Source organism: Pseudomonas sp. TAA207 (assembly GCF_001529285.1).
In the GTDB taxonomy this organism is placed as follows: Bacteria; Pseudomonadota; Gammaproteobacteria; order Pseudomonadales; family Pseudomonadaceae; genus Aquipseudomonas; species Aquipseudomonas weihenstephanensis.
Genome location: NZ_LLWJ01000052.1, coordinates 1 through 57,276 on the forward strand (window position 1 = coordinate 1; position 57,276 = coordinate 57,276).

A 57,276-nucleotide genomic window follows, 5' to 3' on the forward strand; every position below is an offset into this window, starting at 1 on the left:
CCCACGGGACAAATAACGGCTCGTTGGAGTCATGCGGTGTGAAACAGACTTCGCGACGCTGGCGGTTGAAGCGGGTGGGAATGACTTTGGTGTAGAGGGCGTGGGCTTGGAACCAGACGTATAGGCCTATAGTTGTTCCTGCTATCCATGAGCCTATAGCAAGTTGCCAAGCGACCAAGAATGAATCCGATATGGCATGCCAAGCATCTAGCCATCCGCTTCCAAGTAGTACAAAGGCTAAGCCTATAAATATTGGGAAACCGAATGCGATAACACATGCACTACTAAATGGCCCTCCCAAATTCAACTGATAAGAAAACACATTGGGCTTCCCCCCGCCAAAGTCCAGATACACATCATTAAAGTCACTGATAGATGGACAGTACGGCTGGGCACCTGTAGGCAAAGGTAAGGGCGCGAGATACGTCTTAGTTCCGGTCAGCATTTTTTTGATATCGCCAGCCCTATGCAAGGGCTTAATTGCCGCTGCCGCAGGCCGAGTTTCTTGAGATTCAGACATTCGGTATGACTTCCAATGCCAGGATGTCGATGGGTAATAAGGTTAACGCTGGGGCTAGGTAGTCGGCGGCGGGGTAGCGACCCTCTTTCAAGGGATTAAAACGAATGCGGTGGGTGTGCCAGACTTGTTGGCCTTGTTCATCCAGGGACCATAACTTCAGTTCAAGCAGCAGTTCTTCATCTAACTTGCCGTTGATGCGTTCTGGATGGCGCGGATAGCTCAGGCTTAAGATCAGCCCCGGCCTGTCCATATGCACACGAAACAGACGTGCCGAGACTTGCTCGCTGATTTCTTCACTGTGCTCATGTGGACGTTTACTGTGCTCCAAAACAGTGGTGAAACGTTGAGCCCCGATCTTTAATCCATGACTGGCTCGCCCTCCTAGCGGCACTTCAAAGCCCGCCAGACTCAAGCCGGGCAAGCATAGATAAACCTCGCCAATATGGGTGGTCGGAAGCCAACTTGCCAGATATGAACCCGCTTGAGGGCGTTTGACTTCAACGAAGGGGGCTTGCAGCAGCAACTTAAGGTGACCCTGAAAGTTCTTCAGGCTCAAGTTTTTTCGTTTTTGAAGTTCCAGTCCCCACGGGGTGCTTTGTAGCCATTGGTCGTGAGCGCTGGTGTTAAAGCGGTTATACAACCAGGTGCTACCTAGTTCTAAAAGGGTAAACAGTCCTCCTGCCAGACTGAAACGATAAAACACAGTGGAGAGACGCACTCCTGAAACCACCCAGGCAGCTTCACGAGCAGCGCCTTTAGTAGCCATCATGATGTTATATGCCGCTCTGAAAGAGTTACTCAATCCATAAGCATTGCTAAATGCCAACCCCCCAGAGCTACTCACTAAAAGCGTAGCCCCAATCTGAGCTTCGCGATTACCGTTGCGTACAGCCTCGGCCCATTTATGTTGATTCGTGTAGAGGCTAGCAAACGCAATAATAAGTCCCGATAAATAGGTGCCAAAGCCCAAGCCAAGATGTAATTTGCCCATAGAAACGTGCAAATGGCTCAAAGAGTTTTTTCGTAAATCGGTTGTCAGTTTTGCAGCCTGTGTAATTAACGCCGTATCGAAAATTCCCTGAACCGCCGAAAAGCCAGCAGCACCTGTTGCGAGAGCAGCATTGATAACACCGCCCCAAACTCTTTGATCCCTCTCTATGGTTATGAATTCTTTAATTATCTGCACCAAATTCACCGCCTGCGCCACGAACAACAACAGCGCCGCCCCATCCCCCAATACATTCGAAGCAGGCGCGCGGCTCACGCCTTCTTTAAAGGTGCGCATCAATCGAGCCACTTGTTGTCGACCTTCCGGGGCAAAGATGACGGTCAGTCCTGCACGCCCCGGTGTTGAGCCGTATAACCGCGCCTGTTCATCCGGCAGTTCTGTGATGGGGCTGATGCTGGCGGCCAGGCGCGCTTCTCCCAAGTCCAGTTGCCAGCGTACAGAGTGGATGTCTTGTAGAAGTGCCTGGGACTTGGCTGAGTGATGGCCATTCACACGGTTGGACTGCTGGCGCGCCTGTTTGAGTGTAAGCAGCCTTTCGCGTTGCTCCAGTACTTCGCTCAAGGTCTCGCGCAAGCTGCCCAGCTCGGCGCGGGAGGCAAAGCGCAAGGTGGCACCTTCGGTTTTGGCCGCCTGCACGATACGCAAGATCAATGCCTGGGGCAGGCTGCGCAATAACTGATCAAGGTCGGGCACGGCCTGGCCTTTGGTGATGCCTTCAAAGCTGGCGAGCAGGGTGTCCAGCCCGCGGTTCAGCGCAGGCGTCCAGGCGTTTTGCGCAGCCTGGGCCACGTTGCGTGTGCTATCGGGCAGATCGTCCAGTATCGGCAGACGCCCGCGCTCAAGGGTGTCCAGGCGCGCGATCTGCTCGGGCAGGTTGTTCAACACGGCCATGCCACTGGCAAACAAAAAGGCGTATTGCACCCACAAGGAGGTCTGTTCGCTCAAGGGCAGGGTGTAATACAGCGGGCGACTGAACTGCGGTTTGCACTCGGCATACGCCAGTAGTTGGGTGCAGGCATCGTCGCTGCGGCAAATATCTTTAAGGCACGCGTATTCAAGGGCAAACGCGTGACCCGTTTGCAGCGAATGCTGGGCATCGAAGTACCAGGCAGCCTTGTGAAATGCGCCTGAACTCACCAAGGCAACCCGGTCGGCGGTGATGTGGTCGAGCAATGAGTTCCAGCGCTCCAGCCCGGTGCGGTGAGCGTGCATCTCGCTGTCCATTGCTTGGCGGTCGATGAGGTCGTTGACGCCGCGCTGGCCCAGTCGAGCGCCATGAAGGATGTTGCTCAAGTCACTGCTGCGACGTTTACCTAGAGCGATCAAGGTCTGGAAATGCGTGTCGACAAACGCCGCAGGCGCGACCCGAAAGTGCTCCCGGGTGTAATAACGGCGATCCACATCCTCAACGGCACTCAGCCCTACAGGTTCCTGTCCCGAGCCAGGGAAAAAATCGGCCGCAAATGCGTCATCCTGTACCGCCTGTCGCAACGCTTGCAGGTCGGCAGGTGTCGGGGTGTTATCGGTTGAAGGTGTCATCAGTCCGCCCCGATTGATGTACGCATGCAAGGCTTTGGCGGTGATCTCTCGTTCAGGCTCGGGCAGGTGATTGAGGTCAGCCAGCAACGCACGTCCTGCGGGGTCATCGATGTCGTCCATAAACGCTTGCACATCTGACTCGGCCAGCCAGGTCAGGGACTCGATGTAACAGCCCAGCAAGTAATCGCGCTCGTTGTAGCCCTTTTGTGCACCGCCGTTTGCCCAATCGGTGACCCAACCTGCGACTTGGTCCTGATAGTTGGCCAAGTCGCGCAACACGCCCAAGGTGTCATCGAGCACTAAATACAAGGTGTCATAGTGATAGCCGGGGGCCACGCAAGTGACCAGTTTGCCCATGAACATGTGTGCAAAACGCTTGGGTTCTTCCCACGTGTAGGGCTGGCGCTCGTGCTCAGGGACTTGGGCGAGTACGCGCTGGCGTTCGGTGTAGGCGGCGTGTTCGGCCAACGAGGCGTTCGGGGCCAGGTGCTGTTGGTGATACTCCACAAACTCGGTGGCCACCTCAGCCAGCCATTCTTCGGTCATCTGCGGCGTGAGCAAATGAGCGCCGCCTGTTTGGCAATTGCTCATGGCCGGATGCACTGCCTGCATGAAATGTTCACGTTCGCCGGGTGAGTCGAGCACTTGATGGCACTTTTTGGCCGTCCACTGCACTTCTGCATAACTGACATACAACGGGTTGTGTCTGGAGACAATCAAGTGCGCCTGCCCCGCCGAGGACTGGCGCTCATCTTCAGTTACGTGTGTGCCTTGAAAGAGCAAGTCGGTGAGTACGCCGTTCAGCAACCGGTACTCGGACAACACGCCCGTGACGGTGTCGATCACGTACAGCCAGCCATCACGAGGCAGGCGCACGCCCAACGGGCGGCTGCTCAGGTGATGGGCCATCAACAGTTCTTTGGCAGGGTCTAGTGCAAGGTTATCGACCAAGCCGTAACGCAGCGGCACCAGCTGCATCGTCGGTTTATTCAGCGGGCATGGGGCGAGCGCCACTTTGGCGTCGGTGCGGCTTAAGTTGATGTTATTCGGGTTGCGGCGGGGAATGCGTGTGGCCATGCCGGAGGCTCCCACAGGCGGGTAGCCCGTGTTGATTAAAAACATATGCCTCTCAAGACTTATGCCAGAACCTCTACAGCCCTTATAAACAGGGGGTTTGGTGATGAGTAGGGAGAGTTTGTTGCGCTCAATACGCGTAAAATTGCGCAACTTTTTGCGCAGTGCTGTGCAATTTTTTGCCAATCCGGCAAGGCACTTGATCGACAAGGGCTGTAGCCCTTTAGTGGGCATAAACCAGAAATAGGCTGTGCAATTTTTTGCGCAATTTGCCCCCTGTGCAAAATACTGCCGACCAGGTGCTCGTGGATCATTTCACTTCAAGCGCCCCGGCGTCAGCCGCCCTCATCTGCGCCAAGAAGCTTTGGGTGTATCATGTCGCGCAAACGCCCCAGCCGTGACGATCCTTGCCGATGCCTGATGTAGCCAGCCCTGTTTTCCCTCCTGAACTGATTGCCGGTTTTGCGGCCGTGCAGCAGCACTTTCGTCAGGTGATCGTGCCGCTGTGGCAAGGCCCCGGCTGGAATGCCGAGCTGGCGTTGCCTTACGAGTCGCTGAGCGCAGCCCATCAACCGTTGCCCCCTGCGCGTTACCGTGCGATGGCTTGCGCCCGGCAGTTGTATGTATTTGCCAGCCTGATGGGGGACGCTCAGTTCCCTGACGCGGGCGAGCGCGCAGCGGCGTTGTTTCGCGCCTTGCAGCAGCATTTTCATGATGCCGACCATGGAGGCTGGTTCTACAGCATCGACCCGCAGGGCGCGCCGCTGGATCAGCGCAAAGACCTCTACACCCACGCCTTCATCATTTTTGCCTGTGCGCATTACTGGGCCAAAGTCCGTGAGCCGTTGGTGGCGTCGGTGCTCAATGCTGCTTTGGAGGTGGTCGCGCAGCGCTTCAATGATGGCAACGGTTTGTACGAAGCCAGCTTGAACCGGGACTGGTCCACAGTGGGCAGCGGCCCGCTGCAAAACCCGCTGATGCACTTGGCTGAAGCCTTTCTCGCCACCTTGTCGGTGCGCGAAGACGCCGCCACTCACGCCGCGCTGCTGGCGCTCGCCGAGGGCATGCAGCAACGCTTCATCGCGCCCGAACACGGGGTGATGCTGGAAAAACCCCGCGGTGCAGCCGATAACTGGTTTGAGCCGGGCCATCAATTCGAATGGTATTTCCTGCTGCAATCCTCACCGTTGCTGCGCACTACGGCGCTGCACGATTCACTGGATCGCGCGTTCGGGTTTGCCGAGCAGGTGGGTGTCGATCCGCAGAGCGGGGCGGTCTGCGGCATGTTGGGCAGTGATGGCAGCCTGCGTGATGGCACGCAGCGAATCTGGGCTCAGGCCGAATACCTGCGGGCACTGACGTTGCGCGAAGATGGCCTGGTGCGGGTGCAACGCCAATTGCAGGCGTTGCAGCAGCACTTTTTACACGTCGGGGGTTGGTACGAATGCCTTGATGCGCAAGGCCAGGTCAGTCGCGAGGACATGCCCTCGACCACCCCTTATCACCTGGCCACTTGTTACAGCGGCCTGGCGCAGTACTTCAATTCAGGCGGCTCGCTTTAAGCCTTGCGGGTCAATGGCCGGGCGTTGAATTTCACCCCGGCCAGACCGTGGGCGATCAGGGCGCGAATGTTGCCGTGATCGCTGCCTTCAGGTGTCGCGAGCACTGAGCGGTAATGTTCGCCAAACGCCAACAGGGCCTCTTGGTCGCTCAACCCTTCCAGCACCGCCAGGCCCAAGGTCTTGCACGACCCTTCGTTTTGCCCTGCCGCATTTTCCACCTCGCCGTTGGTGAAGGCTTGCGGCTGGTAATCGTAGTGCGCGGCGATAAAAGCCAGGGTGTCGGCAAACAGGTGTTCGCCGCTGTTGAGGCTGGCGCGCAGGGCGGTTAGATCAGTCATGCTTTTTTCCTTGGGCAAACGCCGCTGCCTGTTCGGCAGAGGCTTCTTTCTGGTACCGGGCTTTCCAGTCGGCGTACGGCATGCCGTACACCACTTCGCGGGCGTCATCGAGGCTGACCTCGATCTGGCGCTCATCGGCCGCGGCCTTGTACCACTTGGACAGGCAGTTGCGGCAAAAGCCCGAAAGGTTCATCAGGTCTATGTTTTGCACATCTTTACGACTGTCCAGGTGCGCGACCAGGCGACGAAAAGCAGCGGCTTCGAGTTCAAGGCGTTCTTGAGACGTCATGGGGTTCACCGAGTGAGAGAGGGGGGCAGCTTAGCGGCTTGCCGCCAGCGTAATGGAGACCGATTCGGCAAAGCGCAGGGCGTGCGGTTTGTCGACTTCGACTTCGGCATACAACACAGCGCTATTGGCCATCACTAAATCCAGCAGCTCTTGGGTCAGCCGCTCCAGCAGCGCGAAACGGTTTTCTTCAACGTGGGCAATCACAGCTTTGGTGATGGTGCGGTAATTGAGCGCGTGGTCGATGTCGTTATCTCGTACGGCGTCTTGCGCGGCATACAGGATGGTGAGGTTGATCAACACATCCTGCTTGTTGAGGATTTCTTCTTCATTGATGCCAATGTAGGTGCGCAGGCACAGGTCTTTGACGCGAATACGGGCCATTCCTGGCTGAAGTTGTGGCATTACGACTTGCTCCGTCCAATCAGTTGCAGGAACTCCATGCGGGTGCTGGGCTCGCGAAAAGCACCGAGCATCACCGAGGTGTTCATGGTCGAATTCTGTTTTTCCACGCCGCGCATCATCATGCACATGTGCTTGGCTTCAATCACCACGGCCACACCCGCCGCCTGAGTGACGCTCTGAATAGCGTCGGCGATTTCTCGGGTGAGGTTTTCCTGAATCTGTAGGCGGCGGGCAAACATGTCGACGATGCGGGCCACTTTCGACAGGCCGAGTACTTGGCCGGTCGGAATATACGCCACGTGCGCCTTGCCGATAAACGGCAGCAAATGGTGTTCGCACAGCGAGTACAGCTCGATATCGGCCACGATCACCATTTCGTCGCTGTCGGAGGCGAACAGAGCGCCGTTGACGATATCGTCAACGCTTTGGTCATAGCCGTGACACAGGTATTGCATGGCCTTGGCGGCGCGTTTCGGAGTGTCGAGCAAGCCTTCGCGGTCAGGGTTCTCACCGAGACCCAGGAGGATCTCGCGGTAGTGCTCAGGCAATGATGTGCTCATGAAAATACTTCCTCGCGGACGGCTTATTTGAGATGCCGACCGCCATTGACGGTCAGGGTGGTGCCGGTCACATACGGGTTGTCCAGCAGATAACGCAGGCTTTGATAGATGACCTCGGCTCCGGGTTCGATCCCCAGTGCTGACTTGGCCAGGGCCTTGGCGCGGTACGCCGCGTCGTCGTCCGGGTTGAACAGCAGCAGCGCGGGCGCGATGCCGTTGACTTTGATCCGTGGCGCCAGTTTAGCCGCGAATGACAACGTCAGGCTGTCGAGGCCCGCTTTGGTGGCGCAATACGCAATGTGCTTGCTGCTGCCCTTGCGGGTCACATCGTCACTGATATGTACGATATCCGCCGGGCTCGAGCGCTCCAGCAGTTCGCTGCATTGCAGGTTGATCAGGTACGGCGCGAGCATATGCACACTGAACATCTGTGTGAAGTCGCTGATGTGTGTCTCGATGCTTTCTGGCAGCCAGGCCGACGCGTTATGCACAATCGCCCGTAAAGCCTGGGTGTGGTTTTTCAGTTGTTCGATAAACGCGAGAATGCCGTGCTCGGTTGAAAAGTCGCCATACACCGCTGTGGCCCCCAGATCGCGCAACATTTGCACGCCGGGCTTTTCGCTGCGGTAGCTGAAAATCACTCGATAGCCGTCTGCCAGCAATTGCTGCGCGCAGTGCAAGCCAATGCGCTGGGCAGCGCCCGTGATCAGAATGGGTGCGGATTGAGATGGCATGACAGGCTCGGCGTCAGAGAACAGGGGAGAGCGGCAGCGTGATGGCAAAACTATACCAGCGTCCGCTGCGCCACGGCCATGCCTGTGCGGGTCCCCTGTGCCCGGTGCCGTTTCAGTGACCGCTGGAGGTCGCGGCGCTGCCCACAGGTTTGGCAGGTGTGCGGTGCAGCCAGCCGGACAATAAGTGGGTCGATAAAGGAATAAAGAAGTAAACCATCAACGGCGTCAGGGCCAGCGTGCTGACGAACACCCGGGGTAGCAGGCTCAGCTCACTCAGCAAGGGGTTGAGCACGAAATTGAACAGCAATGAAATCGGAAAAAACGCAAGCCAAATAGCCACGGCTTGCTTCCAGCGGGGTGGGCGCTGCCCGGCGGCGCCAAACCAGCCGTCGATGCCGCTGACCCGGTGTTCATGCGGGTGGGCAAACAGATCGCTGCCGCGCAGCAACCAGGCCGTGCGCGAGACTGAATGTTCCCACGCGTGCAGGGTGGCTTCATCGGCAAAGCGGAAAATGATTTGAAAGGCGTCATCACCGGGTGGCGGCGCGAGCACGCCCGAGCCCAGATAACCTGGAAAATCGGTGGCCAACTGTTCGCCTTCATGCAGCCAGGCAATCATTTCCTGATAGCGACCTTCGGCGACACGGCGTGCAACCATCAAGGTGACAGGGGAGGTAGACATTGTGTATCTCCATGTGGCTGATGCTGCCAGGGTAAGGCAGGCATAAAACGCAGCGCCGGGGTGGTGGGCTGCGTTGGAGAGTGCAAGCAAGGATTGTTCCTCTTTTCAATTGATTTAGCCGTTGCTCGGGCACACAGACTCCAATGTTTTCGTGTGGCGTGTGGAACCTTGCTTTGCTTAATGGCCAATCATTAACAACCCGATACTTCAAGAGGACAGAGCATGCTTCTTCAGAACCTCAACGCTATTGCGCCCAATGACAGCCTCTCTGTCAGTACGCGAGCAGGTCATGCGGTTCATGCATCTTTAAAGGCTGGGGATAATTCGCGGCCCGAGGACATAAGCGCGGCGTTCTCTCGGGGTGGGGTGCTGGTGCGCACGGTGCAATTGCCTCATGCCCATAAAGAGCTGCACCACTGTGGCATCAGCGTCGACAACGCCAGAAACTTACACGCCAGTGGCGCCAGTCAGCACGGAGGGTTACGCAAGTGGACATTGGCACACGCCAATCTCGTGCCCAATTATTTCGCAATGGGCCCCAACGTCACCGGTATGCCAAGGCACATGGCATTTTTGGCGCTGCCAGAAAAAGTCGGTCGGCATATTGTGGGCATTCATGAAAAAGACAACGCGTCAGGTAATGTTGCACCGGATATGTCTGTGATTCATGAGGCAGATGCGCGTTTTCACTTGAATAAAATGCTGGCGAGTTTGATCAAGGAGCAGAACGTGCGGCAGAGCGAGCGGTTGGAAAATAATGAAGTGCAAACGGTGGGCATTGAACCCGGCGCGATTGCGGGGCTGCTTTTTTACCCCGTACTGTCCAAACCTGATTGGCTCGCGGCCAGAGCAGACTTTCAGAAAGTCATTGATAAAGGAGGGCCTGAGTTTGCAGGAAGAGCATTCCCTGTATTCACCTATCAGCAGGATGAGGGAACTCAGGTGCCCGCGTTAAAGCTGCTCGACACCCTCGTTAAAAGGGAACGTGAGGCCCATGAGGAGTAGACTCGCCAGACTTACTTTCGGCTGTGGCCTTTGTGATGCCTGTGATGACAGATATTGAACGCACTGTAGCGACTGCTGCTGATCCTCTAGAGCAGGACGGCCTTTATCCGATCCGTGAAGTGTCGCGCCTGACTGGTATCAACCCGGTCACGCTGCGCGCCTGGGAGCGTCGTTATGGCTTAATCCAGCCAAAACGCACCGAAAGTGGGCACAGGCTGTATTCCGTGACCGATATTGAGACAGTGCGACAGGTTCAAGGGTGGATCGAGCGCGGTGTTTCAGTGAGCAAAGTGGGCGAGTTATTGGCGCGTAGTGTCAACGCCACGCCTGCTCAACCCAGTGCCCAAACGGATGAATACACACAGTGGCAGTCCCGCATTGGTGCCGTACTCACGGCCTTTGATGAGCCTGAACTTGAACGTCTTTACGGACAGGTTTTTTCCAGCTACCCGCTCCAAACCGTATTTCATGAGATTTTCTTGCCGCTCTGGCAGCGTTTGTTGCGCGTGCAAGATGAGTTTGGTCGCACCAGTGAATGGCTGTTGCTGGATCGATTTTTACGCGGTCGTGTTCAGCACCGTCTGCAACTACAGGTTGTAGCTGCGCCGGCGCAGTGTGTGGTGCTCGTGGCCTTGCCAGAGTTGTGCCACGAATTGCAGTTGCTGGTGACGGGGTTGTTGCTGGCGCGCAATGATCGGGTCGTCAGGGTTTTGGCCATCGGGCAGCCGCTGGAAGAACTGTCGCTGGTATGTGAAAAAATCCGCCCCCAAGCGGTTGTGCTATTGGGTACCCGCGCCCTGAGTGCTGCGCGCCTTCAACGTTTGCTGAGGCTGACGCAACCCCTCAACAGTGCGGTCTGGTTGGCTGGCGAAGCATCGGATCTGGCCTGCGAAGCATTGATGGCGTCCTCCATCGGGTGCTTGGGCAGTGAGGCGAGTGTGATGAGCCAGCGCCTGGATATGTTCCTGAAAGGCGTTTGAATCTAAACGTGCAGCGCGGGGTGGGCCAGGCGGTGTTGTTGCAGGATGAACTGGCGCAAGCGTTCGGTTTCGCCCTGGTCGCGTTGACTTAACCGATAGGCGTACAGGCCCAGTTCGGTTTGGCGTTCGAGCGTGCCGTGCACCGCAATGCGTTCATAGCCGGTGGGGCTGAACCACTGAGCGAACTGGCGCGGAGGGCGGGTGTCGTTGCGTACCTCGATCAACAAACCCTTGAACGACACTTCACTGACCCACAAGTGGCCGCTGCGCCCGCGCACATTTTCCAGGGCTACCGGTTCGGGCAGTGTCAAACGCCACGGGCGCACCATCGGCCCGTCTTCAAAAATGCTCGGCGCGCCCAATTGCAGATGCTGGGCATGAAATTCGTCTTCAACCAAACGCAGCGGAAAGCTCATTTGCTGATTAGCGAATTGAGCCTGAATCGTGACTTGCTCATGGGCGGCCAGGCGGGTCAGCAGATCGCGTATTTGCGACACCCCATTTACCAGCAGACTCGACGAAGCATCCCGCTGATTAAGCAGCGGGTTTTGATGCATGGTCTGGATAAAATCCAACTCGTCTTGAGTCAGAAGGGCATCGTGCGACATGGTGCAACTCGGTATTGGGCAGAAGAAAATCGTAACTGTTTACAACAGACCATCATTTTTACGTTTTGTTGAGGCCGCTCGTCGCCTTGAGTGTTTGCAGCTCTGCGGTCAGGGCCGCCAGTTGAGCTTCTAGCTGCGCCACGCGTTGTTCCGCTTTGACCTGTTGGCTGACATCTTTTTGCACGCCAATAAAATACGTCAGTTGATCGCTTTCATTGAACACCGGGGTAATCGACAGTTCGTTCCAGAAGTGCGTGCCATCCTTGCGATAGTTGCGCAGCCGCTGGCGGATCGGTTGACCGCTGGCGACCGCTTCGCGGATCAATTGCAGCGCGTGTTGATCGCGATCGCCTGCCTGCAAAAAGCGGCAATCCTGGTACAGAATTTCGTCACGGCTATAACCGGTGAGGGTTTCGAAAGCGCTGTTCGCGTAAATCAGAATGGTGTCATCACCTTCCCGCTCGGCGACCACGATGCCGTCCTGGGATGCGTCGACCATGCGTTGCAGCAAGCGTGCGTTGATCATTGAACCGCTCTTCTGAAAGTGGGGAATCCTTTACGGATGCATGTTTTTGACTGTCGGCAAGCGCGAACTCGTCAAACGGACGATAAGCAAGTGATTCATCGCCAGATTGTCGCCAGCGGTGTTCTGCATTCTAAGACATCGGTGATAGCTGTCCACGTGCCATCACCGAAACGCCGTCTCACCTGTTAATATCCCGGCCTTTTAGTCAGTAACAGGATCAGATTGATGAAAGTCGCCATCCTATGTGGCTCGGTGTACGGCACCGCAGAAGAAGTTGCTCGTAATGCCAAGCAACTGCTGACCGATGCCGGGTTTGAAGTCTTGCTTAACCCGCGTGCAACCTTGGCTGATGTTCAAGCGTTTGCCCCCGATGCCTTTTTGGCGGTCACCTCGACCACGGGTATGGGTGAGTTGCCGGACAGCCTGATGCCGCTTTACAGCCAGATTCGCGATCAGCTCCCGGCGCCCTGGCGTGGCTTGCCGGGTGCGGTTATCGCGCTGGGCGACTCAAGCTACGGCGACACGTACTGCGGCGGCGGCGAACAGATGCGCGAGCTATTTGCTGAACTGGGCGTGCAGGAGGTGCAACCCATGCTGCGCCTGGATGCCAGCGAAACAGCAGCGCCTGAAACTGACAGTGAGCCTTGGCTTGGTGAGCTCATCCGAGTGCTGAAGCCGTAACCGGCCGCTCGCGCAACAACTCCAGCCAGGCGTGAGCGGCGCGCGACAGATACGCGCCCTTGCGCCAGATAAAGGCGATGTCCCAGCGCAGATCATCCGGCGCAATGAGTTTTAGCCTCACCACGCCGGGGCGCACCAGCCCGCGCGCGACGACGCTGGGCAACAATACGACGCCTTGGCCGGCCGCCACCAGCGCCACCAAAAAATCAGATTGCCCGCTGCGACCACCTTCCTTGGGGGTAAAGCCCATTTGCTGGCAAGCCTGGAGCAAACGATCATTGAGTACGAAACTGCGCTGATACAGCAGAAACGGTGTTTCAGCCAACTGCTCCAGTCGCACACTGCCATCTTCTGCCAGTGGATGATCAATGGGCAGTAAGGCATCGAGCGGTTCATCGCAAAACGGTTGGTAGGCAAAGGCCCGATTGTTGGGCGTCAAACTGCCACCTATCTCCAGCTCGCCGCTTAACACCGCTTGCTCGACCACCAGGCTACCGCCTTCGAGCAATTGCACCTGAATGTTGGGGTAGCGTCGGCGGTATTCGGCAAACAGCCCGGCGAACAGCGCATCACTGCCCAATAGCGGCAGGCCCAGACGCAATTCGCCCCGCGTCAAATGACTCAAGTCATCGAGTTCACTCAACAACTCTTTTTGCAAACGCAACATGCCTTCTGCCCGTTGCAGCACCACATTGCCCGCTGCGGTCAGCCGTACATGTGAGCCCAAACGGTCAAACACAGGCGTGCCCAGGCTTTGTTCGAGCTGAGCCACTTGTTTGCTCACCGCCGATTGACTGATATGCAAGGTGTGCGCGGCCTGGGTGAACCCACCGAGGCGAGCGACTTCAACGAAGGTACGAACTTGTTTGAATTCCATTGAGTGAATTCCATTTTGGAATGACTGCCAGTCTAACAATTCGTTTTCGAGATGGAAGAGGGGTCTTTACACTGAAGGCCTGTCTGGGATGGAAACAAAATGAAACGCTTCGATGTAAAACGCTTGGGTCGACTGGTCACTGAAATCGTTGTTCTGCTGGCCATCTATTTTGCCGGGTGTCAGATTGCCAGCGGCTTGCAGCTACCCATACCGGGGGGCGTGGTGGGCATGGCGCTGTTGCTGCTGGCCTTTGCGCTGGGCTGGGTCAAGCCTGCGGCGTTGCAACTGGGAGCGGGCGTGCTGATGGCCGAAATGCTGCTGTTTTTTATTCCGGCCCTGATGAGCCTGCTCGACTACGGCGTATTGGTGCGTGATGAAGGCTGGCGCATTTTGCTGGTGATTGGTATCAGCACGTTGCTGGTGATGGTGGTGACGGCGTTTACCGTGGAAGCGGTGTGCCGCTGGAGGTTACGCCATGAAGTTTGAATGGATGCCGATGTTCTGGTTGCTCTTCACACTTGCCACCTATGGCCTGAGCCGCTGGTTATACCGGCGCACGGGTCGCTATCTGTTGTCCCCGTTGATTCTGGTGCCCGCGTTACTGCTCGCGGTGGCTGTACCGCTGCACACCGCGTACGCCGAATACTCAAGCAACACCCATTGGTTGATGCTGGTATTGGGCCCGGTCACCGTGGCGTTTGCGGTGCCTATCTGGCAGCAGCGTAAATTGCTGGCCAAACATTGGGTGGCGCTGTTGATGGGCATGTTGGCGGGCAGCGCTGTGTCCATTGGCAGTTCATTCTGGCTGGCCAAGGCGCTGTCGCTGGACACCTCGCTGACCCTGTCGCTGGTGCCGCGCTCCATCACCACCCCGTTTGCCATGCCGCTGGCGCAGGACTTGGGTGGCATCCCTGAACTGACGGCCGTGTTCGTGATGTTTACCGGTGTGTTTGGTGCGCTGCTGGGCGGCGTGTTGCTCAAATGGCTACCGTTGCGCAGCAGCCTGGCGCGGGGCGCTTTATTTGGTATCGGGGCGCACGGTGCAGGTGTCAGTCGTGCGCGTGAGGTGGGCAGCGAAGAAGGTTCTGTTGCGGGGCTGGTGATGGTGCTCACAGGTATTCTCAACCTGTTTGCCGCCCCGTTGCTGGCGATGTTGCTGTAGCACCGCCGAGCGTGGTGTGTCGGCACTCGCGATGCATTCGCCTTAAATCGCGCGCATAAAAAAGGCCGCTGTAAACACAGCGGCCAAGGAAGACGTTCGATCAAGGAGCTACAAATCAACGTCAGGGTGAACCAGGTTGCTTCTTGGCCTGTCAGGGCCAAGTGCTGAATAAAGCCGACGCAGGCATCCACACTGGATCGTCGGGACGCTTAAGGCATGTGCCTGAAACGTGCGACAAGAATAAAGTCTGGTTGTTGATGGAGTAAGCCCACTTCAAGACAATCTCTGTTACAGCTTTGGCAATAGTGAAATCCTCTCTCAACCTCTCTGGCTCAGGCTTCGCGGGGCTCTTTGCGTATGAGCGAATCGATAAATATGCAGTGCACCGTTTAATCGTGAGCGGCGCTTAATACGTCAACGAAAAGTGTCTGTCTGCACAACGACTTTCAGCATGACGCTGGAGGGCAGGCGCCTAAAAAAGGAGTTCCACCATGAATACGTTAAATAATGCTCCATCGGACCCACGCGCACTGAGCATGCTAGATGAGCGCGTGCGGGTATTTCTGAACAACACGCTCGAACCGTTGGCACTCAATTGTGCTGACGTTTACATCAACATCGTGGACGATCCGGTCACGCTGAAGCTGGTGTCGAGCCAGTCGCTTTACGAAGTGGGTATTGAGTGTCTGGCACGAGGAAGTGAGCCTGTGTACGTGCAGGGAATCACCTATGTGTTTTCCCAGCCGTGGACGTTTGAGCAGGCGTATCGCATCCGTAAACCATCACTGGCAGACGTTGAGAAACTAATGCGCAGCCTGCTGGATGAGGCCAAATACCAGTGGGGCGTTTGATACCCGTGGGTGTTAGCCGGGTTGATAGCCCATTCGCCAACTGATGGCTCGACTGGTAGCGAGTACAAGCTTGGCTGCTGGACCATTTTCATCGGCATGGAACACCGAGGTGGGGCCGACAACGGTGAGCACCCCGGCCACTTTGCCGGTGGCATCAAAGACCGGCGCCGATAACGCATCGACGCCGGGCATCAACAGGCCGTGTACAAAATGCAGGCCTCGTTCACGCACCTCACTGCACAGCTGCACGTAGGTTTCAGCTGATTGCAAAGGATGAACCTGCTCCGTATTGAGTTCTTGCTCGCGCAACTCTGCGGTTTCACGGTCGGGCAAATACGCATTGAATACCAGGCCAGTAGACGAACTCAACAACGGCAGAACCGACCCCAATTGCGTCACGACGGTCACGGCGCGTACGGCTGGCTCAATGTGAACCACGGTTGCGCCCTGATTGCCCCACACCGCCAAAAAGCAGGTTTCATTCAAATCATCGCGCAGCTGCGAGAGCGGTAAGGCCGCGACTTTCACCACATCCATGCTATTGAGCGCTGCCAGGCCTACGCGCAACGCTTCGCGGCCCAGGCCGTAATGGTTGGTGGCGGCATTCTGTTCCGCAAACCCGCTGGCAATCAGTGCCTGCAAATAGCGATGCACTTTGCTTGCCGGCATGTGTACGTGCTCGGCCAGGCGCGACAGCGAGGTGGCGGGCGACAGTTCGGCCAATGCTTTGAGAATGTCCGTACCTACTTCGGCTGAACGTACTTTTTGCTTGCCAGAACTGTCGGTGCTTTTGAGGGGCTTTTCCATGGTGTCGCTTACATCTCGGGATCAATGGGCGTCTTTATAGCTTGACGCTTAATACCAATCAAATTACGTTATGCGTAATCAAATTACGATAAAAATAACGCAGCGGTGCGCACGCGGATTCAGAGTAGGGCGCAGTCACCTGCATTCTCCACGCTGGAGGCTCCATGAACCTCGACTCGCCTATGTCAGCCCTTGATTATCAATCCGGGTTTGGCAACGAATTCAGTAGCGAAGCACTGCCCGGTGCGTTACCTGTCGGTCAAAACTCCCCGCAAAAAGCCCCTTATGGCCTGTACGCCGAATTGTTATCGGGCACTGCGTTTACCATGACCCGCAGTGAGGCCCGTCGCACCTGGATGTACCGCATTCAGCCATCGGCCAATCACCCGGCGTTTGAAAAACTTGAGCGGCAACTGGCCGGTGGCTCACTGGGCCAAGTCACACCGAACCGTCTGCGTTGGAATCCACTGCCAATTCCCAGTGAGGCAACGGATTTTGTTGACGGGCTAGTGGGCATGGTCGCTAACAGCAGCGCGCAAAATCCTTCAGGGATCAGCATTTATAACTACTGCGCCAATACGTCGATGCAGCGCGTATTTTTCAATGCTGATGGCGAGTTGCTGATCGTGCCCGAGCAAGGGCGGCTGCGGATTGCCACTGAGTTGGGGCGTATGGAGCTTGGGCCTTTAGAGATCGCGGTGATCCCCCGTGGCATGAAATTTCGTGTCGAGTTACTCGATGCCCAGGCACGCGGTTATGTGGCCGAGAACCATGGCGCACCCTTGCGTCTGCCGGATCTGGGGCCAATTGGCAGCAATGGCCTGGCCAATCCACGGGACTTTTTGACCCCGGTCGCGCATTACGAAGACCGCCAGCAACCCACCGCTCTGGTGCAAAAGTTCCTGGGCGAACTGTGGGGCTGTGAGCTGGATCATTCGCCGTTGAACGTGGTCGCTTGGCATGGCAACAACGTGCCGTACCTCTATGACCTGCGTCGTTTTAACACCATTGGGACGGTCAGTTTTGACCATCCTGACCCTTCCATTTTTACGGTGTTGACCTCGCCCACCAGCGTTCCCGGCCTGGCCAACCTCGACTTCGTGATTTTCCCGCCACGCTGGATGGTGGCTGAAAAAACCTTCCGCCCGCCCTGGTTTCACCGCAACTTGATGAACGAGTTCATGGGGCTGATCCAGGGCAACTACGACGCCAAGGCCGAAGGCTTTTTGCCAGGCGGCGCTTCGCTGCACAGCTGCATGAGTGCCCACGGCCCGGACGGTGAAACCTGTAGCAAAGCGATTGCGGCCGAGCTGCAACCGAGCAAAATCGACAACACCATGGCCTTCATGTTTGAAACCAGCCAAGTGTTGCGTCCCACCCGGTTTGCCCTCGAATGCCCGCAACTGCAACCCCATTACGACGCGTGCTGGGCTTCCTTGCCTGCCACCTTCACCCCGAATCGGAGATAAGCATGACCCAGTCCACTCTCACCCGTAGCTGGATCGCCTCTGCTAACGGCCATACCGATTTCCCGCTGCATAACCTGCCTATGGGCGTGTTCAGCCTCGCCGGTTCGCTGCCGCGCAGCGGCGTTGCGATTGGCGACCACATCTTCGATCTGGAAGCGGCGCTGGCGGCGGGTCTGTTCGAAGGTCAGGCCAAGGTCGCTGTAGAAGCCACCATTGGCGGTGCGTTGAATGCTTACTTTGCCTTGGGTCGCAGTGCCCGCATTGCCTTGCGCGAACGCTTGCTCGAACTGCTCAGCGAAGGCAGTACGCTGCGCGGAAAAATCGAGGCCCAAGGCGCCACACTGCTGCCTTTGGCGGCGGACTGCCAACTGCATCTGCCAGCGAAAATTGGTGACTACACCGATTTTTACGTGGGCATTGAACATGCAAAAAACGTCGGCAAGCTGTTCCGCCCGGACAACCCGTTGTTGCCCAACTACAAATACGTGCCGATTGGTTATCACGGGCGGGCTTCAACCATTCGCCCTTCAGGTGTTGAGGTGCGTCGCCCTAAAGGCCAGACCTTGCCGGCCGGTCAGACCGAACCGAGCTTTGGCCCGTGCGCCCGGTTGGATTACGAGCTGGAGCTGGGCATCTGGATCGGCCAGGGTAATGAGATGGGCGACAGCATTCCCGTGAGTGAAGCGGGTGAGCACATTGCCGGTTTTTGCCTGCTTAACGACTGGTCGGCGCGTGATATTCAGGCGTGGGAATACCAGCCGCTGGGTCCGTTCTTGTCTAAAAGTTTCATCACCACCCTCTCGCCGTGGGTGGTGAGCGCCGAAGCCCTTGCACCGTTTCGCCGTGCGCAGCCGCCACGTCCAGAGGGTGATCCGCAACCGCTGGCGTACCTGCTCGATCCTGAGGACCAAGCCAATGGCGCGCTGGATATCGAACTGGAAGTGTTGCTGTTGACCCAAGCCATGCGTGAGCAAAAACTGCCAGCGCATCGACTGGGTTTGAGCAACAGCCTGAACATGTACTGGACGGCTGCGCAACTGGTCACGCACCACAGCGTCAATGGCTGCCAACTGCAAGCCGGTGACTTGTTTGGTTCGGGCACGCTGTCGGGGCCACAGCGTTCGCAGCTGGGCAGCCTGTTGGAACTCACAGAAGGTGGCAAACACCCGGTTGAATTGCCGTCTGGCGAGGTGCGTAAATTCCTCGAAGATGGTGACGAAATCATCCTGCGCGCCCGCTGTGTCCGTGAAGGTTATGCCTCCATCGGCTTCGGCGAGTGCCGTGGCACCGTGGTCGCGGCGCGCTAGAAGGAGCGGGTCATGGAGCTCTTTACTTACTACCGTTCGACATCTTCCTACAGGGTGCGCATCGCGCTGGCGCTCAAAGGGCTGGATTACCAAACGGTTGCGGTCAACCTGATCGCGGCCAATGGGGGTGAACACCGTCAACCGCCGTACCTGGCAATAAACCCGCAAGGCCGTGTACCGGCCTTGCGCACCGACAATGGCGATGTACTGACCCAATCACCGGCCATCATCGAGTACCTCGAAGAGCAATATCCGCAGGTGCCGTTGTTGTCCAGCGACCTGATAACGCGGGCCCATGAGCGAGCGGTGGCGAGCCTGATCAGCTGCGACATACACCCGCTGCATAACGTCAGTGTCTTGAATCAATTGCGTGCTTTAGGGCAGGACGAGCCGCAGGTGGTGCAGTGGATCAGCCACTGGATCACACAGGGTTTGGCGGCCATCGAGCCATTGATTGGCGACAGTGGTTACTGTTTTGGCCCTCAGCCAGGCCTGGCGGATGTGTATTTGATGCCTCAGTTGTATGCGGCCGAACGCTTTAACGTGGTGTTGACCGCGTATCCGCGAATTTTGCGAGTGGCGCGGTTGGCGCAGGATCACCCGGCATTCATCAAGGCACACCCGGCGCGGCAACCCGACACACCGGGTTGAACGTCGGCAAAATCAAAAGCCTGCCTTGAGCCTGTCGGTTAATCGGGGGCTGGCTCCAAGGGGGCTTTGGCTCTTTAAACAGCCAAGGCATTCTCTGTCTTTGCGCAGATATGCCCGAAGTAAAGAATGCCACACAGGCTTATGCCTGCTCACTTCAACGACTTTTCAGGCGACGCCTATACTGGCGATTACCTGTCACCGTTCGAGGGCTGGATAATGTTTGCTCTCATGCAAAGTGCTCATGTGGAGTCACTGCACCTCACCGTCGACCCGGTTACGGGTCTAAAAGCCATCATCGCCATTCACAGCAGTCGCCTGGGGCCTGCGCTGGGTGGCTGCCGTTATCTGGCCTATTCCGATGACGAAAGCGCTGTCACCGACGCTGTCCGCCTGGCGCAAGACATGAGTTATAAGGCGGCGCTGGCAGGTTTGGCTGTGGGTGGCGCGAAGGCGGTGATCATGCGCGCCCCGCATGTTGAAAGCCGCGCAGCCTTGTTTGAAGCCTTCGGGCGATGTGTTGAACAGCTCGATGGCCGCTACATCACCGCTATCGACAGCGGTACATCAATGGCCGACATGGATTGCATTGCCCAATACACCCGGCACGTCACCAGCACCACGGCCGCGGGAGATCCTTCACCCCACGCGGCAATGGGCGTTTTTGCGGGTATCCGCAGCACGGCGTCTTCACGCTTGGGCAGTGACAACCTCGAAGGTCTGCGGGTGGCGATACAGGGTTTGGGCAAGGTGGGGTTTGCGCTGGCGCAGCAGTTGCACGCAGCGGGTGCCGAGTTACTGGTCAGCGACACGGACCCCGGTAAGGTGCGCTTGGCGATGGAGCAATTGGGCGCACATCCGGTTGCGCCAGAAGCCTTGCTCAGCACGCCGTGTGACATCCTCGCGCCCTGTGGTTTGGGTGGCGTGCTCAATTGGCACAGCGTGGCGCAACTGCGCTGTTCAGCTGTAGCGGGGTGTGCGAATAACCAGTTGACCAACCTGCAAGTGGCCGACCAACTCGAACGGCGCGGCATTTTGTATGCGCCTGACTATGTGATCAATTCGGGCGGTCTGATTTACATGGCGCTCACCCATCAAGGCGCGCAACCCGAAGTAATCAACCTGCAACTGTTGCGTATCAGTGAGCGCCTGACAGGCATTTATGCCCATGCGCAGGCAGAAAAACGCTCACCGGCGCGCGTGTCGGATGAACTGGCGAAAAAGTTGCTGTACGGCGAGTGATGCGCGACCGTGTCAGCCTGTGACGTCAAACAGCCTCCCCTGCGAACCTGCGGTTTGCTCTGTTAATGCTCGCTTCACCCGTGGGTCAGCGCGGTAAGTGCTGTGATTGCAGTTCAATCGGGCGCTGCGGGCAACGCGTGTCGTCAGCAAAACCGAGGCTCTGGGTCGGGTGTTCTTGGTAAAAGGCTTCAAATGCTTGCAGCCCCTCATACACGGTTTGCAGGGCTTGTATGTGCTGCATCACGGCCATTTTTTTATCCGCAATGGCCTTGTTTACTACGTCCCACGGCAGTGTCTGGTCTGGCTGGTTTTTTAGCATCGCCTGCATTTCTTTAAGCTTGAAGCCCAGTTGTTGCGCGCATTTGATGAAGCTCAGGCGTTCAACGCTGTGCTCGGTGTACACCCGGTAGGCACCACGGCGTTGTGGGCTGGGTAATAACCCGATGGCTTCGTAGTGACGAATGGTTTTGATGGTGGTGCCCGACAACTGAGCGGCTTTGCCGATGTACATGAAAAATCCCTTTCCAATCGAAGCGCCGGGTATCGCTTAACGCAATGCCAGGGCGCGGGCGTGTTGCAGCCAAGTCTGTCTTTTTGCGGGGGTGGAGTCGAGCAGAGGACCGAACGTCAGGGTCGCAAGCGGTTTGATACCGCAAAACGCCAGCGTGGTTTTGCGAATTTGATTCAAGCCGGGCATTCGATAAACCCACGTGTAGTACCAAGGCGGGGTGTCCATCGTCACCAGCAAATGGGCCGTACGACCGGTGAGGAGTTTGGCGGGGAAGGGGTTGCCTTTTTGGTATTTGAAGGCAAAGCCAGGCAGCAGCACGCGATCAAGAAAGCCCTTCAACAGGGCAGGAACACCGCCCCACCAGATGGGAAAAACCAACACCAGATGTTCGGCCCAGGTGATGTCGGCTTGCGCATGGAGCAGATCAGGCTCCAGCGGCTGAACCTGTCGATACCCTTCATGCAGCACAGGATCAAAGCGCAACGCACCAAGGCGCAGTACACGTACCTCGTGGCCTGCGCTTGTCGCCGACGCGGCATAACAGTCGCTCAGCGCGCTACAAAAACTGTGGGTAGAAGGGTGGCCCAGAATCACCAGCACTCGCTTGCTCATTAAGACACCAACCACAAAGAGGGTCTTGCAGCGTAGAGCCTGCCCCTAGGGGGAGAGTCAAGCGAGTGCCGTGGGCGATTACTCGCTTGCGACCAGCAACTCGGAGAGTGCGTCGGGTTGACTCTTGAACGCCTTGGCAAACACATCGCGGTTTTTCGCCATGTAGATACCGGCTTCTTCAACTTGCTGCTCGCTCAAGGACGGCACCGCTTTTTGCAACACTTCAGCCAGCAACTCTGCCAGTTCAAGCATTTTGTCATGACGGTCAGCTTCGGCTTTATCCATGAACAAACGCTCCAGATCTCGGCTGCTGCGGTATACCACTTCGACGGCCATTTACCACCTCATATGCCTTCACGATAAGTTGTCTTGCGATTACTGTATTTATATACAGCTAAAAGGATAAGCCAATCGCCAGCATTTGAATAGCGGCTTTTTTACTCTAGCTGCAATTGGCGTGTGAAGCGGGGTACACGACGTGTCTAATGGCGGCCTGCCATCTTCTCATTCGTGGTGCTGGCCTTTTTTCTGCATGCAGAAAGTGTCATGAGCATCGCGGATGATCCGTTCGAGTCGTTTCAAGGAGCTGCATCGTGAAAGTGAATAAAGCCGAAAAGCTACGGCGCCAAGTGCATGAACTGGCTGAGTCGATGGGCAATTTGTTTGTCGAAACCTTCCACTACCTGGCGTTGTTCGCCATTGGTGCGGTCACGGCATGGGCCGCCGTGATGGAATTTCTGGGCATGGTGGAGAAGGGCAATATCTCCATCGATGACATCCTGCTGCTGTTTATCTACCTCGAATTGGGCGCCATGGTGGGGATTTATTTCAAGACCAACCACATGCCGGTGCGCTTCCTGATTTATGTGGCGATTACGGCGTTGACCCGTTTGCTGATTTCCAACGTGTCGCATCACAACCCGCCAGACATGGGTGTGGTGTATTTGACCGGCGCCATTTTGCTGCTGGCCTTTGCGATTCTGGTGGTGCGCTATGCCTCGTCGCAGTTTCCGTCGGTGAAGATCGAAAACCCGCACCGCAAGACCGGTGCTGGCTCCGGGGAACATCCTGAGGTCGAGAAGGGCGAGCTGTAAACCCGGCGCAGCAGTACAAAAAAGGGCGGGACTACCTGAGTAGTCCCGCCCTTTTTTTGTGCGTCTTGCCAACTGAATCAGCTGATTTTGTCGAGTTCTTTTTCTTTTTCCAAAAACTCTTCTTCGAGCAAGTCGTCAGCGCTTTCTTTTAACTCTTCTTCACCAAACCCTTCAGCGGGCAGTTTCGCCGAAGGTTTGTTTCGCAGTTTGCCAAACAAGTGCTCAAGTGCGTGTTGCAGTTTTTCGGCAGCGCCTTCGACGGCTCGGTCTACGGAGTCGGCGTCTTCAGTGACGATCAGTGGTTGATGGCCTTTTGGGCGCGCTTCCATTTTGCAGCGCTTGTCGTTTGGCCCTGACTTGCCACCATTCTCATCACTCAGGAAAACATCGACACGGGTGATGTCTTCCTCGAAAAGGTCGAGCCTATCTTTAACAGTGGTGTTTACCCACTCCTCCAGTCGAACGTCATTTTTGATGTGTTTATCGCAATGGACCTGGATTTGCATAGTGCTTCCCTTATTTCAGCGTGCTCGTGTGAGGTCTGACGGCCTTGAGTGGACAAAGGTTCATCGTCATTGCTCAGTCACAGTGTTTGAGCCGATGGACAAATATTTCAAGCTCTATTTTCAGGAAAGATCATATGCCGTGATCGGCGTCAGTCTTCGGTTTGTAGGAAAGGCCCGTGGGTGCGGACCTTTGCCTATTTATATCAAAATGCGACAGATGTCTGTACGTACACCGTGCGCGGCTCTCCCACGTATTTGCCCTTGTTGTTGTCGTCAAACGAGCGGGTGAAGTATTCGTGATTCAGGATGTTTTTAACCCCGACCGCGACGTTCAGGTCCGACAATTGATGCCCGAAGTCATAGCCCACGCGGCTGTTGAACACCATGTAGCCGGGGATTTTGCCGGTGCTGCCGTCAGCACTTTCTTTACGGGTATTGGCGTTATCTGCGAACTGGTCGGTCTGGTAGCTGCTGTCGAGGTTGGCTTTCCATTGGCCCTGGGTATAACCGATACCCAATGTGCCTTTGTTTTTGGAGGAGAACGGCACACGATTGCCCTTGTTCGGGCCGTCTTCGCGGATGGTCGCGTCGACATAAGCGTAGGTGGCATACACGTCAAAACCTGCCAGCGCCGGGGTCAGGCCGTCCAGTGCGTAGTTCACACTGGCCTCGATGCCCTGGTGACGGGTTTTGCCGCGGGCGATCACCGTGTCGGTGGTCTGGTTGCTGTCGTATTGGTTGTTGAAGTTGATGAGAAACGCGCCGATCTCCGCTCGCAGGTTGCCATTGTCGTAGCGTGTGCCCAGCTCCCAGGTGCGGGCTTTTTCCGGCTTGACTTCGCCGCCGCTGACCCGGTTCGGCATTTGGCTGTATTGCACGCTGCCGAACGAACTTTCGGTATTGGCGTAGATATTCCAGCTGTCTGTCACGTGGTACAGCACATTCAAGGCGGGCAGCGGGGTGTTGTAGTCGCCTTTGTATTTAACGTGGGTCAGCAGGTTGGTTTGCTCTTGCTCAATCATTTCGTAGCGAATGCCGGGGGTGAATGTCCACTGACCGATGTCGATCTTGTCATCGATAAAGAACGCATGGGCTTCGGTGGCGCCACGGGTGTCGCGGTCGTTGCGGCTGTTGGTGGTCGGTAACTGGTTGGCCGCAATCGGAGTGCGATAGCGCAACTCATGCCCGGCCTCGCTGATATAGCGATAACCCACGCCGACTTCATGGGCCGTGTTGCCCAGATCAAAGCCTTGGGAGAAGCGGGTTTCAATGCCGCGCACCCAATATTGGCGGGGCGACAAGGACAGGAATGAACCCTGATCCAGATAGCCGCTGCGCAGGGTTTTGGTGAAGAAGCTGTTGACCGTGAATTCGCGGCGATCGTGCTGATAGCGATAACCGAAATTGACCAGCGTGCGACGGCCCCAGAATTTATCGTTCGGGCGTGTCGACTGATACGGGTCTGCCTTGTAGGCCGCTGTACTCAGGCCGCCCGGCATATCGGCTTCGCCGTCGTAGTATTGCGCCATCGCGTGCAGGCTGTTGGCGTCATCGATTTGGTAGTTGCCTTTGAGGATCAAGTCATCGATGCGCGTGTCGCTGTGTTCGCGCCAGTCGCCGCCGCGTGTGCCGGAATACAGCAATGCACCGCCCAGCCCGTTGTCGGCCGTGCCGCCAGCCAGCAGGTTGCCGGTGGTCTTGAAACCGTCATGGCTGGAAGACGGGCTGGTCTCGGTCTGGAAACCGGCCTTGACCGTCGGCTCGTCGGGAATGGCGCGGGTCACGAAGTTGACGATGCCGCCTACGTTTTGCGGGCCATAGCGCACCGCGCCGCCACCGCGCACCACGTCGACGGCGTCCATGTTGCCCATGCTCACGGGCGCAAACGACAGTTGCGGCTGGCCATACGGCGCGAACGGCACGGGGATGCCGTCCATCAGCACCGTGGAGCGGGTGGCCAGGCGCGGGTTGAGGCCACGAATGCCAAAGTTCATGGCCATGTCATGGCTGCCAGTGCCGTTGTTTTCCGGGGCGTTGACGCCGGGGATGCGGTTCAGCACCTCACGGGCCGAGGTGGCGCCCTGGCGCTCGAAGTCTTCGCGGCGGATCACGTCACGTGCACCGGGGTGTTCGAACACGTCCGTCTGTGCGGCGTCACCCAACCAGTCGCCGACCACACTGGAGGCGCCCAACTCAATGCTGGCTGGAGCACTGGCGCGGGTCACCGGTTGCAGGCTGAACGCGCCTTGGCCCTCAGCGCGGGCTTGCAGGCCAGTGCCTTCGAGCAAGGCTTGCAAGCCTTGCTCCGGGCTGTAGTTGCCTTCCAGGCCACGGCTCTGAATGCCACTGGCGGTGGACGAACCAAATGAGATCAGCACCCCGGCTTCGCGACCAAACTGGTTCAAGGCCGCTTCCAGTGAAGTGGGCGCGATGTGATAGGCCCTGGCCTCGGCATACGCCATGGGTAAGGCACCCAGAGTGAGACTGGCACCTAACACTAAACGGGCCAGGCAGGAGAGACGCGAAGGCTGAACGGGCATGAAGTGGTCCTGAGAAGATGAGAATCGAAGTGGCTTACCTTCTCTGTCACGCCAGATGTGAAATCAGCTCAACCGCGCAAAAATAAATCGCACCGTGCGCCAATGAGGGGCTAAACGTTGGATTCAACCGTGACCCAATAGCGGGTAAAGCGCCTGACCCGTACCGGCAGGCTGAGGGGCAACACATCGAGCACGCGCTCGGTATCGTCAATCGGGTAAGTGCCGGAGATCAGCAGGTTGGCGACTTTAGGGTCGCAGTTGAGCTGACCACGACGGTAGCGCCCCAGCTCGGCGAGAAAGTCGCCTAAACGCATATGCGCGGCCACCAGCATGCCGTCGACCCAGGCGCCACTGCCTGCATCCAGTGCGTGCGTCGCATTCCATGCCTTTGCGGTGAAACTCACTTGCTGGCGAGCCTCGACCACCAGCGCACCGCCGCTGTGCGCCACAGGCGATAGTTTTACCTGCCCTGCAAAGACCGCCAATTGAGTGTGGTCACGCAACTGGCGCACATTGAAGCGCGCGCCTTGGGGCTGTAAAAGACCGTGCGCGGTCACAACGTGCAACGGACGCGGATCGTCAGCCACGGTCAGTTGCATCTCGCCTTCAAGCAAACGAATCAGCCGCTGTTGTGCGTCAAAGGTCACGTCCACCGCGCTGGCGGTGTTGAGCTGGATCTGGCTGCCATCGTGCAACTTCACCGTGCGGCGTTGACCCACCGGGCTACTGTAATCGGCCAACAGAGGCGTGATGGGCAGTTGTTGGCGCAGGCCATAAGTCACGGCCGAGCCTGCACCCACTAGCAGCAATAGCTTGAGGGCTTGGCGCCGAGTGCTGCTTTTAGGGGCGTTCAGGGCGGCGTGGACGAGGGGCGAATGCAACCCGCGCAGGCGCTGATTGACCCGTTGAATGTGATCCCACGCACGCTGATGTTCGCTGTGAGCGTCGAGCCAGTGCTCCCACGCCTGCTGACGACGCGGGCTGAGCGCACCGCCCTGCATTTCGACCAGCCAGCTCACCGCTTGCTCAGCCACCTGCGGCGCGATATCCGGGGGATTGTTGAATGTGCCGTTCATAAGGCGAAATAGCAGCGCAGGGCAGCTTTGTTCAAATGGCGTTTGACCGTCGCAATGGAAATGCCCAGTTGCGCGCCGATCTGCGCGTAGCTCAGGCCATCGAGTTGCGCCAGCAAAAACGCGCGTTTGACCGGGGAGGGCAGGCCGTCGAGCAATTGGTCCAGCTCCACCAGGGTTTGCAGGATGATTGCGCGTTCTTCTTCACTCGGCGCGACTGCTTCGGGGAGATCGGCCAGGGCTTGCAGGTAGGCGCGCTCCAGGTCCTGGCGACGGTAGTGATTAAACAGCACGCGCTTGGCGACGGTGGTCAAAAACGCGCGCGGCTCGGTCAGGGTCGGGGTTTCGCGCGCCGTGAGCAGGCGCATGAACGTGTCCTGAGCCAGGTCAGCGGCGCTTTGCGGGCAGCCAAGCTTGCGCCGCAACCAGCCTGTGAGCCAGCTGTGGTGGTCCACATACAGGACCTCAACGTGATTTGACTGCGACAACCAACACTCCGACTGCGCTAAAAACGCTTTAGAGAACAAGAATTGTTCGCATTGTAGGGGTGTGTGATTGCATTGGGCAATCACCCTTGATCAGCAACGTGCGTGCAGGCCGTCATCTGCTTTTGCATATGAGAATATTTATCATTAGTATCGCTTTCCTTTTGAACATCAGCTTGCGACGCCCATGAATCCTCCCGACCTTCAGGAAGGCCCCGACAGCGAATCGCGCCATGGACGTGCGTATTTCCTACAGGTTTTTTTATCCCAACGCTTGCAAATGGAAGCACTGGTCAGCCGCCGCGTGGGTTGTCGCGCGACGGCAGCTGATTTGGTACAGGATTTATTTGTGCGTTTTTGGCGCCGCCCTCTGGTGCAGGTCGAAGAGCTGGGCACCTACCTGCTGCGGTGCGCGGGCAACATCGCGATTGATCATTTACGCAGCGAAGGCTCGCGCGGGCGAATCAACCAGCAGTGGCAGACTGAACCCGATAACCACGGCGGTGAGCCGCAGGCAGCGCTTGAGGCGGGCAACGATTTACGTCAGGTCGAAGCCGCGTTGCGCACCTTGCCCGAGCGCACGCGGCATATCTTTTTGCTTAATCGCATTCATGGCCGTACCTACGCCGACATCGCCAAGGTCATGGGCGTGTCCAAAAGTGCCGTCGAAAAACATATGATGCGCGCCCTTGAAGCCTGCAAGGCCAGCTTGCGTGAGCCACCGACAGGGACAGCGCCGTGATCAACCGTTCGAACATCCCCATTACCGCTGAGCAAGAGCGTACGGCGCTGGCGTGGTTGAGCGTATTGCACGACCAGCCCGACAGCGGCGATCAGGCCACCTTCAGCCGTTGGTTACAGGCAGACCCAGCCCATGCCGAGGCCTACGCTCAGGCGCAAGTGGTGTGGGAATTGACCGAAGTCGCAGGCCGCCAGTTGGCTGATGAAGACGCGTTGGCGATGCAGCGTTACCTGTCAGCCATGAATGAATCCAAACGCAGTCGTGTGTGGCAGTGGTCCAGTGGGCTGGCCGTAGCCGCATGCCTGCTGCTGATGGTTGGCGTGTTTGCCGGGTGGCAGCCAGCACGCTGGGTCGATGATTTGGGCGCCGACTATGTGAGTGCGCCGGGGCAAGTGCGCACCATCACGCTGGTGGACGGCTCGCACATCACACTGGATGCCGACAGCGCCCTCGCGGTGAATTTCAGCGCTGGCGAGCGCCATGTGCAGTTGCGCCGTGGCGCGGCTTTTTTCCATGTCACGCACACGGGCGAGCCGTTTGTAGTCGATGCCCATGAGGGGCAAGCGCGGGTGCTGGGCACTGAGTTTGAAGTGCGTTTGCAGCCCACAGGTGCGCGAGTGACGGTGTTGTCCGGCCGGGTGGGTGTGACGGCTGGCAAAGGCGCGCCGCAGCAGATTCTCACCGCTGACCAGCAAGTGGCATACGGTGCCGGCGTTACGCAGACGCTGCATGCCGCGCACGCTAAAAGTCAGCTGGGGTGGCGAACCGGGTGGCTGACGTATGCAAAAACGCCGCTGGTAGACGTAGTGGCGGACCTCGACCGTTATTTTCCGGGGCACATTGTGTTGCTCAACGCCGAGCTGGGGCGTCGGCGTATCAGTGGCAGTTTCCCCAGCCGCGACCCGCAAGCGGTGCTGGATTCTTTGCAGAGCGTGTTGGGGTTTGAGCAGCACAGCTTGCTTGGACGGGTGATTGTGTTGCGTTGACGCCTTCGCCCATCCCCATCCTCTCCTTTCGGAGTGGGTTGGGATGAAGGAAAAACCGTCACCGCGATTATTTTTCAATCCAGGGTGAGGTAAACCCCTCGCCGATCCGTGTAGTGCTTGAAAATGCGAAAAATTCGCATTACGTAACAGGTCGACACACAGGTCATGAGCATGAAGTCCAAGGCAATGTCAGCGCCAAGCGGTTCGGTTAAACAGTGGTTAGGTGCGTCTGCGTTATTGATGGCCGGTCTGGCATTGGCCCCGTTGAGCGTGGCTGTGGCCGCAGAGGCCACCGCCCATCACACCGAGCGTGAATTTGCCTTCAACCTGCCTGCCGAATCCTTGCCTCAGGCGTTGAATGACTTCAGTCGGCTGACCGGCCTGAGCGTGGTCTACACCGACGAAGCACCGTATGGTTTGCAAGCCCCCGCGCTCAAGGGCCGCATGAGTGCCGAACAGGCATTGCTTACCTTGCTCGCGCAGTCTGGCTTCACGGCCCGACGCACAGACGCTCACACCTTCGCCCTCGAACCCGCGCCGACCGCAGGTGCCTTGAACCTGGGCGCCACCCGCATCACTTCGCTGGCGCAAAACGACACCCGTTATCAGCCCCCCGCCGTGACCTCGGTGATGCGCGGGCAGGGCGACACGCTGCAAATCCCGCAGACCATTAACGTGGTGCCAGCGCAGGTGATCCGCGATCAGGTGCCGCGCAATCTGGACGATGCACTGAACAACATCAGCGGCATCACCCAGGGCAACACGCTGGGCAGCACCCAGGACTCCGTGATGAAACGCGGCTTTGGCGACAACCGCGATGGCTCGATCATGCGCGACGGCATGCCGCTGGTGCAGGGGCGCGCATTGAATGCCACCGCCGAGCGAATCGAAGTGCTCAAAGGCCCGGCCTCGTTGTTGTATGGCATCCAGGACCCCGGCGGGGTGGTCAACGTGGTGAGCAAAAAACCGCAACTGGAGCAGTACAACGCCCTGACGGTGCGCGGCTCAACTTACGGCTCGGGCAAAAACGGCAGCGGTGGCAGCTTTGACAGCACCGGCGCGCTGGGGGATTCGGGGCTGGCGTATCGCATGATCGTAGATCACGAAGATGAGGATTACTGGCGCAATTTCGGCACGCACCGCGAGACCCTGATTGCCCCGTCGCTGGCGTGGTACGGCGACACGACCCAAGTGTTGCTGGCTTACGAACACCGCGAGTTCCTGTCGCCGTTTGACCGGGGCACCGCCATTGATCCTGCGACCAACCACCCGTTGGACATTCCGGCCACACGTCGTCTGGACGAGCCGTTCAACAACATGCAAGGACGCTCGGACCTGTACCGTTTTGAGGTCGATCACGACCTTAGCGATGACTGGAAAACCCACTTCGGCTACAGCTGGAACCGCGAAACCTACGACGCCAGCCAAGTGCGGGTCACGGCGGTCAACCCGAAGACCGGCACCCTCACGCGCAAAATGGACGGCACTCAAGGCGCAATCACCACTGACCGTTTTGCCACGCTCAGCCTGCAAGGCAAGGTGCAGGCGGCAGGTATGCAGCATGACGTGGTGTTCGGGCTGGACGATGAATACCGCAAGATTTACCGCGCCGATTTAATCCGCCAAAACAGCCAATACCCCTTCAGCTACCTCAACCCGGTGTATGGCCGTGAAGTGGCCGGCACCACCGTCAGCGCCAGCGACAGTAACCAGACCGACCTGCTGCGCAGCGATTCGCTCTTTATGCAGGACTCGATTCACCTTACCGACCAATGGATTTTTGTGGCAGGCGGGCGGTTCCAGAAGTACGACCAGTTGGCGGGCAAAGGTCGCCCGTTTACCGCCAACACCGACAACAACGGTCAGAAGTGGATCCCGCGTGCCGGGCTGGTGTATCGCTACACCGACGAGCTGTCGTTCTACACCAGCTACACCGAATCGTTCAAACCCAACTCCACCATCGCCCCGCTGACCGGCGGCGTGGTGCTGGACTCGGCCATCGCACCTGAGCAGTCCAAGTCGTGGGAAGTGGGGGCCAAGCTGGACATGCCGGGGCGCATCACCGGCAACGTGGCGTTGTATGACATTAAAAAACGCAACGTACTGGTGTCCACCACCGTGGGCGAAGACACGGTGTATTCAGCGGCGGGCGAAGTTCGCTCGCGGGGCCTGGAGCTGGACGTCAGTGGCCAGCTCAGCGACCAATGGAGCCTGATTGGCAGCTACGCCTACACCGATGCCGAGGTGACCAAAGACCCTGTCTACAGCGGTATGCGCCTGCAAAACGTGGCCAAAAATAGCGGTTCACTGTCGGCCGTGTATGAGGTCGGCAGCGTGTTTGGCGGCGATAAATTGCGTCTCGGTGCGGGTGCGCGGTATGTCGGCGAACGTGCAGGGGACGCCCTCAACGACTTCGACCTGCCGGGCTACACGGTGGCCGATGCGTTTGCGACCTACGACACGCAGGTAGAAGGGCAAAAGGTCAAATTGCAACTCAACATCAAAAACCTGTTCGACCGCACGTACTACACCTCGGCGGCCAGTCGCACCTTCGTTTCGATGGGCGACTCGCGGCAAGTGTCCGTGGCCAGCACGCTGGAGTTTTAACTCGCTGCACCGCCTTGTGCTGCGACTGCGGGTTTATGGTCTGAACGCCGCGCGGTATTCGCCCGGCGTACCGCCCAGCGTGTGTTTAAACCGGTTGGTGAAGTGGCTGGCGCTGGCGAAACCGCAACTCAGTGCGATTTCGCCCAATGCCAGCGAGCTGTGCCGCAGTAATGAGCGCGCTCGACTCAAGCGCCGCGCCAGCACGTATTGATGCGGTGCCACACCAAAGCTTTCACGAAACATGCGCGCAAAGTGATAAGGCGACAGCGCGCACTGCGCCGCTAACTGGCCGATGCTTAACGGCTCGGCCAGTTGCTGTTCGATGGTGTCCACCAACTGGCGGCGCTGATACGCCGCCAGTCCGCCCTTGAGTTGCAAACCCTCGCGTAACCCCACCTGGCTCAGTACAGCGTGGTCGAGCAATTCGTTGGCCAGGCTGCTGGTGAGCATACGCTCGCCCGGTTCAGTCCAGTTCATCTGCAGCAATTGATGAAAGCGCATGGTTTGCTGCGCATCGTCCAGAAACGTGTACTCACGCAATTGCAGCGTGCGCGGTTCTTTATCGAGCAGGCTGATGCAACCGAGGGCGAATTGCGCCTGACTGACATACACATGGGCCAGACGGATTTCGCCATTGATGACCCATGCCGATTGGTGCTCGGCAGGCAACACGCAAAGTTTGCCCGGTGCGCCCCGGGCGCTGGGTTGCTCACGCCGAAACGTACCGGTGCCGCCCGAGATGTAGCACGACAGGGTGTGATGGGTGGGCGCTTCATAGTCGCGGGCATCGTGATGGTTGGTCCACAAAGCGGCGGCCATGCCGTCACCCAGCTCGGCGCAGTGCTCAAGGCGAGCATTGGGCGAGCGGCTCATGGACTGAAACACTTGCAGGGTGTCGAACGCGGTCATGGTCATTTCTCCAACGTCTTGCATCCTACTCTGCCGCGTCAGCGCCGCCAGCCCCCGAGCGACAAAAGCGCAAGAATCTGCAAGTGCCCGGGCAGGGCGCGATTCACACTGAAGGTCATCTTCAGGAGCGTGCCATGAACCTATCTTTGTATCTTTTGACCGTGCTGATTTGGGGCACCACCTGGCTGGCGCTCAAGTTGCAGTTGGGGGTGGTGGCGATTCCCGTGTCGATTGTGTACCGCTTCGGTCTGGCGGCGCTGGTGCTGTTTGTGTTGCTGCTGCTCACGCGCAAATTGCAGGTGATGACCCGGCGCGGGCACCTGATTTGCCTGGCGCAGGGGGTGTGCCTTTTTTGTGTCAACTTCATGTGCTTTTTAACGGCCAGTCAGTGGGTGACCACCGGTTTGATCGCCGTGGTGTTTTCTACCGCCACACTATGGAACGCGCTGAATGCGCGAATTTTCTTCAAGCAAAAAATCGCCCGCAACGTGTTGCTCGGCGGTGGTTTGGGGTTGCTGGGGCTGGGTTTTTTATTCTGGCCGGAACTGAGTGCCCACACCGCGACCCCGGACACCTTGCTCGGGTTGGGCCTGGCCTTGCTCGGTACGATGTGTTTTTCGGCGGGCAATATGTTGTCGAGCCTGCAACAAAAGGCCGGGCTTAAACCGCTGACCACCAACGCGTGGGGCATGCTTTACGGTGCCAGCCTGCTGGCGCTGTACTGCGTGTTCAGCGCCATTCCCTTCACCATGGAATGGAGCACGCGTTACATCGGTTCGTTGTTGTACCTGGTGATACCGGGTTCGGTGATTGGCTTTACCGCGTATTTGACCCTGGTCGGGCGCATGGGGCCGGAGCGGGCCGCCTATTGCACGGTGCTGTTCCCGTTGGTGGCGCTGAACGTGTCGGCCTTCGCCGAAGGCTATCAATGGACGGCACCGGCCTTGGCGGGGCTGGTGCTGGTGATGCTCGGCAACGTGCTGGTGTTTCGCAAACCCAGGCGTGTCATGCCCGACGACAAGGCGGCCCAGTTGGCGTAACGGGGTTGAGCGAGGTAGTACATATCTAACGTTTTAAACCGGGTCAGGTCGTTAATCTCAAGGTTTACCACCCAGAGTACGGCCTATGAACCCGTCAGATAATGAAGCTCTCTCCCTGTTTACCTCTGCGTCAGAATGGGTAGATGGCCGTGTGCTGGATAGTTTGCGTCAGTCAATCACGGGTCAACTGGCCTCACTCACACAGGCCGAGCAACTTCGATACCGTCAACTGGTGCGTCAGCATTTGGCGGCGTTAAAGAACCTTGAAAACGAAGACAGCGCGATCAAGGAGGCATTTAAAACCCAAGGCACGGGCTTGATCCGGGCTCGGCTGTTAGCGCTGACGGGCAAAGACCTGGACCCCCATCAAGTCTTTATACACACCCGGTTTCTCGCCCTGCCACAACGCTCTTCTGCGTTGGCGACGCGATTAAAACGCTCTGTCGCAGCGCCGCAGGATGGCGGTGAGGCAGAGGTCTTGCCTGAGCCGCAGGCGATTCGAGATGAACATGCTCCCCTGGTTCATGTGCTTAGCATGAGTCTGTGGCAAGCCGCGTGTGTGAACTTTGGCTTTTTGTCTTATTTCGCCAGTTTCAGAAGTGGCAGTTTGATAAACGCCAGCTATATCAATGCCTCTGCCGGGACCGACTTACGGCAACCTCAAATTCCCGAGTCCATTGATTCAACCTCAATCATTTCCGTCAGAACATTTGTTGACGTGGCACGTGAGCTGAATCTGGGGGTCAAACTTCGCGAGCAACTTGAGGCGTCCATGGCCGAAGGTGCTGTGTTGCAGACGCTTTTGCGCACCTATACAAAAGCCCACCTACAGTTTTGTTTGCTGGATTTATACCGAAGGTCCGCTCGCCCCCCCAGCGTGCGCGCAAATATCCGGGCCCTGAGTGACGTGCTTGATCACCCATTGGGCCGTTTGCGTGTTACGCCAATTGTGCTGACAAAAAAATTCAAAGCCTCGGAGTATTGGCTGGGTCATGGTTTTCGTGTGCAAACCGGACTGACTCTCTCGAATCGTCCCGCGCCTGAATTTGAGTGGGAAGAGCATCACATTCATATTCCGCTCTATCAGATTGAGTACGTGGGCGGGCAGGGTCTGTTCAGCTTTTTTCCGGGGCGACCCGACGGCGAGTTGCGTTTGCACGACAGTCAAAGTCATTTGATTGCTGATTTCAGGGCGCAACTGCTCAAGGCGCGGGCTGACAATACGCTGGGCTGGTTTGAAGCGCATTTGACCGCTCCCTTCTACGAGAAGCTGACCGCGGTTATTCCTGACGTCATTGACGCGACCAACTTCAACTTCATTGGCCGACTGCCCCACCTCAAACGTGGCTGGATCCCCTTCGACGAATTGGGCTTCAAGCCAATGAGTGTCCGTACGTCGCTGGAAGATACGCTGCACACCTTCACCTGCGAGCAATACCTCTACCGCCTCAAGCAAATGGCGGTAGAGAAGTCGGTCAAGGACTGGGAGGACGTGAGGACGGTGGCCAGCGTATTCCTTGACGAAGTGTCGAGCCTCTTATTGATACCGGTCCCCGGCGCCACAAAGGGGTTATCGCGGGCGATTCAATTTTTGTTTCTCGGGGCGACCGCCCGCAGTGCATTCAGCGCATTGCAGCAAGCCAGTCAGAGCGACTCTGCGGGGCTGGCACAGACGCTGGTCGATGCGCTGGATATTCTGATTACGCCATGGTTGAACTCAAAGGCAGGCCGACTGGCACACCGCAGGCAGTTAAAGCTGTTGCACAGCATGGGGCAGCCCCGACCCTATGTTCGCAGTGACGGGACCACCGATGTATGGATGAGCGACCCCGCCCGATTTGCCCCCGTGCCTCAGGACGTCACTCAGAATATGGCGCTCGATGAGCGCGGCATTTACCGGCACGAGGCGCGTGATTATGTATTTCTCGAAAAAGACGGGCGCCAATCGGTCGTGGAAGTTGTACGCAATCCGGATGGCACCTGGCGCGCGATCACCAGCGTAAATGCGGCGTCATATCGGCCGCAGGTGGAGTGGGATGCCACGCAACAGCGTTGGTCTCTCAAAAACCATGACCCAAGCAATTTAAGCGATGCTCAGTTTTTATCCATGCTCACCCCAGGTTTGACTGAGCAGTCGGCCCAGGTCGCGTTGGGTATCAGCGCTGTGACGCGAAGCCAGTTGCAAGGCATGTGGGCAGGAGATGCGGCCCCGGCTTCGCTGGCGGATGCGGTGACCAGGGCCCTTGCAGACACGTTGCTTGAACGTTGCGCGCAACGTTTAAGTCATGATGTGCAGTCTTCCTCCGTCATTGAGCGGCCTGTGCTGGCGCTAATGACCCAACTCGACGATTGGCCTAAAGACAAGCGTTTGCGTGTGTTTGATCACGACGGCCATTTGAACGATACGTATGGACAGTCATGGCGGGAGGGCAGTGCTTCAAACACGTTGGACATCAGGCGTCTGGATGATGGCGTGCTGGTATTGAACCGGCCTTCGGTGTTGAAAGCGTTTGATGAGGATTTTTTTAGCGCAGTCATCCGGGAACTCTCGTTACCGACCACTAAAACGCAGTTGGTCACGTTACTCTCGACACAACTCCAAACCCATAAGGCCGCATTATTTAATGCCCTGACCCTCAACGCTGATCGCCTCCCGGCGAGCGGTGTGGCCAGTAGCCTGGACCTCAACTTCCTTGCGCTGGAGTCGCCAAGAAAGGCACCGCCGTTACCCGTCATGCACCGGCTGCGGGATTTGCATGCGGGCCTGTCACAGGCTCGATGTGGCGAATTGATACGCGCTTATCCCGAGCTTGTACGCTACATGGCCCACCTTGATGAGAGCCGTGCACCGCGTGTCGCCTCTGAGGTTTACCACCTGCCTGACACGCTATACAACGCGATCCGCCAGGCCATCTTCACGGCCCGGGTCGAACGCATGCTGGATGGTATTTACCACCCGCGGGCGTTTAACCCGGATGTCGATCAATGGTCGCGTATCGTCAGCGCAGGTTTGATCAAAGAGTGGCTGGGTGCTGAGCTGATCATTGACGTGAGCGGTATAGATGGGGGGGCAGCGGCCTACAGGTACAGCAACACGGCATGGGTGCTCACCGCCCATGGTCAAGGCAAGTACTCGGCATATGACACCCACACCTATGCGCCTATCCCGGCGATAGAGGGCCCGGACAGTTTTTTTGAAGCTTTGATCGCAGGGTATAAAGCCTCCCCGGTACACGACACACGGCTCAGCGATTATTTGTTGACGGCACAGGGCTGGCGCACATTTGTGTGCAAGCGGCTTATGGCACAACGATCAGCGCAGGGGTTCCTTGATCCCAAGCGCCCGCAGGTCAAGAGCTATGCATTAAAGGACCCACGCGCCGTAGCGGATGTCCGCCCTGACGCCCAAGGCAGGTACACCCTCAATAATGCCCCGGCCATCGTCATTGACGGTCATTGCTATCAAGTGCAATCGCCATTCAATGGCGTTGTCGCCTCAATCATTGATGCCACCTGTTTTGCCAAGGCACCGATACGTGCGTATGGCAATGGTGCTGGCGCATGGCGCCATCAATTTGAACGGCCTCTGGAGTGGGACGGACAGTATTTGTTCAGGCGCCTGGGGTATGGCGCCTCGCACTTTGACGCCGATCAAATCACGGCCATTTTGCACACCAGCGGTACGACTGAAGAGAGGCTGAGGCGAGTACATGTCAACGACGAACAACCCCCGCCGTTACTGCTCGATACACAGCAACGCTTCAAGCTCGTACGCAGCCTTGAAATCTTGCTGTCCAAGCGGGCGAGCGATGCTGAGGGTTCCTTTTTCAATGACATCAAAAACGCGTTTGAAGGGCCGGAACAGCAGGGCGTGATGGCGCCTTTAACCGTCGAGCAGTTACAGGCATTCAGGCCGTTACTAAAACCGGGTGACCGCTTTTATGACGTACTGAGCCAAACCCCGCATGACGTGGTGTATGCGCACGTGCTTTACCACCATTTGACGCGGTCTGAAGGCCTCGTGACGCCTGCTCTGTTTGACCTCATCGCTGAGCTTTCCGAGCGCCAGCCTGACCCTTCGGTGGCGTTAATCATGCGTGTGTTCCCAAGCCTGCCAGGCTGCATCGCCACAGACCTGGTGCAGAGTGCGAGCCCCTTTGAACGGGCGCAGATGAAAGATCAGGGGCGGGTGCCCTTGCGCCTGGCGCAAGAAGCGCGATGGTATGCGCGCGAGCTACGGATCAACCGGGCCATTGAAGGCTTTTATCTACCGGGCCTGCAAAATAACGACAGTGTGAAGTTAATGATGCACTGGCTCGCAAAGCATCCAGGGTGGCCAGCCAGCGTCAAGATCAACGTGCATGAGGGCTCTCCTGGCGGGAACTTGATCAGTACGTTGGGGCCTGACAGTGCGGCTGTGCAGGTTACGATTTTGAAAACACAGCAGGGCTGGCACGCATCACGGGCTTCAGATAACGCTGAGAGTGTCCGGGGGCACGATTTTTTCAGCGTGCTGTTGGCGGCCCTGCCCACTCACGAGCGTCAAGCATTGGGTTATACCGATGAAAGCGCAGCCGTATTGCTCAAGGAGCAGTTGACGTTAAAAGCTGCCGAGAATCGTGATTCGGCGTTTCAAGCCCTTGGCATGGTTTTACCTCAACCGTGGTTTTTGCCTCCCCGGCGATTGGCCGACGGGCGTATCGGCTACACACTCAGTGGCCGGGGAGAAGCAAGCGAGCGTTGGTTAGGCGACCTTCCATTAATCAGGCGCTATCAAAACCTCTACCCCGCCAGCCCCCCAGACGAGGCGCAGCGGGCCATTAACAGGATGCGTGAACGCAGATTGAACATTGGCGCCGAATTTACTCGACTCGAAGCCGAGTTCACGGTGTTGGAGCAGCAACTCAAAGAATGGGTGTCACACACGCCTGAGACTCAGACGGGGGATGCAGGTACCCGCAATCATAAGGCCGGAGTTGCCCAAGCACTGGTGCGCGCGTGGCGTAAAGAAACCCCTGCCTTTACGAATGAAGCCGGGGCGATTGTGGGGTACACCCTGGTGCTGGAAGGAACACGGGTTGCCACCTTGCCGGTCCCGACTGCGGGCTTTGGGCATATCAGGCAGTTGGTCCTGAACGATTCGCGGGTGGGTGCCGGAGTGGGGCTGGGGGTGACTGAAAATATCAATCAGTTCCTGCGTTGCTTCCCAAGGTTGAGCGTATTGAAAATGGAGCGCTGCCTCCTGTCGGGCTTTCCTGAGGCCATTGGCCAGCTTGAAAACCTGATTGAATTGTCACTTTCCTACAATGCTATCCGTTTGGATGAAGCCAATCTAAACGCGTTAACCAGGCTGGTCAGGTTGCAGCGTCTGAACCTTAAAGGCTGCAGGTTATCGACAAGATTCGATGCTCGAAATCTGACCGCCTTGCGCGTATTAAACCTCGCCAATACCGAAACGGAGACCTGGCCACTGGGTGCTTTGCAATTGGCCCACCTCACGCGCCTGGATTTAACCGATAACCACATTCGCGTGCTACCGCCCGCTGTACTGCAAGGTTCTGAGGCCATCAATCGCATTACCTTTTTGCAAGGCAACCGGTTGGAACCTGCCGCTTTGCGTGAGTTGCACGCTTACCAGAGGCGCACCGGTATCAGTTTTGGCCTGCATCACATTGCCGATCACCCGTCACTGCTGCCGTTTGACCGCCAAGTCTGGCTCAATGGGCTTGATCCACGCGTAAGGACAGTCCGGCAGCAGGAATGCGAGTTGCTGCAAGCGGATCCCAAGGCAGAGGCCTTTTTTGAATTACTTGGCCGGTTGACCACTACGGCTGACTTTACCAATGCCCCGCACGATCTGGCCCTGCGTGTTCAGTCACTGCTCCACGCCGCCGCCCTTGACGAGGGCCTGCGCAGCGCACTCTTTGAGTTGGCAGCCGAGCCCAGGCAGTGCTGTGATTCAGTTGCGATGCTATTTAGCAGGCTGGAGCTGCAAGTACACGTCAGTGCTGCCCTGGCCTCTGATGATCCGGTGCAGGCTGAACTCAATCTTGCGCGCCTCATACGCGGGGAGTTTCGCGGGCATCAGCTGGATCGCCTGGCAGGCGAGGAAGTGAGAAAAAGAGGCGGGGCCGAAGCGGTGGATGAGCTTGAAATAGCCCTTTTTTACCGACTTCAATTAACCGATGAGTTGCAGTTGCCAGCGCAACCCAAACACATGCGGTTCAATACCCTTGGCGCCGTAGAAACCCATGTGATTGAACGGGCGCGAGATGCTGTGCTGGTCCTGGAGGGGGGCGAGTTGATGATCCATTACATGACCCTGAATCAGTTTTGGGTCGGCTTTTTGGAGACGCGTTACGCCGATCGGTTTGAGGCGTTGAATAGCGCAAAGGCTGAAATTGATTTTGAGGCAATGGGCGATATCGAGAATGAGCACTACACCGCGACCGTGGACAACTTCGAGAGTTGGAAGCGAGAGCGCCAGGTCTTGCTTAATGGCTTGACTCACTCCGCGCTGGCCAGGCTGACGTGATTTAAACCAACCCCGGCGCCTTGATATCAAGGCGCCGCAACCGCATCAGGCTGTCCACACCTGCGGGTTCACCAGATCCTGCGGACGCTCACCGAGCAATGCGCTGCGCAGGTTAGCCAGCGCGCGATTGGCCATCGCTTCGCGGGTTTCATAGGTGGCCGAACCAATGTGCGGCAGGGTGACGGCGTTTTTGAGCTGGAACAATGGCGATTGAGCCAGTGGCTCTTTCTCGTACACATCCAGCCCGGCACCGCGAATCGTAGCGTTTTGCAGGGCCTGGATCAGCGCCGGTTCGTCCACCACCGGACCACGGGAAATGTTCACCAGAATCGCGCTTGGCTTCATCAGTGCCAATTCGCGCTGGCCGATCAGGTGTTTGGTTTTGTCGCTCAATGGCACCACCAGGCACACGAAATCAGCTTCGGCCAGCAGTTGGTCGAGGCTGCGGTATTGCGCGGCCAACTCCTGCTCAAGCGCCGTCTTGCGGCTGTTGCCGCTGTAGAGGATGGGCATGTTGAAACCGAAATGGCCACGGCGTGCCACAGCGGCGCCAATGTTGCCCATGCCGACGATGCCCAGGGTTTTACCGTGCACATCGCACCCGAAAAGAGCGGGCGGAACGCTGGCTTGCCATTGACCGGCCTTGGTCCAGGCGTCGAGTTCAGCCACCCGGCGGGCGCTGCTCATGATCAGGGCGAAAGCCAGGTCGGCGGTGCTTTCGGTGAGCACATCCGGGGTGTTGGTGAGCATGATCCCGCGTTCGTTGAAGTAATCGACGTCGTAGTTGTCGTAACCCACCGACACGCTGGACACCACCTCCAACTGTTTGGCGTTTTCCAGTTGCTGGCGCCCCAATTTGCGGCCGACGCCGATCAAGCCATGGGCGTGAGGCAGGGCGTCGTTGAACTGCTGGTTGATATCGCCGAGTTTGGGGTTGGGTGCGATGACGTTGAAGTCCTGTTGCAGGCGCTCGATCATCTCGGGGGACACACGGCTAAAGGCGAGAACAGTTTTTTTGGTGCTGGGAAGGCTCATCGGAACAAGACTCATCGGCTGTCGGGAATGCAAGCACGCTAACATTCATGGCTGAAGATTGCAGCGCCTCAACCCCTCTCCCGCAGGAGAGGGTTGGGGTGAGGGCCGCGACTCAACTATATGTCGCGAGTTCTGTCTGGTGCGCGGTCAAGATTTCTGGCAACGAGCCACGCAGGTATTCCACCCACGTCTTGATCTTCGCATCCAGGTATTGGCGCGACGGGTAGATGGCGTAGAGGTTCAGTTCATGGGAGCGGTATTGGGGCAGCATGCGCACCAGTGTGCCGTTGCGCAAACCGTCGATAGCCGCATACACCGGCAACACGCCCACACCCATGCCACTGGTGATCGCGGTTTTCATCGCGTCCGCCGAGTTGACCAAAAACGGCGAGGTGTTGATCAACACCATTTCTTGACCTTCAGGGCCGTCGAACACCCATTTATCCAGCGGAATCACCGGGCTGACCAGCCGCAGGCAGGCGTGGTTGAGCAGGTCGCTGGGCTTGGTGGCGGTGCCGTTGGCTTTTACGTAACCCGGCGAGGCGCACACGATGCTGTAGGTAATGCCCAGACGCTGGGACACAAAACCCGAGTCCGGCAGTTCGCTGGCCAGCACGATGGACACGTCATAGCCTTCGTTGAGCAAGTCCGGCACGCGGTTGGCCAGGGTCAGGTCGAACGTCACGTCCGGGTGGGTCTTGCGATAGCGCGCAATGGCGTCGATCACAAAGTGCTGACCGATGCCGGTCATGGTGTGTACTTTCAACTGCCCGGCAGGACGAGAATGAGCGTCGCTGGCCTCGGCTTCGGCTTCTTCTACATAAGCCAGAATCTGCTCGCAACGCAGCAAATAACGTTTACCGGCCTCAGTCAAAGCGATGCGCCGGGTGGTGCGGTTCAATAGTCGAGTTTGCAGGTGGGCCTCAAGGTTTGAGACCGCGCGCGACACGTTGGCGGTGGTGGTATCCAGCATGGCGGCAGCGGCCGTAAAACTTCCGGCTTCGGCCACGCAACTGAACGCGCGCATGTTTTGCAAGGTGTCCATGGGGTGCTCTCAGAGGGCAATAAAAGGGACAGCAATAAAGTAGACAGCAACAAATTGTGACATGAAGTTTCAGTGTTTACCGAGGGTTATGCATTCGACCAACGGATTATCCTGATAACGGTAATAAAGATTCACAGTTATGCCAGCTTATCGTTGCGCCTGCCAACCCATAGACTTATCCGACTCAAGCCTCCTTCCCCTCATGCAGGAATTTGCAGCAGTGCCGCGTCGCATCAGCAGAGAGCTTAAAGCCCTCAGTGTTCTGGCTTTATCGTTAGCATTAAACGGCTGTATCGGTTTTGGTGGCATCGGTCCCAAAAGCCAGATGTTGACCGCCAATACGTTGGCCACTGACGAGGCGATTGCAAGCGCCGCGAAAGACGCAAACTGGCCCAAAGCCCAATGGTGGCATGCCTATGGCGACCCCCAGCTGGATGCCTGGATCAGCCTCGCGGTGCAGGGCAGCCCGAGCATGGCCATGGCCGCTGCCAGGGTACGTCAGGCCAAGGCGATGGCGGGCGTGGCGGAGTCTGCCGAGTCGTTGCAGATCAACGCTGACGCCACGCTCAAACGCCATAACTGGCCGTCCGATCAGTTTTATGGGCCGGGCGCACTCGACAACTCCACGACCTGGGATAACAACGCCGCGCTGGGCTTGAGCTTTGCCCTCGACCTGTGGGGCCGCGAAAGCAATGCCTCCGAACAGGCCGTGGACATGGCCCACATGAGCGCCGCCGAAGCGCGTCAGGCCCAGCTCGAATTGCAGAACAACGTGGTGCGCGCCTATATCCAGTTGTCGCTGCATTACGCCCAGCTTGATATCACTGAGTCGACCCTGCACCAGCAGGAACAGATCCTCGACCTGGCGCAAAAACGTCTGGACGGCGGCATCGGTACGCACTTTGAAGTCAGCCAGGCGCAGGCGCCGTTGCCCGAAATTCATCGTCAGATCGACGCTCAGGAAGAAGAAATCGCCCTGACCCGTAACCAATTGTCAGCACTGGCGGGTAAAGGGCCGGGTGAAGGTGCGCGCTTGAAGCGTCCAACGCTGGCGCTGGGCACCGCCCTCAAATTGCCCTCGTCCTTGCCGGCCGAGCTGCTGGGTCAGCGTCCTGACGTGGTCGCCAGCCGCTGGCAAGTGGCCGCACAAGCGCGCGGGATTGACGTCGCCCACGCCGGTTTTTACCCCAACGTCGATCTGGTGGGCAGCATCGGCTTTATGGCCACGGGGGGCGGCGCACTGTCATTCCTGACCGGTAAAAAGCTTAACTACAACGTCGGCCCGGCCATCTCGTTGCCGATCTTCGACGGCGGTCGACTGCGCTCTGAACTGGGCGTGGCTTCAGGCGGTTATGACATGGCCGTGGCCAAGTACAACCAAACCCTGGTCACCGCGCTCAAGGGCATTTCCGATCAATTGATCAAGCGTGAGTCGATGGAAAAACAGCAGGCCTTCGCCGTTGAGTCGGTGCAAGCAGCGCAAAAAACCTACGACATCGCCATGGTCGCCTTTCAGCGCGGTCTGACCGATTACCTCAACGTGCTCAACGCCCAAACCCTGTTGTTCAAGCAGCAGCAAATTGAGCAGCAGGTGCAGGCCGCGCGCCTGAGTGCTCACGCTGAACTGGTGACGGCGTTGGGTGGCGGTCTGGGGGCAGGCAACGATGTGCCCAAAGACGACCGTTACGTGCCGGACAAACCGCCCGCCGTGATGGCGATTTTCAACCCTTAACGATCGGATGAATAACCCCCGTAGGCGCTGGCGCTGGCTGCGATCTTTTTATGCTTGGATCCCGGCCTGCAACAGCCCATCACCCCTGATGGCTAATTTTGAGAGCCTGTAGATGAACCATTTGCCCGCCCCGGTACGCTGGCTGTATTCGCTGGAATGGCGCCGGGGCTTTTTTGACTGGGCCCGCAGCGATGGCGTGACCTGGGTGCATATCTTCAAAGTGCTGGTCGCAGCGTTCTTGACCCTGTGGCTGGCCATGCGCCTGGAATTGCCGCAACCGCGTACCGCGATGATCACTGTGTTCATCGTGATGCAGCCGCAAAGCGGCCAGGTGTTCGCCAAAAGCTTCTACCGTTTTTTAGGCACCCTGACCGGCTCGGCAGTGATGGTGGCGCTGATCGCCTTGTTCGCGCAAAACACGGTGCTGTTTCTCGGTTCAATGGCGATCTGGGTCGGTCTCTGTTCGGCCGGTGCGGCGCGCTGCCGTAACTTTCGTGCCTATGGGTTTGTGTTGGCCGGGTACACCGCCGCGATGGTGGGCTTGCCTGCGCTGGCGCATCCCGATGGCGCATTCATGGCGGCGGTGTGGCGGGTGCTGGAAATCTCCCTAGGCATTCTTTGTTCGACGGTGATCAGTGCCGCGATCCTGCCCAAAACCGCAGGCGCGGCCATGCACAACGCCTTGTACCAGCGCTTCGGGGTGTTCGCCGGTTTTGTGGCCCAGGGTTTGCGCGGCCAGTCGTCCCAGGAAGACTACGAAGCCAGCAACGTGCGCTTTATCGGTGAAAGCGTGGGCCTTGAAGGCATGCGCAGCGTGACCGTGTTTGAAGACCCGCACATGCGTCGGCGCAGCGGTCGCCTGAGCCGCCTCAACAGTGAGTTCATGGCCATCACCACACGCTTCAACGCCTTGCACCAGTTGCTCGCGCGGTTGCGCAGCCGGGGCGTGGTGCAAGTGGTGTCTGCCATCGAGCCAGAGCTGGAACTGCTGGCGCAACTGCTCGACACCTACAACGCGCGCTCGCTCACGGACAAAGACGCCGCCTTACTGGCCGAGCAATTGGCCGCGTTCAAAGCGGGCCTGCCCGAGCATGTGCGCAGTTTGCGCGTTGAATTTCTGCAAACCGAGCCAAGCCCTTCGGACTTTCTGGACTTCAACACCGCTTATGAACTGCTGTACCGGTTTGTCGACGACATGCACAGCTACGCGCTGACCCATGCCTCGCTGGCCGACCACACTCACGAACGGGAGCGCTGGGACCAGCCGTTTATTTCGCAAACCAACTGGTGGTCGGCGGCAGCGTCGGGTATTCGCGCGTCGTTCATTTTGGTGGTGCTGGGCACGTACTGGGTCATGACCGCCTGGCCGAGCGGCGCCACCATGACCTTGATTGCGGCGGCGACGGTGGGCCTGTCTGCCGCCACGCCAAACCCTAAACGCATGGCCTTTCAAATGGCCTGCGGCACGTTCATCGGTGCGCTGGTGGGTTTTTTCGAGATGTTCTTCGTCTTGCCGCACATCGACGGCTTCCCGTTGCTGTGCCTGGTGCTGACGCCGGTGATCATGCTCGGCTCATTCTTGACCTCGCGGGCCAACTACGCGGGCGTGGGGCTGGGGTTGTTGATCTTTTTCAGCACCGGTTCGGTGCCGGACAACCTGACTATTTACAACCCGTACCAGTTCATCAATGACTACATCGCCATGGTGATTGGCATGCTGGTGTGCGCCGCCGCGGGCGCAATCATCCTGCCGCCCAACAGCCGCTGGTTGTGGAGCCGCCTGGAGCAAGACCTGCGTGAGCAAGTGGTGTACGCCATCAGCGGCAAGCTCAAAGGTTTGAGTTCCACCCTTGAAAGCCGCACCCGCGACCTGATGAACCAGGCGTATGGCTTGGCCGCTGGCCAGCCCAAGGTGCAACGCGAGCTGCTGCGCTGGATGTTTGTCGTGCTGGAAGTGGGCCACGCGATTATTGAGCTGCGCAAAGAGCAGGCGATTCTGCCGATTCACCCAGCCTATGCCGAATCTCAGCCTTGGCGACAGGCGATCCGCGTCATGGGCCGCGCCCTGGTGCGACTGTTTATCAGCCCCGGCGAAAGCAACCTTGAACGCGCCCTGATCGCCGTTGACCACGCCATCAGCCGCGTGCAGGCCACCGACGAACCCTTTGCCCGCAACTTCGACACCTCGGCGCTGGTGCGGGTGCAAAGCTACCTGCACTTCATTCGTACCTCACTGCTTGACCCGCAATCGCCACTGGCGGCCTACGCGCAGCCGCAAGGACTGAACCATGCCTCGTGAAATCGCCTTCCACGGCGTCTATATGCCCACCATGACCCTGATGTTTTTTATCGCGGCGGGGTTGGCGTGGGGCTTTGACCGACTGTTTTCCGGCTACGACCTGTACCGCTTCTTCTGGCACCCGGCGCTGCTGCGCCTGAGCCTGTTTGCTTGTCTTTTTGGCGCCATGGCGCTCACTGTTTACCGTTGAGACCGATCCGATGAAAAAGTTCTTCAGCCTGCTTGCCACCTTGCTGGTTTTGGCCCTTGCGATATGGATCGGCCGAACCCTGTGGGTGCATTACATGAACACCCCCTGGACCCGCGACGGCCGCGTGCGTGCCGACATCATTAACGTGGCGGCCGACGTCAACGGCTACGTGGTCAACGTGCCGGTCAAAGACAACCAACTGGTGAAAAAGGGCGACGTGCTGCTGGAAATCGACCCCGAGCACTACGAAATTGCGATCAAACAGGCTCAGTCGCTGGTGGCCTCACGCAAGGCCACGTGGGAGATGCGCAAGCTCAATGCCCATCGCCGGGCGGACCTGGACAACTTGGTCATCTCCAAAGAAAACCGTGACGATGCGAGCAACATCGCGGACTCCGCATTGGCCGATTACCAGCACGCACTGGCGCAACTGGATGGCGCGCAGCTCAACCTCAAGCGCACGCGTGTGCTGGCGACGGTCGATGGTTACGTCACCAACCTCAATGTGCATCGCGGTGACTATGCGCGCATCGGTGACCCGAAAATGGCCGTGGTCGATAAAGACTCGTTCTGGGTGTACGGCTTCTTCGAAGAAACCAAGTTGCCGCATATCCGCGTGGGCGACAAAGCTGACCTGCAAATGATGAGTGGCGAAGTGTTGAAAGGTCACGTCGAGAGCATCTCGCGGGGCATTTATGACCGTGATAACCCTGAGAGCCGCGAGCTGGTGGCTGACGTCAACCCGACATTCAACTGGGTGCGTCTGGCGCAGCGGGTGCCGGTGCGTATCCACATCGACGAAATTCCGGACGGCTTCTTGCTGGCGGCGGGCACCACCTGCACCGTGATCGTGCAGCAGGATGAAGTTGACGCGCATCCGGGACATTCTTTGTAGTCGCTGTCGAGGAACGAGGCGGCGATCACCAGTGGAAGATCGACGCCTCGCGCTGCATCTCAGCGACAACTGCGGTGCAGGATCAAACCGCGCAGAACGTTTCATGCAAATGGCGCCATAGCACGTTGCCTGCCGCGTCCACTTCAAATGCCACGGTGGCACGCCGATCAGTACGTTTGCCGTTGTGCTCTTCTTGCACCTCGCGGTAACTGACCACCGCGCCGCCTGCGTGCAGGGCAATGCCGTTGAACTCGCTGAGCGTAATGGCCAGACCCGGCCGGGCACCGCGCAGTGGTTCGAACAGGCGTTCTACACCGTCGATATCCAGGACCTTGCCGTGGGGCGTGATCATCGTAAATTGCGCTGAAAAACGGGCCAGCAACGTCGGCAATATCCCCGGTTGCAGCCCGCTGAACCAGCCTTCAATCTCGACATGGGTTTCTTTTACAAGGTCGAAGTAGCGCGAATAATCAGTCATCACTTTCTCTTGAGTCAGGGTGCCAGCAAGGCCAGCACGCGTGGAGTATCGAGGCGTAACGCAGGCATGAGCGGCACCAGCGTCAACGCGCATCCGATGGCAAAGCATAGGGCAAAGGCGTGGGGCGTCGAGGTGATCGCGGTCAAGGCCGCGAACAGCGCCATCATCAACGCCGGGCCGAGCAGAAAACTCAACTGCCGATTGAGGTTCCACACGGCACTGGCGTGGGTCATGTGCTCGGCAGGTACATCAATAAAGGCGGTGTTTTGTGCGGTACTGCTGCTCAGGCTGCCACCGAACCCCATCAAGGCATACAGCGCCATCGGCAGCAGCGTGTGCCCCGCCTCCAGCTGCATTAACAGCGCGATGCCCAGCGCCTGAGCGCTCATGCCCAGCAGCAATAACGGCTTGGGGCCCACCCGGTTGAATTGATAGCGACTCAGGCCAATGCCCAGGGCCGAAGCCAATGCCCACGGCAACATCAGCGCACCCGTTTGTGCAGGGGTGTAACCCAACTGATGCAAATACAAAATACTCACCAGCTGGGTGCCAATAAAAACCCCCGGAATAAACAGGTACGTCAGCATCGCAATGCGCAGCAACGGGCTTTTGAGCAACTGAGCCATTTGCCTGAATTTGACGGGGGTGGGGCGCGTTGATTGCCCCTTCGCCCTGATCCAGCACTGCGCCAGCAGCAACGCAAGCAGGGCCAGCGGCACATTGGCGTAAAACACCCAGCGCCATGACCGCGCCTCAACCACCCAGCCGCCCAGCGCAGGCGAAAGGGCGGGCACCAGCAGCGCCACCAGCAAAATGACCGAGGTCAGGCGAGCGCGTTCATGGGGGCGAAACTCGCGATACACCATTGCTTGCCCCACCGGGATCAACAACCCGCCCCCCAGCCCTTGCAGCAAGCGCCAGCCAATCAGCGTTTCAATCGACGCGGCCTGTGCCACCCCCCATGAGGCCGCCGTGAACAGCAGCAGTGAAATCAGCAGCAGGCGTTTTTCACCCACCGCCGCCGCCAGCCACGCGCTGGGCACAATAACCACGATCAGACCCAGCATGTAGGCATTGCCGATCCAGGCCAGTTGGGTGACAGAGGCGTGCAGTTCCAGGCCGATCTGTGGGTAGGCAATCGAAACGGCAAACATGTTCACCAGATCCAGCGCATAGCCCAACAGGTACACCCCTGCGATTTTGTTGCGATAGGCCATGACCGGCTCCTTGATACGAAGCCGCACAGTAGGTGGGTTTTGCGAATGGAGGAACGGCGCCGACGCTGCTAGATTGTCAAAATTATTTTGACAATAGGCGGCATTCAGCATGGTCAGTCTTGACCGATTCGACACCTTCAAAGCCGTGGTCGAGGCCGGTTCCCTCACTGCGGCCGCCGATTTGTTGGGGCAAACCCGGGCGGTGGTGAGCTTCAATATCAAACGCCTGGAAGCTGAGCTGGGCGTTACTTTACTCACGCGCAACACCCGCAGGCTGGCCCTGACAGAAGCGGGCGAGCGGTTTTATCAGCGCTGCCTGAGCATGCTTGAAGCGGCGCAACTCGCCATTGACGAGGCGCGCAGCGAGCACACCGAACTCAAGGGCACGCTGCGCATTACCACCACTGTGGAATATGCGCTGGCCAAAGTGGTGCCAGCGCTGGAGGTGTTTCGTACCCTGCACCCTGACCTCAATGTGCACCTCTCGACCTCATCGACCCACGCCGACTTGATCTCCGAGCGCTTTGACGTGGCCCTGCGTTTGGGCCGCATTCTGGACTCCAGCCATCGCGCCGTGCAGTTGAGTACATTCGAGATTGTGCCCGTGGCCTCACCGGGCTTTGTGCAGGGCCAGCCGCCCATCGACAGCGTGCATGCCCTTGAGCAAACACCGTGGCTTGAACATGGGCGCGTCGGGGAGTTGAGTGTGACCGAGGTCGGCACGGCCAGCGTGCGGCCTTATCAGCCCAATCCGGGCAGGGCACGGATCAAGGCCGATAACTCGTCGGTGCTGCGTGCTTTTGCACTGACCGGGCAGGGCGTGGCGATCCTGCCTGACTGGCTGATTGAAGACGACCTGCGCGCAGGGCGACTGCTGCGTTTGCTGCCCCACTGGCACTTCACCCGCCAAGGGGTTTACGCGCTGTACCCCGACACCCGTCACCTGCCGCTCAAAGTGCGGGTGTTTATCGACTTCATGAAAAACCATGCCTGATCAACGTAGGGGCGTTATGCGGGCGTGTTCAGGCCAAAGCGTTTCATCAAGATTTTTTGCAGCAACGTGCGCGGCAACAGCGCAGCCAGCAGCGGCATGGCGCGGCTGCCATTGCCGTAGCGCAACAGTGCAGGCGGGCGGGATTTTTGGGTGGCCTTGAACACTGCGTTGGCAAACGCACTGACCGGCGTGGGGTTGTCTTGCGAGGCCTTGGCGCGTGCGCGAATCCCCTCGCGCATGGGCCACCAGGGCGAGTCTTGGCCAATGTGCACTTCGGCCTGAGCGCTGGCGTTTTTCGCGAAACAGGTGTCAATGGCGCCTGGCTGCACTTCCATCACCCGCACACCAAAGGGAGCCAGCTCCATGCGCATTGCCTCGCTCAAGGCATGCACGGCGGCTTTGGACGCGCAGTAGGCCCCGGCAAACGGCGTCACCAGCACACCGGAAACGCTGCCGATATTGACCACCAACCCACGGTTGCTGCGCAGCGGTTCAAACAACGCCTGTGTCAGGCCGACCACGGAAAATACATTGGTTTGAAACTGCATGTGCAGGTCCGCCACGCCGCCATCGAGCAGGGGCCCCATCGCGCCATAGCCGGCATTGTTGATCAACACATCCAGGCCTTTGCCATGCTGCTTGAGCCGCGCACTCAAACGGTCGATCTCAAGGCTGTCGTTCACGTCCAATTGCACCGCCACAAAGCCGTCGGCCCTGAGCTGTGCCACATCGGCCGTTTTACGGGCCGTGGCCCATACCTCGTAACCGGCCTGTTTGAAGGCATCGGCAAGGGCGCGGCCAATGCCGCTGGAGCAGCCAGTAATCAACACGAGAGGCATCAAAACATCCTTGATCAAAGCAAAAAAATCAGTTGGAAAAGCTGCCTTGCAGGCGCTCAGCACGAAATTCGAGGGTTTGCGGGCGGTAACCGGTGCGCAGGGGCGGCACTGGCAGACAGTCTTGCCACACGCCGCCTGCTTGCAGTTCACCCGGCCCACGGTAACGCGGGGCGGTGTACAAATTGTCAGCGAGGTTGACCGTGTCCCCCGGCGCATAAGCGGCCACGCGCCAGCCGAGTGCGAGCAGCGGCACGTCGTTGCCATTGCGCAGGGTCAGGCGCAGGGGGCGATCGGCAGGGCATTGGTCGGGCGCGTAGACCATACGCAGCTCAAGGCGGGCCAGTTGCTCGGCTTCACGGTGATCGAGCCAGGCGACCGAAGCGGCCACGAGGCCCAGTCCCACCAGTGCGGCCATTGAAACCGGCAACGCCTTGGACGGGTAGCGCAACAGAAGAACCAGCCAGGTGATGATCAGTAGAACGCCGATAAGCATGACGCTCGCCTCGCAAAGAGTGGAGGGACATCCTACTCAAGCTTAGGTGGGAATGGCGAATCGGTGATGCGCCAGGTGCGGCCCCTACCCAACCCTCTCCCTGTGGGCGAGGGTTGGGTCAACAGTCAGCCACACCCGATCACCTGTTTACTGGGCAATGGTCTTGATTGAAATGCCGCGCTCAATCGGCGTCGAGCGACCGTACACATCTTCAAAGCGTTCGATGTCGTCCTCGCCCAAGTAGCTACCGGACTGCACTTCAATGATTTCCAACGGGATTTTGCCAGGGTTGCGCAGGCGGTGTACCGAGGCAATCGGAATGTAAGTGGATTGGTTTTCGGTCAGCAAAAACACATTTTCGTCACACGTCACTTCTGCCGTGCCCGATACCACAATCCAGTGCTCGGCGCGGTGGTGGTGCATTTGCAGCGACAGGCAAGCCCCCGGTTTGACCGAAATGTGTTTGACCTGAAAGCGCCCGCCCATGTCCACCGAGTCGTACGAGCCCCACGGGCGATACACCTCGCAGTGGTTCTGGGTTTCGCTGCGGCCCTGTGCGTTCAAGGTGTTGACCATCTGTTTGACGCCCTGAACCTTGTCCTTGTGGGCAATCATCATCGCGTCTTTGGTTTCCACCACCACGATGTTGTCCAGGCCAATCACGGACACCAGTTTGCCGTTGCCGTGGATCATGCAGTTGGTGCTGTCCTGAATCACCACGTCGCCTTTGCTGACGTTGCCGTTGGCGTCCTTTTCGTTCACATCCCACAACGACGACCAGCAACCCACGTCGCTCCAGCCCGCCGTCAACGGCACCACGCAGGCACGCTGGGTTTTTTCCATCACGGCATAGTCGATGGAATTGTCCGGGCAGCAGGCGAAGGTGGCGTCGTCAATGTCCACGGTGTCGGCGTCTTGCTGGCTGCGTTCAAGGGTCAGCAGGCAGGTGTCGTAGATGTCCGGGTCGTGCTTTTTCAGCTCTTCGAGGAAGCGACTGGCGCGGAACATGAACATGCCGCTGTTCCAGAAATAACCGCCGCTTTTCACGAATTCGGCGGCCCGCTTGGCATCGGGTTTTTCGACAAACGAAGCCACGCGGCTCACGCCTTCGGGCAGCAAGGCATCGGCAGTGGACTTGATATAGCCATAGCCGGTTTCAGGCTTGAGCGCAGGCACGCCGAACAACACCATTTCGCCGCGTTCAGCTGCCACGGTGGCCAGTGCCAGTGCGCGTTGCAGGGCTTTTTGGTCTTCCAGCACGTGGTCGGCCGGCAGCACCAGCATCAGCTCGTCGCGGCCTTCATTGATCAGCATCATCGCGGTCAGTGCCACGGCGGGTGCGGTGTTGCGGCCGAACGGCTCCATCAGGATGCGCTGGGTGTCAAGGTTGCGGTTGGCCAACTGCTCGTTGACGATAAAACGGTGCTCTTTGTTGCACACCACAATCGGTGCGTCCATGCCGTCAAACACCAAACGCTCCAGGGTTTGCTGGAACAGCGTTTGATCGCCGGTCAGGGCCAGAAACTGCTTGGGGAACTGCTTGCGCGACAAAGGCCACAGACGCGAACCGCTACCACCTGAAAGAATTACCGGAATCATGATGTCTCTCCAAAAACTGAAATGGGTTGCTGGCTTCCCTGTAGGCGCCGCCCAAGGCTGCGATCTCTTGATCTTGAAAGCACTTGGCGGCTACAGAGCAAAAAAGGGTTAGCGGGTCGAAACCGGGCGCTTGACCCAGGTCGGTGACACGTTGCTGCCGCTGCCGGTGACGTACAGCACCGCCGCCTCACCGCGCTCCAGGGCTACCGGCTTGAGGTCGCTGACTTTTTTGTCGCCCTCGAACAGCGCGAAGCTGACTTTCACCGGGTTGATTTCACGCTCGCCACGGCCTTGAGCGGCCACGGCCTTGACCACGTCGGTCTTGCCGTCGGCGGTCTTCAAGGTCAGCGCCTTGTCGGTCAGGTTCTGCACCCGTACCAATGATTTCTGCTTGTTCTTGAACGGCGGTTCTTCGATCAGTTGCGGCTGACCGCTGCTGGTGTTGACCAGCGTGTAGTAGTGATCGGCGCTCAGTTTGACGGGCAGGCTGTGGCTGCCGACTTTTGCGCTGTAATCGCCCTGTGGCAGGAAGCTGAAATCGCTGCTGCCTTGCGCCGCGATGTCGTTGAGGGCGGTATTGCCCACGGTGGCGCTGACTTGCTGATTGCTGGCGTTGAACATGCGCACAAAGCTTGAGCCTTTTGGTGCGGTGGGGCCGTACAGGGCGGCATCGCCACCGGCCCACGCTTGCAGTGACAGCAGGCTCATGCCGGCGATCAGCGCGAAGGATTTGGCGAGACGACGTGGAGCAGGTGTGAACGGCAGGGTTTTAATAGTCATTAGTCGAACCTCTCTTTCAGTTTTGCGCCCGGTTGGGCGTCTCGGATTTCGCAGTGTTTTGTGCAAGTTGCGGTTGGCGTGCGCCCGCTTCTTTCAAGGTGGCGACCCACGCGGGGTCGGCGTCACCGATCTCGTTGTCCACGGGCAGGTAACGCTCGGGAAACTCCCAGATCAGCACTTGGGGCGGGGTGTTCTTGAAGGCATCGCTTTTCAGGTAAGCGAGCATCGGCAGGATCGGCCCGTGGCCGTCCTTGGAATCGTTGATCACGTCGCTGCGCAGCGCTTGTTTCAACGCGCCGACGAAGTTCCAGTTCGGGTTGGCGCTGTAACTGGTGCCCACCAGCGTGACGGGCACTTCGCTGTCGGTGAAAAGCGCGTCTTGACTGTCGGCGGCCGTATCGGCGGCGCGGGTGTTGCGTTTTTCCAGCGGCTCGGGCGGTGGCAGCAGGTGGCTGAACAACGGGTCCAGCGGCAGGAAGCGCTCCAGGTCGCCGTTGTGCTGTTCGGTTGTTTGAGCTTGGGTGACAAATTGCTGCGGTTCGCCACTGAGCGGGAACTGGCTGCCAATCGCCGCGGCCAGTTGCTGGGCCGCGACTTGCGCGCCGTCTGGCGTCCAGTGCGTATCGGTGCGCAAAAACACCTGCGCGCCGCCCTGTTTGGCCTGTTGCAGCGGGCCAAGCAAGTCGGGGGCGATGATCTGGCTGGCAGCCAGTTGCGCGTGGAAGTCGCGGTACAGATCGGCATGAATGCGGGCAGGGCGCTGCTCACCCATGTGCTCGGGGTACAAGCGCACTTTGGACGGCACCACCGCCATCACCAGTTTCACGCCATGTTCTTTGAGGGTTTTACGCACCCCTTCGACCAGCGCGTAGTTGTCGGCCACGTTCTGCTGCGCGTTGGGCCACGGTTTGAACTCTTCGTCGCTGAACAGCCATTGATCGCGGCCCAGCACCACGCCGGGACGGCCTTCGTTGAACAGGGTGAAATCCAGCGCGGCCCACAGATTGGTGCCCAGGCGCTTGATCGGGAACTCGTCGTCGTAATGGGTCTCGACGGCTTTGCTCCAATGGCCATTAAGCACAGTGGTTTGCGCTGGCGTGTCAAAGCCGATAAAGCTGCGCAGCGAGACCGCGCCCAAACCCAGTAGCAGGCCGCAGAAGCTGGTGACGTAGACGATGCGTAATGTTCGGTTCATGGTCGGCTCCCCTTAGAACTGGAAGTACAGGAACGGCGAGAAGCTTTGCGCCGAGAGTTTGAAAATCGAGGCCACAAACAACAGCCCGATCACGCTGCGCAGTGCATAACGTGACCAGTCAGCGGGCAGTGTTTGATCCTTGCTCAGGTCCAGTTCTGTGGGCTTGCGGTACAGATCACGCAGGCCGAAGAACGCCAGCGTGAGGTAGGCCACCACCAGCGTGGCGACTTGCAAACCGGTGAGGTTGGCGCGGTTGAGTTCCGACAGCGACCATTCACCAAAGCTGAACATGGCGCTGTACATACGCCCGGCTACGTGCAGGTTTTCGGCGCGGAAAACCACCCAGCCGATGACCACGATCAAGAAGGTCAGTGCCCAGCGGATCGGGTTCAGCGCCCGCGGGTTAGTGTTCAGGCCCAGTGCTTTTTCGATGGCCAGCCACATGCCGTGCCAGGCGCCCCACAGGATGTAAGTGATGTTTGCGCCGTGCCACAGACCGCCCAGCAACATGGTCAGGAACAGGTTGCGGTAGGTAATGAGTGTGCCTTTGCGATTGCCGCCCAGGGTGATGTAGAGGTAGTCACGCAGCCAGGTCGACAGGCTGATGTGCCAGCGCCGCCAAAATTCGGTGATCGACTGGCTGATGTAAGGCTGTTTGAAGTTTTCCATGAAGCGAAAACCCATCATCAAGCCCAGGCCGATGGCCATGTCGCTGTAACCCGAGAAGTCGAAATACAGCTGCGCGGTGTACGCCAGCGCACCGAGCCAGGCATCGCCGGTGGTCGGGTTTTGCAGCGCGAAACAGTGATCGGCAACCACCGCCAGGGTGTCGGCGATAAACACTTTCTTGATGAAACCCTGCATGAACCGCGTGGCGCCCTCGCTGAATTTATCGAGGGTATGGGTGCGATTGTTGAACTGATCGGCGAGGTCGCGAAAACGCAGCACGGGGCCTGCGATCAAGTGCGGGAAGATCGCGACAAAGGCGGCGAAGTCGATCAGGTTGCGGGTGGCCGGGGTGTCACCGCGGTACACGTCGATGATGTAGCTGATGGACTCGAAGATGTAGAACGAGATCCCGATCGGCAACAGCACGTGGGTGAGGATGAAGGGGTCAAGACCGACCGAACCCATCATCGCGTTGATACTGTCGACGCCGAAATTGGCGTACTTGAAATAGCCCAGAATGGCGAGGTCGACGATGACCCCCAGCAGCAGCCAACGCTGCGCGGGTTTGGTGCGAACACCTGCGGCACCGACTTTGAGGCCGATCCAGTAGTTCCAGACCGTGACCCCGATAAACAGCGCCAGAAAGTCCACGCGCCACCACGCGTAAAACACGTAGCTGGCGATGAGCAATAACAGGTTGCGATAGCGTTGCCCGCTCAAGTAATACAGGGCGAGAAACACCGGCAAGAATAAAAACAGGAACACATTGGATGAAAAAACCATCCTGACCTCTCCGTGTGGACCAACAATAAAGGGCTCAGCCCCCCCAACCCCCCCGAGAAAAAGTGGGGAGGTGTACGTCTATCTTTTGCGGTTTGGGTGTCGTTTGATCGACCCTCACCCCACCCCTGAGCCTGCGGAAGAGGTCAGGGGTGGGGCCGCTTTCAGCCTTTTTCGTGCGCCGGGTCGTAGACCCTGGTCAGGTCCCCGCCCAGTCGAAAGGTTTTGAACGGCTGCATGCCGCGCTTCATTTCAATCACCTCGGGCGCGCAGGTGTAGAGCGTGCAGAACGGTTCCAGCCAGGCAAACTTGGCGTCGATCTTCAAATCCGTCATGTCTGGTGCTTTGCCGTTTTTAGCTTCAAACGTTTCAGGGTCTTTCACCCCGCTCAACACGCGTTCACCCAGGCGTTTCAATGCCGCGTTGTTTTCGTTGCGCAGGTCCACACCATTGACCTGCGCAAAGCTGGCGATCATCGCCAAGGGCGGCAGGGCGTAGTTGTGATAGGCGAGGGCGCGCTGCTG

General features: G+C 58.3%; 52 protein-coding genes and 1 pseudogene (1 of these 53 only partly in view). 22 read left to right on the top strand and 31 right to left on the bottom strand.

What is annotated here, in order from left to right; all coding sequences use genetic code 11:
- Both AP059_RS22585 and AP059_RS03450 read right to left on the bottom strand, forming a co-directional pair.
- Positions 1-520, bottom strand: a pseudogene (locus AP059_RS22585) (hypothetical protein); the annotation flags it as partial.
- Complete coding sequence (locus AP059_RS03450; RefSeq protein WP_059761941.1) at positions 513-4,190, bottom strand: toxin VasX; 3,678 nt, start codon at positions 4,188-4,190, stop codon at positions 513-515. The gene AP059_RS03450 and the pseudogene AP059_RS22585, both read right to left, overlap by 8 nt.
- A gap of 365 nt (positions 4,191-4,555) precedes the next feature.
- Here AP059_RS03450 and AP059_RS03455 point away from each other — a divergent pair, with 365 nt between their 5' ends.
- Positions 4,556-5,704 (top strand): AGE family epimerase/isomerase, encoded by a 1,149-nt coding sequence (locus AP059_RS03455; protein WP_059761940.1) that lies wholly within the window; start codon positions 4,556-4,558, stop codon positions 5,702-5,704.
- Here the strand turns inward: AP059_RS03455 and AP059_RS03460 are convergent.
- From AP059_RS03460 to AP059_RS03485, 6 genes are all read right to left on the bottom strand, one after another.
- A complete protein-coding gene (locus AP059_RS03460) occupies positions 5,701-6,042 on the bottom strand; it encodes a HopJ type III effector protein (RefSeq protein ID WP_059761939.1) in 342 nt (113 codons plus the stop codon). The two genes, AP059_RS03455 and AP059_RS03460, sit on opposite strands and share 4 nt — an antisense overlap.
- Positions 6,035-6,331 (bottom strand): DUF1244 domain-containing protein, encoded by a 297-nt coding sequence (locus AP059_RS03465; RefSeq protein ID WP_059761938.1) that lies wholly within the window; start codon positions 6,329-6,331, stop codon positions 6,035-6,037. The genes AP059_RS03460 and AP059_RS03465 overlap by 8 nt, the downstream gene beginning before the upstream one ends.
- 30 nt (positions 6,332-6,361) lie before the next feature.
- Positions 6,362-6,733, bottom strand: coding sequence for a dihydroneopterin triphosphate 2'-epimerase (gene folX / locus AP059_RS03470; protein WP_059761937.1), 372 nt, complete (start codon positions 6,731-6,733; stop codon positions 6,362-6,364).
- Positions 6,733-7,293, bottom strand: coding sequence for a GTP cyclohydrolase I FolE (gene folE, locus AP059_RS03475; protein ID WP_059761936.1), 561 nt, complete (start codon positions 7,291-7,293; stop codon positions 6,733-6,735). Before folE ends, folX begins: the two co-directional genes overlap by 1 nt.
- Before the next feature lie 23 nt (positions 7,294-7,316).
- The gene (gene folM / locus AP059_RS03480; protein WP_059761935.1) at positions 7,317-8,027 is read right to left on the bottom strand and encodes a dihydromonapterin reductase; all 711 of its coding nucleotides are present in this window, start codon (positions 8,025-8,027) and stop codon (positions 7,317-7,319) included.
- Between the two features lie 112 nt (positions 8,028-8,139).
- Positions 8,140-8,709 carry a hypothetical protein gene (locus AP059_RS03485; RefSeq protein WP_059761934.1) on the bottom strand — a complete coding sequence of 190 codons (570 nt, stop codon included), beginning with the start codon at positions 8,707-8,709 and terminating at the stop codon, positions 8,140-8,142.
- 222 nt (positions 8,710-8,931) lie between these two features.
- Here AP059_RS03485 and AP059_RS03490 point away from each other — a divergent pair, with 222 nt between their 5' ends.
- Positions 8,932-9,714: a hypothetical protein gene (locus tag AP059_RS03490; protein ID WP_059761933.1), complete on the top strand. Its 783-nt coding sequence runs from the start codon at positions 8,932-8,934 to the stop codon at positions 9,712-9,714.
- Between the two features lie 35 nt (positions 9,715-9,749).
- Positions 9,750-10,694: a MerR family transcriptional regulator gene (locus AP059_RS03495; protein ID WP_059761945.1), complete on the top strand. Its 945-nt coding sequence runs from the start codon at positions 9,750-9,752 to the stop codon at positions 10,692-10,694.
- A 2-nt stretch (positions 10,695-10,696) separates the two neighbouring features.
- Here AP059_RS03495 and AP059_RS03500 read toward each other — a convergent pair whose 3' ends face one another.
- Positions 10,697-11,302 (bottom strand): hypothetical protein, encoded by a 606-nt coding sequence (locus AP059_RS03500; RefSeq protein ID WP_059761932.1) that lies wholly within the window; start codon positions 11,300-11,302, stop codon positions 10,697-10,699.
- 58 nt (positions 11,303-11,360) lie between these two features.
- Positions 11,361-11,828 carry a PAS domain-containing protein gene (locus AP059_RS03505; protein ID WP_059761931.1) on the bottom strand — a complete coding sequence of 156 codons (468 nt, stop codon included), beginning with the start codon at positions 11,826-11,828 and terminating at the stop codon, positions 11,361-11,363.
- A 225-nt stretch (positions 11,829-12,053) separates the two neighbouring features.
- Here AP059_RS03505 and AP059_RS03510 point away from each other — a divergent pair, with 225 nt between their 5' ends.
- The gene (locus AP059_RS03510) at positions 12,054-12,509 is read left to right on the top strand and encodes a flavodoxin (RefSeq protein WP_059761930.1); all 456 of its coding nucleotides are present in this window, start codon (positions 12,054-12,056) and stop codon (positions 12,507-12,509) included.
- On the opposite strand, the gene AP059_RS03515 is transcribed toward AP059_RS03510, so the two are convergent.
- Entirely contained in the window at positions 12,487-13,386 is a 900-nt protein-coding gene (locus AP059_RS03515) for a LysR family transcriptional regulator (RefSeq protein ID WP_059761929.1), read from the bottom strand. The two genes, AP059_RS03510 and AP059_RS03515, sit on opposite strands and share 23 nt — an antisense overlap.
- Positions 13,387-13,485: 99 nt before the next feature.
- On the opposite strand from AP059_RS03515, the gene AP059_RS03520 reads away from it, so the two are divergent.
- From AP059_RS03520 to AP059_RS03530, 3 genes are all read left to right on the top strand, one after another.
- Positions 13,486-13,872, top strand: coding sequence for a CidA/LrgA family protein (locus AP059_RS03520; protein WP_059761928.1), 387 nt, complete (start codon positions 13,486-13,488; stop codon positions 13,870-13,872).
- The gene (locus AP059_RS03525) at positions 13,862-14,548 is read left to right on the top strand and encodes an LrgB family protein (RefSeq protein ID WP_048363195.1); all 687 of its coding nucleotides are present in this window, start codon (positions 13,862-13,864) and stop codon (positions 14,546-14,548) included. The genes AP059_RS03520 and AP059_RS03525 overlap by 11 nt, the downstream gene beginning before the upstream one ends.
- 491 nt (positions 14,549-15,039) lie before the next feature.
- Entirely contained in the window at positions 15,040-15,399 is a 360-nt protein-coding gene (locus tag AP059_RS03530; protein ID WP_059761927.1) for a hypothetical protein, read from the top strand.
- 12 nt (positions 15,400-15,411) lie between these two features.
- On the opposite strand, the gene AP059_RS03535 is transcribed toward AP059_RS03530, so the two are convergent.
- Complete coding sequence (locus AP059_RS03535) at positions 15,412-16,206, bottom strand: IclR family transcriptional regulator (RefSeq protein WP_059761926.1); 795 nt, start codon at positions 16,204-16,206, stop codon at positions 15,412-15,414.
- Between the two features lie 164 nt (positions 16,207-16,370).
- Between AP059_RS03535 and hmgA the strand changes: the two genes are divergently transcribed.
- The 4 genes from hmgA to AP059_RS03555 all read left to right on the top strand — a co-directional run bounded on the left by hmgA (position 16,371) and on the right by AP059_RS03555 (position 20,872).
- Positions 16,371-17,675: a homogentisate 1,2-dioxygenase gene (gene hmgA, locus AP059_RS03540; protein WP_059761925.1), complete on the top strand. Its 1,305-nt coding sequence runs from the start codon at positions 16,371-16,373 to the stop codon at positions 17,673-17,675.
- Between the two features lie 2 nt (positions 17,676-17,677).
- On the top strand, positions 17,678-18,982 hold the full coding sequence (gene fahA / locus AP059_RS03545) for a fumarylacetoacetase (protein ID WP_059761924.1): 1,305 nt from the start codon (positions 17,678-17,680) through the stop codon (positions 18,980-18,982).
- Between the two features lie 12 nt (positions 18,983-18,994).
- Positions 18,995-19,633 carry a maleylacetoacetate isomerase gene (maiA, locus tag AP059_RS03550; protein ID WP_059761923.1) on the top strand — a complete coding sequence of 213 codons (639 nt, stop codon included), beginning with the start codon at positions 18,995-18,997 and terminating at the stop codon, positions 19,631-19,633.
- 216 nt (positions 19,634-19,849) lie between these two features.
- Positions 19,850-20,872: a Glu/Leu/Phe/Val dehydrogenase family protein gene (locus AP059_RS03555; protein ID WP_059761944.1), complete on the top strand. Its 1,023-nt coding sequence runs from the start codon at positions 19,850-19,852 to the stop codon at positions 20,870-20,872.
- A gap of 85 nt (positions 20,873-20,957) precedes the next feature.
- On the opposite strand, the gene AP059_RS03560 is transcribed toward AP059_RS03555, so the two are convergent.
- The 3 genes from AP059_RS03560 to AP059_RS03570 form a co-directional block, all read right to left on the bottom strand.
- Entirely contained in the window at positions 20,958-21,383 is a 426-nt protein-coding gene (locus tag AP059_RS03560) for a MerR family transcriptional regulator (RefSeq protein ID WP_082706736.1), read from the bottom strand.
- Positions 21,384-21,419: 36 nt separating this feature from the next.
- The gene (locus AP059_RS03565) at positions 21,420-21,995 is read right to left on the bottom strand and encodes an NAD(P)H-dependent oxidoreductase (RefSeq protein WP_059761922.1); all 576 of its coding nucleotides are present in this window, start codon (positions 21,993-21,995) and stop codon (positions 21,420-21,422) included.
- 78 nt (positions 21,996-22,073) lie between these two features.
- Positions 22,074-22,331: a YebG family protein gene (locus tag AP059_RS03570; protein WP_048363204.1), complete on the bottom strand. Its 258-nt coding sequence runs from the start codon at positions 22,329-22,331 to the stop codon at positions 22,074-22,076.
- Positions 22,332-22,588: 257 nt separating this feature from the next.
- Between AP059_RS03570 and AP059_RS03575 the strand changes: the two genes are divergently transcribed.
- Positions 22,589-23,089 (top strand): phosphate-starvation-inducible protein PsiE, encoded by a 501-nt coding sequence (locus tag AP059_RS03575; protein ID WP_048363205.1) that lies wholly within the window; start codon positions 22,589-22,591, stop codon positions 23,087-23,089.
- Positions 23,090-23,166: 77 nt separating this feature from the next.
- Here the strand turns inward: AP059_RS03575 and AP059_RS03580 are convergent, their stop codons facing one another.
- The 4 genes from AP059_RS03580 to AP059_RS03595 form a co-directional block, all read right to left on the bottom strand.
- A complete protein-coding gene (locus AP059_RS03580) occupies positions 23,167-23,595 on the bottom strand; it encodes an HPF/RaiA family ribosome-associated protein (RefSeq protein WP_059761921.1) in 429 nt (142 codons plus the stop codon).
- Positions 23,596-23,798: 203 nt separating this feature from the next.
- Positions 23,799-26,135, bottom strand: coding sequence for a TonB-dependent Fe(3+) dicitrate receptor FecA (fecA, locus tag AP059_RS03585; protein ID WP_059761920.1), 2,337 nt, complete (start codon positions 26,133-26,135; stop codon positions 23,799-23,801).
- Positions 26,136-26,245: 110 nt separating this feature from the next.
- Positions 26,246-27,211, bottom strand: a complete 966-nt coding sequence (locus AP059_RS03590) for a FecR domain-containing protein (protein ID WP_059761919.1) — start codon at positions 27,209-27,211, stop codon at positions 26,246-26,248.
- On the bottom strand, positions 27,208-27,696 hold the full coding sequence (locus AP059_RS03595) for a sigma-70 family RNA polymerase sigma factor (RefSeq protein ID WP_059761918.1): 489 nt from the start codon (positions 27,694-27,696) through the stop codon (positions 27,208-27,210). Before AP059_RS03595 ends, AP059_RS03590 begins: the two co-directional genes overlap by 4 nt.
- Positions 27,697-27,880: 184 nt before the next feature.
- On the opposite strand from AP059_RS03595, the gene AP059_RS03600 reads away from it, so the two are divergent.
- From AP059_RS03600 to AP059_RS03610, 3 genes are all read left to right on the top strand, one after another.
- Positions 27,881-28,435, top strand: a complete 555-nt coding sequence (locus AP059_RS03600) for an RNA polymerase sigma factor (protein WP_059761917.1) — start codon at positions 27,881-27,883, stop codon at positions 28,433-28,435.
- Positions 28,432-29,421, top strand: coding sequence for a FecR family protein (locus AP059_RS03605; protein ID WP_059761916.1), 990 nt, complete (start codon positions 28,432-28,434; stop codon positions 29,419-29,421). Before AP059_RS03600 ends, AP059_RS03605 begins: the two co-directional genes overlap by 4 nt.
- Before the next feature lie 171 nt (positions 29,422-29,592).
- Positions 29,593-32,028 carry a TonB-dependent siderophore receptor gene (locus AP059_RS03610; RefSeq protein ID WP_059761915.1) on the top strand — a complete coding sequence of 812 codons (2,436 nt, stop codon included), beginning with the start codon at positions 29,593-29,595 and terminating at the stop codon, positions 32,026-32,028.
- A 33-nt stretch (positions 32,029-32,061) separates the two neighbouring features.
- Here the strand turns inward: AP059_RS03610 and AP059_RS03615 are convergent, their stop codons facing one another.
- Entirely contained in the window at positions 32,062-32,937 is an 876-nt protein-coding gene (locus tag AP059_RS03615) for an AraC family transcriptional regulator (RefSeq protein WP_059761914.1), read from the bottom strand.
- Between the two features lie 134 nt (positions 32,938-33,071).
- On the opposite strand from AP059_RS03615, the gene AP059_RS03620 reads away from it, so the two are divergent.
- Together AP059_RS03620 and AP059_RS03625 are read left to right on the top strand one after the other, a co-directional pair.
- Positions 33,072-33,977: a DMT family transporter gene (locus tag AP059_RS03620; protein WP_059761913.1), complete on the top strand. Its 906-nt coding sequence runs from the start codon at positions 33,072-33,074 to the stop codon at positions 33,975-33,977.
- Positions 33,978-34,062: 85 nt separating this feature from the next.
- Positions 34,063-40,512, top strand: coding sequence for an NEL-type E3 ubiquitin ligase domain-containing protein (locus AP059_RS03625; protein ID WP_059761912.1), 6,450 nt, complete (start codon positions 34,063-34,065; stop codon positions 40,510-40,512).
- Positions 40,513-40,557: 45 nt separating this feature from the next.
- Here AP059_RS03625 and AP059_RS03630 read toward each other — a convergent pair whose 3' ends face one another.
- On the bottom strand, positions 40,558-41,547 hold the full coding sequence (locus tag AP059_RS03630) for a 2-hydroxyacid dehydrogenase (RefSeq protein WP_059761911.1): 990 nt from the start codon (positions 41,545-41,547) through the stop codon (positions 40,558-40,560).
- 112 nt (positions 41,548-41,659) lie between these two features.
- A complete protein-coding gene (locus AP059_RS03635; protein ID WP_059761910.1) occupies positions 41,660-42,592 on the bottom strand; it encodes a LysR family transcriptional regulator in 933 nt (310 codons plus the stop codon).
- A 220-nt stretch (positions 42,593-42,812) separates the two neighbouring features.
- Between AP059_RS03635 and AP059_RS03640 the strand changes: the two genes are divergently transcribed.
- The 4 genes from AP059_RS03640 to AP059_RS03655 all read left to right on the top strand — a co-directional run bounded on the left by AP059_RS03640 (position 42,813) and on the right by AP059_RS03655 (position 47,708).
- Positions 42,813-44,324: an efflux transporter outer membrane subunit gene (locus AP059_RS03640; protein WP_059761909.1), complete on the top strand. Its 1,512-nt coding sequence runs from the start codon at positions 42,813-42,815 to the stop codon at positions 44,322-44,324.
- Between the two features lie 112 nt (positions 44,325-44,436).
- On the top strand, positions 44,437-46,623 hold the full coding sequence (locus AP059_RS03645; protein ID WP_059761908.1) for an FUSC family protein: 2,187 nt from the start codon (positions 44,437-44,439) through the stop codon (positions 46,621-46,623).
- A complete protein-coding gene (locus AP059_RS03650) occupies positions 46,613-46,813 on the top strand; it encodes a DUF1656 domain-containing protein (RefSeq protein ID WP_016781859.1) in 201 nt (66 codons plus the stop codon). The genes AP059_RS03645 and AP059_RS03650 overlap by 11 nt, the downstream gene beginning before the upstream one ends.
- A gap of 10 nt (positions 46,814-46,823) precedes the next feature.
- Complete coding sequence (locus tag AP059_RS03655; RefSeq protein WP_059761907.1) at positions 46,824-47,708, top strand: efflux RND transporter periplasmic adaptor subunit; 885 nt, start codon at positions 46,824-46,826, stop codon at positions 47,706-47,708.
- An 82-nt stretch (positions 47,709-47,790) separates the two neighbouring features.
- Here the strand turns inward: AP059_RS03655 and AP059_RS03660 are convergent, their stop codons facing one another.
- Both AP059_RS03660 and AP059_RS03665 read right to left on the bottom strand, forming a co-directional pair.
- Positions 47,791-48,186, bottom strand: coding sequence for a hypothetical protein (locus tag AP059_RS03660; protein ID WP_059761906.1), 396 nt, complete (start codon positions 48,184-48,186; stop codon positions 47,791-47,793).
- Between the two features lie 14 nt (positions 48,187-48,200).
- Positions 48,201-49,403: an MFS transporter gene (locus AP059_RS03665; protein ID WP_059761905.1), complete on the bottom strand. Its 1,203-nt coding sequence runs from the start codon at positions 49,401-49,403 to the stop codon at positions 48,201-48,203.
- Positions 49,404-49,512: 109 nt separating this feature from the next.
- Here AP059_RS03665 and AP059_RS03670 point away from each other — a divergent pair, with 109 nt between their 5' ends.
- Positions 49,513-50,397 carry a LysR family transcriptional regulator gene (locus AP059_RS03670; protein WP_059761904.1) on the top strand — a complete coding sequence of 295 codons (885 nt, stop codon included), beginning with the start codon at positions 49,513-49,515 and terminating at the stop codon, positions 50,395-50,397.
- 14 nt (positions 50,398-50,411) lie between these two features.
- Here the strand turns inward: AP059_RS03670 and AP059_RS03675 are convergent, their stop codons facing one another.
- From AP059_RS03675 to AP059_RS03705, 7 genes are all read right to left on the bottom strand, one after another.
- Positions 50,412-51,236 carry an SDR family oxidoreductase gene (locus AP059_RS03675; protein WP_059761903.1) on the bottom strand — a complete coding sequence of 275 codons (825 nt, stop codon included), beginning with the start codon at positions 51,234-51,236 and terminating at the stop codon, positions 50,412-50,414.
- A gap of 28 nt (positions 51,237-51,264) precedes the next feature.
- Positions 51,265-51,729, bottom strand: a complete 465-nt coding sequence (locus AP059_RS03680; protein WP_059761902.1) for a hypothetical protein — start codon at positions 51,727-51,729, stop codon at positions 51,265-51,267.
- A 147-nt stretch (positions 51,730-51,876) separates the two neighbouring features.
- Complete coding sequence (locus AP059_RS03685; protein ID WP_059761901.1) at positions 51,877-53,328, bottom strand: mannose-1-phosphate guanylyltransferase/mannose-6-phosphate isomerase; 1,452 nt, start codon at positions 53,326-53,328, stop codon at positions 51,877-51,879.
- Positions 53,329-53,436: 108 nt separating this feature from the next.
- Positions 53,437-54,093 (bottom strand): alginate O-acetyltransferase AlgF, encoded by a 657-nt coding sequence (locus AP059_RS03690; RefSeq protein ID WP_059761943.1) that lies wholly within the window; start codon positions 54,091-54,093, stop codon positions 53,437-53,439.
- A 31-nt stretch (positions 54,094-54,124) separates the two neighbouring features.
- Positions 54,125-55,303: an alginate O-acetyltransferase gene (locus AP059_RS03695; protein ID WP_059761900.1), complete on the bottom strand. Its 1,179-nt coding sequence runs from the start codon at positions 55,301-55,303 to the stop codon at positions 54,125-54,127.
- Between the two features lie 12 nt (positions 55,304-55,315).
- A complete protein-coding gene (locus AP059_RS03700) occupies positions 55,316-56,755 on the bottom strand; it encodes an MBOAT family O-acyltransferase (protein WP_059761899.1) in 1,440 nt (479 codons plus the stop codon).
- 161 nt (positions 56,756-56,916) lie between these two features.
- On the bottom strand, positions 56,917-57,276 hold the end of the coding sequence (locus tag AP059_RS03705) for a mannuronate-specific alginate lyase (protein WP_059761898.1). Its footprint extends 759 nt past the window's final position; 360 of the gene's 1,119 nt are visible here — the last part of the coding sequence; its start codon lies beyond the right edge, outside the window; the stop codon is at positions 56,917-56,919.

Bases quoted from the DNA above. Each gene is read 5' to 3' on its own strand.
- AP059_RS03450 (WP_059761941.1), bottom strand. From the start codon at position 4,190: ATGTTTTTAATCAACACGGGCTACCCGCCTGTGGGAGCCTCCGGCATG.
- AP059_RS03455 (WP_059761940.1), top strand. From the start codon at position 4,556: ATGCCTGATGTAGCCAGCCCTGTTTTCCCTCCTGAACTGATTGCCGGT.
- AP059_RS03460 (WP_059761939.1), bottom strand. From the start codon at position 6,042: ATGACTGATCTAACCGCCCTGCGCGCCAGCCTCAACAGCGGCGAACAC.
- AP059_RS03465 (WP_059761938.1), bottom strand. From the start codon at position 6,331: ATGACGTCTCAAGAACGCCTTGAACTCGAAGCCGCTGCTTTTCGTCGC.
- folX (WP_059761937.1), bottom strand. From the start codon at position 6,733: ATGCCACAACTTCAGCCAGGAATGGCCCGTATTCGCGTCAAAGACCTG.
- folE (WP_059761936.1), bottom strand. From the start codon at position 7,293: ATGAGCACATCATTGCCTGAGCACTACCGCGAGATCCTCCTGGGTCTC.
- folM (WP_059761935.1), bottom strand. From the start codon at position 8,027: ATGCCATCTCAATCCGCACCCATTCTGATCACGGGCGCTGCCCAGCGC.
- AP059_RS03485 (WP_059761934.1), bottom strand. From the start codon at position 8,709: ATGTCTACCTCCCCTGTCACCTTGATGGTTGCACGCCGTGTCGCCGAA.
- AP059_RS03490 (WP_059761933.1), top strand. From the start codon at position 8,932: ATGCTTCTTCAGAACCTCAACGCTATTGCGCCCAATGACAGCCTCTCT.
- AP059_RS03495 (WP_059761945.1), top strand. From the start codon at position 9,750: ATGCCTGTGATGACAGATATTGAACGCACTGTAGCGACTGCTGCTGAT.
- AP059_RS03500 (WP_059761932.1), bottom strand. From the start codon at position 11,302: ATGTCGCACGATGCCCTTCTGACTCAAGACGAGTTGGATTTTATCCAG.
- AP059_RS03505 (WP_059761931.1), bottom strand. From the start codon at position 11,828: ATGATCAACGCACGCTTGCTGCAACGCATGGTCGACGCATCCCAGGAC.
- AP059_RS03510 (WP_059761930.1), top strand. From the start codon at position 12,054: ATGAAAGTCGCCATCCTATGTGGCTCGGTGTACGGCACCGCAGAAGAA.
- AP059_RS03515 (WP_059761929.1), bottom strand. From the start codon at position 13,386: ATGGAATTCAAACAAGTTCGTACCTTCGTTGAAGTCGCTCGCCTCGGT.
- AP059_RS03520 (WP_059761928.1), top strand. From the start codon at position 13,486: ATGAAACGCTTCGATGTAAAACGCTTGGGTCGACTGGTCACTGAAATC.
- AP059_RS03525 (WP_048363195.1), top strand. From the start codon at position 13,862: ATGAAGTTTGAATGGATGCCGATGTTCTGGTTGCTCTTCACACTTGCC.
- AP059_RS03530 (WP_059761927.1), top strand. From the start codon at position 15,040: ATGAATACGTTAAATAATGCTCCATCGGACCCACGCGCACTGAGCATG.
- AP059_RS03535 (WP_059761926.1), bottom strand. From the start codon at position 16,206: ATGGAAAAGCCCCTCAAAAGCACCGACAGTTCTGGCAAGCAAAAAGTA.
- hmgA (WP_059761925.1), top strand. From the start codon at position 16,371: ATGAACCTCGACTCGCCTATGTCAGCCCTTGATTATCAATCCGGGTTT.
- fahA (WP_059761924.1), top strand. From the start codon at position 17,678: ATGACCCAGTCCACTCTCACCCGTAGCTGGATCGCCTCTGCTAACGGC.
- maiA (WP_059761923.1), top strand. From the start codon at position 18,995: ATGGAGCTCTTTACTTACTACCGTTCGACATCTTCCTACAGGGTGCGC.
- AP059_RS03555 (WP_059761944.1), top strand. From the start codon at position 19,850: ATGTTTGCTCTCATGCAAAGTGCTCATGTGGAGTCACTGCACCTCACC.
- AP059_RS03560 (WP_082706736.1), bottom strand. From the start codon at position 21,383: ATGTACATCGGCAAAGCCGCTCAGTTGTCGGGCACCACCATCAAAACC.
- AP059_RS03565 (WP_059761922.1), bottom strand. From the start codon at position 21,995: ATGAGCAAGCGAGTGCTGGTGATTCTGGGCCACCCTTCTACCCACAGT.
- AP059_RS03570 (WP_048363204.1), bottom strand. From the start codon at position 22,331: ATGGCCGTCGAAGTGGTATACCGCAGCAGCCGAGATCTGGAGCGTTTG.
- AP059_RS03580 (WP_059761921.1), bottom strand. From the start codon at position 23,595: ATGCAAATCCAGGTCCATTGCGATAAACACATCAAAAATGACGTTCGA.
- fecA (WP_059761920.1), bottom strand. From the start codon at position 26,135: ATGCCCGTTCAGCCTTCGCGTCTCTCCTGCCTGGCCCGTTTAGTGTTA.
- AP059_RS03590 (WP_059761919.1), bottom strand. From the start codon at position 27,211: ATGAACGGCACATTCAACAATCCCCCGGATATCGCGCCGCAGGTGGCT.
- AP059_RS03600 (WP_059761917.1), top strand. From the start codon at position 27,881: ATGAATCCTCCCGACCTTCAGGAAGGCCCCGACAGCGAATCGCGCCAT.
- AP059_RS03610 (WP_059761915.1), top strand. From the start codon at position 29,593: ATGAAGTCCAAGGCAATGTCAGCGCCAAGCGGTTCGGTTAAACAGTGG.
- AP059_RS03615 (WP_059761914.1), bottom strand. From the start codon at position 32,937: ATGACCGCGTTCGACACCCTGCAAGTGTTTCAGTCCATGAGCCGCTCG.
- AP059_RS03620 (WP_059761913.1), top strand. From the start codon at position 33,072: ATGAACCTATCTTTGTATCTTTTGACCGTGCTGATTTGGGGCACCACC.
- AP059_RS03625 (WP_059761912.1), top strand. From the start codon at position 34,063: ATGAACCCGTCAGATAATGAAGCTCTCTCCCTGTTTACCTCTGCGTCA.
- AP059_RS03630 (WP_059761911.1), bottom strand. From the start codon at position 41,547: ATGAGCCTTCCCAGCACCAAAAAAACTGTTCTCGCCTTTAGCCGTGTG.
- AP059_RS03635 (WP_059761910.1), bottom strand. From the start codon at position 42,592: ATGGACACCTTGCAAAACATGCGCGCGTTCAGTTGCGTGGCCGAAGCC.
- AP059_RS03645 (WP_059761908.1), top strand. From the start codon at position 44,437: ATGAACCATTTGCCCGCCCCGGTACGCTGGCTGTATTCGCTGGAATGG.
- AP059_RS03650 (WP_016781859.1), top strand. From the start codon at position 46,613: ATGCCTCGTGAAATCGCCTTCCACGGCGTCTATATGCCCACCATGACC.
- AP059_RS03655 (WP_059761907.1), top strand. From the start codon at position 46,824: ATGAAAAAGTTCTTCAGCCTGCTTGCCACCTTGCTGGTTTTGGCCCTT.
- AP059_RS03660 (WP_059761906.1), bottom strand. From the start codon at position 48,186: ATGACTGATTATTCGCGCTACTTCGACCTTGTAAAAGAAACCCATGTC.
- AP059_RS03665 (WP_059761905.1), bottom strand. From the start codon at position 49,403: ATGGCCTATCGCAACAAAATCGCAGGGGTGTACCTGTTGGGCTATGCG.
- AP059_RS03670 (WP_059761904.1), top strand. From the start codon at position 49,513: ATGGTCAGTCTTGACCGATTCGACACCTTCAAAGCCGTGGTCGAGGCC.
- AP059_RS03675 (WP_059761903.1), bottom strand. From the start codon at position 51,236: ATGCCTCTCGTGTTGATTACTGGCTGCTCCAGCGGCATTGGCCGCGCC.
- AP059_RS03680 (WP_059761902.1), bottom strand. From the start codon at position 51,729: ATGCTTATCGGCGTTCTACTGATCATCACCTGGCTGGTTCTTCTGTTG.
- AP059_RS03685 (WP_059761901.1), bottom strand. From the start codon at position 53,328: ATGATTCCGGTAATTCTTTCAGGTGGTAGCGGTTCGCGTCTGTGGCCT.
- AP059_RS03695 (WP_059761900.1), bottom strand. From the start codon at position 55,303: ATGAACCGAACATTACGCATCGTCTACGTCACCAGCTTCTGCGGCCTG.
- AP059_RS03700 (WP_059761899.1), bottom strand. From the start codon at position 56,755: ATGGTTTTTTCATCCAATGTGTTCCTGTTTTTATTCTTGCCGGTGTTT.